Genomic DNA, 57,671 nt, shown 5'->3' on the forward strand with positions numbered 1-57,671 from the left:
AACATCCAGTAAAGCCCATTTGCCGTACGGCCAAGAAGCATAGATCATTCCCTTTTCACGCTCTGATCGTCGCAATAGCTTCTGCTGCGCTGGGTCACGGAAGCCAGATGGTCGTGTTTTACGATCCGACATTCGCTTCTCCTGCGGCGGTCGGTCGGTAAGTTTCAGCTTTTTCGGGCCTTCAATCGTCGAGTACCCAAGTATCCTTGGTGCCGCCACCCTGGCTCGAATTCACAACAAGCGAACCTTCTTTCAGCGCCACCCGTGTCAGCCCACCGGGCGTGATCCGGATACGATCTGACACCAGAACGAAAGGACGCAAATCGACGTGACGTGGTGCAAGACCGCTTTCGGTAAAGATTGGCGTTGTCGAGAGTGCCAATGTTGGCTGTGCGATATAGTTGCGTGGACGTGCTTTCAGTTTTTGAGCAAACGCATCGCGCTCGGCTTTGGTTGCAGCAGGCCCAACCAGCATTCCGTAGCCGCCGGATCCATGCACTTCCTTGACCACCAGATCGGCCAGATTATCGAGCACATAGGCAAGACTATCGGGTTCCGAACAGCGCCATGTCGGCACATTCTCGAGGATTGCCTTGCGGCCGGTGTAGAACTCGACGATTTCCGGCATGTAGGAATAGATGGCCTTGTCATCGGCAATTCCTGTGCCCGGCGCATTGGCAATCGTTATATTGCCAGCACGGTAGACATCCATGATGCCCGCGACGCCGAGCGTTGAGTCTGGACGGAATATCAACGGATCAAGAAAATCATCATCAACGCGTCTGTAAAGCACATCGATGGTGCGATAGCCCTTTGTCGTTCGCATCGCGACACGGCCGTCCAAAATGCGAAGGTCACTTGCTTCAACAAGTGGTACCCCCATCTGTTCGGCGAGAAACGCATGTTCGAAATAGGCTGAATTGTAGATGCCCGGCGTGAGAACTGCGACAGTCGGCACCCCTTGCGTTCCGGGTGGTGCAACACTTGCTAAGGATTGACGCAGCAATTGCGGATAGTTCTCGACCGGGCGAACCTTCACATTCTGGAACAGCTCCGGAAAAAGCTGCATCATGGTTTCGCGGTTTTCCAACATGTAGGAAACGCCGGAAGGCGTGCGCGCATTGTCTTCCAGCACGTAAAACTGGTTTTCAGCCGTCCGCACGATATCAACACCGATAATATGCGTGTAGACATTGCCCGGCGGACGCAACCCTATCATTTCGGGCAGGAATGCTTCATTGTTGCGGATGAGCTGGTCCGGTAAAATTCCAGCCCGGACTATTTCCTGACGATGATAAATATCCTCAAGGAAAGCATTGAGCGCCATCACGCGCTGTTCGATCCCTTGCGATAGCCTTCGCCATTCCTGGCCGGAAATGATACGCGGAATAATATCGAACGGAATAAGCCGTTCTGCAGCGTCCTGATCACCATAGACCGCAAAGGTGATGCCGGTTTTTCGAAAAACGCTTTCCGCATCCTGTGTTTTTTGCAGAAGTTTGTGCTGATCCTGCTGGTCTAGCCACTGCTTGAGAAATTCATAAGGTTGGCGAACACGCTCACCATGGCTGAGCATCTCATCAAATGGCTGCAACGGTGTTACTTTCAGATCATGCAATTGACATAAGGGCTTACGCCCAGATCATGTGGCGAGCGACCCGCAGGTCCATAGCGCATCGAGGTTCTTCTCGCTGGTCGAACGTGTTTGCTGACATTCGCCTGCAGCCCCTTATACTCCTCTGTCCACACCTCGAACCTGTTCAGTCGATGCGGGCCAAATGTCGAGAAAAGCGGAATGTCGCTGGCATCGCGACCACGCGCGACAAGAATTCGTCCAATCCTTGGCTGATTGTGTCGCGCATCGACCGTGAACCATTGACCGTCAAGATAGACTTCGACCCAAGCATTATAATCCATCGGCGACGGATCGGCCGGCACGCCAATATCACCCATGAATCCATTCGCGTAGCGGGCCGGAATGTTCAGCGCCCGACACAATGTGATAACCAGATGCGCAAAATCGCGGCATACACCGACACGTTCGTTATAGGCTTCCAGCGCTGTCCTAGTGGAGCGGGCATAGCCGTAAGAGAAACTCAAATGCGCATGGACGAAATCGCAAATCGCCCGCACCCGGTCAGCGCCGCCTTGATAATGTCCGAAACGGCTCCAGGCAATTTGCGACATCCGGTCTGTTTCGCAGTAGCGACTGCCCAATAGATAGGGAAGGCATTCCGCCGGCAAATGGGCAGGATCGACTTGCGTTGCATTTTCGTCGAAAATATCCGGCAGTCCACTCACTTCCACAATGGCATCATGCGTGAGAACCGTCTCTCCCTCAGGCAAGGTCTGGCGCACAAACTCATTGCCATGGATGTCGATATGTCTGGTGCCGGCAGCCTCCTCCGGGCAGGACCAGACAACATCCTTTTTATGCTGGGGGTGCACATTGAGATATGTGTAGACAGCTGTCGGAGATGTGACTTCCACTGCGATCTCGTAACCAACCCGAATAAGCATCCCGATCTCCTTTGCAATCTGGAGTCCGAAACTGCCAAACCGCTCGGTTGTTCCGCAGGATTCCTAAAAAACAAATTTTTCTCCATCGCCCATTTTTCAATGGGTCTTTTTCAGGGTTCAGACGTTCAAGCAGAAACCAACCAGGAATGGCGAAATGCGTCTCTTTGAATGCGATATCAGTGGTCTGCCGATCTATTTTGAAAACACCGTCAGTATTGGTGCCGGCAATGCTCCGGTGGGATTTGTCCCCGACACCCTCACTTTGCACAGTCTGCAACGGATCGACGACGTGCTCTGGTCAATTCCTTCCCGCGAAGGAGAAAGCTGGCGGTTCTGTAAAAATAGGTCCATCGACGGGAGCAATTGGCTTATCCGATCCGACGATCCTCATGCCCTCGCCATTCCTGCGCGCTATAATCGTGCCATGCCCAGCACTCACCGGGCGGAAGACATCGAACGATTGCACAAGATGGGTTCAGCCCAAAGGCATCTTTTCTATTCAATCCTGCGTCTCGGATTGCCGTGTCCCGGCCGCGACGTCGATGCGCAGCAAGGACTGGTCTTCGATTTTCTTGAGGACAGGTCAGATCCGGATGGGAAGCTCATACCCGCCATGACCGGTCACGAAGACGGCGTGATCAGTTTGCGTGCGGCGGAGGCCGATGACGACGTGCGCGAGGCGGTCCGCGTCTCAATGGGAGAACCCTACCGGACGCTTCTGGGTCATTTCCGCCATGAGATCGGTCATTTTTACTTCCAACAGCTGGTCGCCAGGTCCGACATGCTTGACGAGGCCCGGGCACTGTTTGGCGACGAACGGGATGATTACGCCGCCGCTCTAAAGAGAAATTACGAAAAAGGGCCGCCATCAGACTGGCCGGAGCACTTCATTTCAACCTATGCCAGCTGCCATCCTTCCGAGGACTTCGCTGAATGCTGGGCCCATTATTTTCATATCGTTGACACGCTGGAATCTGCCCGCGCCTTTGGGCTTTCGATCGATCCAAAGACCCATCAGGATTTGGAAGCGCAAGTGCGTTTTGATTCATACAGGGCATCCTCTGCTCAACAACTCGTTGACGCGTGGGTGCCGATCAGCCTCGCATTGAATACTTTCCAGCGTTCAATGGGGCAAGCCGACATCTATCCTTTCGTTTTGCCGGTCCCGGTCATTGAAAAGCTTGATTTCATCAATCGCCTGATCGCAAAATCGCGGCGCCACGATGCTTGGTGGTGAATAGGTCGACATGGGTTCTTTGCCAGCAGGCGCGCTTCATGTCGATCACGCCCGGATGTGAGCCGGGCAATAGCGGAGGCTGAGGGCTTTCGCGGCGAAGAACTGGAGCAGTGGCTGGCAGCCTTTGCTGGGAGGATCTTTCAAAGCGTCGAATCCGAGGAGAAGATCGAGGCAGTTGTTGTGAGATACGCTAAGCCACGAATTGATAGAATGAAGATCGTCCTGAGCGGCGCAAACACCACCGATGACATTGAAGCGGCCTTTGCTGCAATGCAATAATCGCAGATCGGAACTTGAAAAAAATAAGCCCCGCTCAGAGGGGGGCTCGGTAGCGGGGCTACTCACTTTGCATTCGAGCGGGGGCTGTGATGCTGTGAATAGCAATTTTTTAGAGCGGCAAATTGCTGTGTCAAGGCGTTAGGAAGCCAATTATTCTTGCTGAAACCTGATCGATCATGTCGCGATTGAGAAGTCGGGCGTTTCCTGCTTTTGGAGATGTCGTTGTTTTTTGCAACTGGGTTAGCTTGACTGGATCCGGAACAAAGGTGAATTTTGCTTCGAGATACGGGAGTGTTCCCCTAAGCCCGCAACTGACGGGCCGGCTTTAGTCGCTTATCCTCGCAATACTTGGCCTCGAACGCACAGACTGCGCTCGATTACGATAGCGTCGCGGCGGTCTTTGCATGAACGGTGTCAAATGTCGATACATGCATCGGTTTAGGACAACGAAATCAACTGGGTAACGAATGTTCGGCGGGCGTGCAAAATGGCGTGAGAAACTCATCACTGATGTTCTGGTTCAAGCTCTCGCCTGTGTGCCCTGTCGTAAGCACGGATTGTCCAGGAGGAAAAAGAGAAACTCTTGAGAACGCGAACTACGGTGGTCTCGGTCAGGTTGCTGACCTGCATGTTCTAGCAAATGCGATCATCGCACAAGTTCAGAAACATCACGATCCTGAATATCTGCAAACAACAGTCTGGGCTTCTCTCAAAGGAGGCCGTGCGAGGTTCGCTGAGGGTTTCGCTCGAAAACCATACATCTAGAGCAAGTCCAGGAGCCTCTAATTTTGGCTAACAACAAAAAACCCCAGCTCGTGGGTATTGTTGACGAGCTGAGGCTTTGCATACGACCTGTCTGCGGAAACGTCCATATGCATTAGCATTCTCTCATAAATGTGCAGGAACGCAATGAACGTTAGCGTACAAAGAGGAAGCTATGTTGCGTGATTTTTACTTTCGAACTCCAAGTTGCAACCCTAGAGCTTTCATTACACCGAGAAGGGTGGAGAGCTGCGGATCGCCCTTTTCACTGAGAAATAGGTAAAGTGCCTCGCGGGTAATGCCCGCTTCCCTTGCAATTTTGGTCATGCCTTTGGCTCTCGCAATATTGCCGAGCGCAACAGCAATGACTTTGGTATCGCCACCACATAACAGGACAACTACCGTGTTGCCGCGCTTACCGAAATAAGGCCTATAGCCGGGGCCGTAATCGATGCGCACCTCGCCTATTCCGTCGAAATATTTCACATCGCCAAACAGGCCAAGCGGTCGATGTGAGCGCAGGCCACCTTCTCGATCATTTTTCAGATTCTATCGTATCGCCTGCAAACTCATTCGGCTTTAGGGCTGGCGGCATTGGCCTCGCCTTATTCCGAACATTTCGGCTGGCCTGTTCAGGCGGCACGTGCTCTCTGAAATCATGATATAACAATTAATCAAAACAATGAAAAAAGCGGACTTTTCATCCGCCGTTCAAAGTTGATGGTTGAGAAAACAATATCAAGCCCTGTCGTTGATAGTTAGGGCGCGGCCTTGCGCCCCTGCCGAGTCTTTCTTGATTAATAGCGTCGGCGTATGAAGAGCGCGGCGAGCAGTGATATTGTGATTGTCACGGCGAGCAGAATGAAGGCGAGCGCAGCGCCCAACGGCCAGTTTGCTTTGTTTAGTATTTCGGTCACGATCATTGGAGCCATCATGCGGAACGATGGGCCGCCAAGAAGCACGGGCGTGGCATAGGCGTTCATTGTCAGAATGAAAGACAAGACAGAAGCCGCCAGAAGGCCGGGCATGATTTGCGGCATTCGAACGAGCATAAAGCTCTGCAAGGGGGCTGCGCCAAGGCTTGCTGCGGCGTAATCAATATTTTCGTCGAGCCCTTCAAAAACACTTTGCAGTGTAAGGACAACATAAGGAAGATTGACCGCTGTTATGCCGATGAAGACAGCCGTCGGCGTCTGCATGATTGCCAATGGCGAGGAAATTATGCCAATTTTCATGAGCAGAAAATTGAGCACGCCCGTTTGCCCGAAAGCCACCATCCAACCTGCAGCCCGAACAGCGTTCGAGATGAACAGGGGCAGGATGATTGCCATAAGAACAATGGTTTTGAGCGCGCCACTCTGCTTCGAAATCCAGTGCGCCAGAGGCAGGCTGAGTATGACGCAAACTGCGGTAACGGAGCCTGCCATCAGCAAGGTCGTGCTCATACCTTTCAGATAATATGTGTCCGTAAAAAATGTCGCAAAGTTTGCGATAGTAAAGCCTTGTACCATGAACTCGCCTGGCACGAAGTCATTAAAGCTATAGCGCAACAGATAAAGCAATGGCAGGGCCATGAAGATAAGGACCAGCCCTGTCGCAGGCATGAGGAGTGCGGCGGCGGAGATAGATGTTTTTTGCATGGCTGTACCGGGAAAGCTGGAGCGGAACCTGTCTGACTTCAGCCAGACAGGTCGTGGCAATCATCAGGCTTTGAACTCTTTGTTCCACCAGTTTTGCAGATCTGCATCTGCTTTCGCGACGTATTCAAGATCAGGCAGCACGAATTTTTCACGTTGCTCCGCTGTATAGTCGACGGCTGATGCAAGTTCGGCAGGTAGGACTACATCGGCATTGGTTGGCGCATAGCCCATCTGCTCAGCAAAAGCAGTTTGTGGCGCCTGTTCGAGCATCGCATTCAGATACTGATAGGCAGCCTGTTTATTCGGTGCATTTTTCGGTACACACATATCCGACAGGTAAAGGCCAATTCCTTCTTTTGGAATTGCAATTTCGATGTCGATGCCAGCATTTTTCCACATGTAGCCACGCGCATTCCACATGATGCACATGACGATTTCACCGGATTTCAGTGCCTGTGCGAGCGCTTCATTGGTAGGGTAGATTTTCACGCCCTGGTTTTTCAGTTCGAGCAGTTTGGCTTTGCCCGGCTCGTAATCCGATGCGCTGCCACCTGCAATCATTGCAGCCGATTCAATTGTCGTCTGATACTGAAGATCAATTACCCCGACGCGACCTGCATATTTCGGATCCCACAAGTCAGCATAGGACGTTGGCGCCGGGCTTACCTGCTTTGGATTGTAGAGAATAACACGACCCGTATAGATATGCGGGATGGAGTAGTTCGTACGAATGAACGGTAGAACCTTTTTCAGGTTGGGGACCTTCGTTTCATCCAGTTCTTCAATAATTCCGTTCTGAATCATCTCAAAGCTCCCCTGACGGGTGAGACATGCAATGTCCATTGACCCGCGTGGCAAACGGCGCTCTGCCAGAAGCTTTGCCTTGCGCACCGTATCGGTTGCAGGGTCATATATAACCTGCATCCCGCTGCCCTTGAGGTTGCCATCCGCAATATTGATTTGCTGCAGGTTCTGATAATCGCCACCCCAGGTGCCAACGACAGCCCGACCAGAGGCTCTTGCGAATGAGGGCACGATCGCCGAAGCGACAAGGCTGCCGGAAAGAATGCCAAAACTACGTCTGCTGATTTTTGTCATGCTAATTCCCCTTTTAATCGTTGATGAATTTATCCCAGAGGTCTTACGCCTCGTTCAGGAGTGAAAGATTAAAGCAGCACGACGTCCTCTGGCGCGATGCTCATAGTGATTGAACTTTCAGGAGTGAGGTGGATGCCAGCTTCATTGAGTTCGCGTGGTGAAGCAACCGCGGTCAGGTGCTGTCCATCGGTGAGCATGAGATCAATCTCGACGATGCCACCTAAGAACACATGTTTTCTGATAAGGACGGTCTGATTGTTTTGCGAAGAAGGGAGAGGTGCTTTGCTCAGTTTTAGGGCTTCTGGCCGGATGAGTGCTTCAGATGCTGTCCTGGAGTTTTGCGCCGCCTGAAACTGCACGCCGCCTTCAGTCGTAAATCTTCCATCATTTGTTGCCTTGCCTGTCAGGAAATTTGCACGACCGATAAAGTCGGCAACGAAGCGGTTTGCGGGTTGCTTATAGAGTTGTTCCGCATTGCCAATCTGCTCAATGAGCCCAGAACGCATCAGAACCAGTCGGTCACCGACCGACATTGCTTCTTCCTGATCATGTGTGACCATAATTGTCGTGATGCCGAGCGATTTTTGCAGACTGCGAAGCTCGTCACGTACCTGCAGGCGCAGTCGCGCATCCAGATTGGACAGAGGCTCATCAAGAAGCAGCATGTCGGGCCGGATTGCGATTGCGCGCGCAATCGCGACACGTTGTTGTTGTCCGCCTGATAATTGCTTTGGCAAACGGTCCATCAGATGTGCAAGGTCGACCAGTTCAAGAGCATGTTGAACACGGCTTTTCAGCTCGGGTTCAGCCACTTTTCTTCGGCGCAGACCGAATGCAACATTCTCGAGGATGCTCAGATGCGGAAAAAGTGCATAGTTCTGGAATACCAGACCGATATTGCGTCTATGCGGCGGTTCAAAGGTGATTTCCCTTTTTCCCAATCGCATCGTTCCTGCATCTGGCTCAATGAAGCCTGCGAGCATGCGCAACGTCGTGGTCTTGCCGCAGCCTGATGGTCCCAGAAAGATAAGGAACTCTCCTTCATGAACATCAAGCGTCATGTCGGATACGGCTTTGAAAGCCCCGTAGGTTTTGGTCAGTCCCTGAATTTGAACGTCAGCCATCAGACCATCCTCGAAATGTTTACAAAGCGATTGGAAATAACCAGCATCAGCGCCACAAAAAGCACCTGCAGAACAGAAACCGCAGCGATTGTCGGATCAATCTTCCATTCCAGATACTGCATCATCGCAACCGGTAGCGTGACTTGTCCGGGACTTGAGAGAAAGATGGAAACCTCGAGATTGCCGAAGCTGACGACGAAGGAAAACACAGCGGCTGCGAAGATTCCCGGCTTAATAAGTGGTAGTGTCACCAGCCAGACGACGGTTGGTGGCCTGGCGCCAAGTGAAGCTGCTGCTTCTTCAACCGACATGTTGACACCCTCGAGCGAAGCTAGCAGCAAACGAATGCACCAGGGGATTGTCAGCAGGACGTGGCCTGCCACAAATACACCGGTTGAGCCGACAATCGGTGCGCCCGATGCGATCTCGATTTCAACAACCGTCACGTACAGCGCTGCGCCGATCACGATTGCCGGCACCGTGAGAGGCGACATCAAAAGCTGAATCAAAGCACTGCGGCCACGAAAATTACGCCGTACAATCACCATTGCTGCAGGGACCGATACCAGCAGGCCAGCCAGCATCGCAAAGCTCGCAACCGCTATTGAAAGCAGAAAACCACTTAGAAACTGAGGTTGACGAAACGCTTCCGAAAACCAGTGGAGTGAATAGCCTTCAACCGGCAATGACAAAATCTCATTCGAGATCACGGAGAGCCAGAACACCAGCACAAGGGGCAGAAGCATCAGCGCAAGGCTGAATGCAATCATTGTCGCTGCTCCCAATCGTCCCAGGCGCTCTGTAAGAGAATTGCCCCGGACCATCCGACTTACTCCGCCAGAGTGTTCTTATGGAACACGCCGCCCTTCATGATGGCCGTCAGGCACTCATCATGTCGCTCCAGTGTGGTGATATCCTCAAGTGGGTTGCCATCCACGATCAGAAGATCCGCATAGGCACCGGGCTTGATAACGCCGATTTCGTCTTCCATGCCGCAAAGCTTCGCCGAAATCCGTGTTGCTGAATGCAGCACTTCGCGGTTGGTCAAGACACTCGCACGCAGCGAAAACTCCATCGACTGGTATTTGTGAAGCTGCCCGAGCAAATCTGAGCCAAATGCCATTGGCAGGCCGGCATCACGCATAATTGCCAGCGATTCCAATCCACCACGGCGGACTGTATCGATCTTGGACTGGGAGTCTGCACTTAAACCGAAGCTTGCCCCTTCCAGCGCCAGCCCTTCATAAGCAACGAGCGTCGGGCAAGCGATTGCACCGGCCTTAGCAGCCAGACGTGCTGTCTCAGGGGTTATGAGGTTGCAGTGCTCAAGCGATTTGACGCCACATTCGACCGCACGGCGAATGGAGGCATCTGAATAGGTGTGAGCGGCAACATAAAGTCCATAGTTTTCAGCTTCTTCTACAATCGCGCAGATTTCTTCGCGTGAATATTGCAGTACGTGAATGGGATCATTGGGTGAGGCGACGCCGCCATTGGCCATGATTTTGATGAATTGCGCACCATTCTTGATTTCTTCGCGTGCAGCGCGGCGCACTTCATCCACGCCATCGGCGATCCGTCCGAGACTGCCAAGTCTGGCTTCGTGCAGGGGACGATTATCGTAACGTTTACGATAATCACCATGACCAACCGTCTGGCTCAGTGCTTTGCCGCAGATAACAAGGCGAGGGGCTTCGACGGTGCCCTCATCGACTGCTAGCTTCAGGCCAAGGTCAGCGCCCGCCAGATCGCGGAGTGTCGTGAAGCCGCGCATCAGCATATCGCGCATGATTTTCGCGCTACGCAATGCAATGAGGGATGTCGGCAGTGCGGCATTTTCGGCAAGATCAACCAGTGTCGCTGCGACATGGACATGCGCATCTACAAGTCCTGGCATCAGTGTCCGGCCAGCCAGGTCGATTCTTTGGGCAGCAGGTGCGGTAACAGGCTGATCACTGATCGCTACGATGCGGTCGTCTTCAACCAGAACCTCAAATCCGGACTTGAGAATGCCGTCGTCGACATCAAGGATAGGGCCGCCGAAAAACACAAAACTCGTCATTGTTCATTCCCCATTATGCGTCAGCTCGGACGCTTGTATACAACAAGTATATTGACCCTATCCTTGCATGGAGACTTCGTCTTGTCTACATAAAAACAGTACAGCTTGTTTTTATGTTGAAAAGCTTGTTATGACGCTGTTTTAACTCAATTTTACCGACTGATTTTTCACTGATGGTGTTGAATTATGATGCAATTCGCTTAATATCGAGGCGATAGATTGCGCTTTGTCATTCGTAGAGATCTTGCCATATGAAACGCTCTGTAAAACCGATCCGCGTTCAAAATTCGGCGCAGTCGCGTCGAAAAACGCAGGCCGAGCGTTCATCATCAACGCGGTCAAGAGTTTGCCAGGCGACCCTTGAAGCTCTTGCCGAAGTTGGGCATGGACTTATTTCGACATCACTGATTGCGCAAAAAGCAAAAGTCTCGCGCGGTGCGCTGACGCACCAGTTTCCTTCGCGCAATGACCTTCTCGTTGCCGCACTTCGACAGTTGCATGAGGACTGGGAAGTCGCCGATCCATTTGGCGCCGACCCCAACAAAACCCAGTATACGCTACCGGAACTGACTGAAGCATTGTGGCTGACGATCTTCTCCGATACGCGCTACATCGCTGCTATTGAGCTGATGCTCGCTGCGCGTTTGGACAATGAGTTAGGTCAGAGGTTGCGCGATGAAATGAGCCGCTGGGTCAATATCCGCGATTTAAGTATATCAAGGCTCGTGGGTTTTGAGCCCAACAATGAAACCGATACGTTGAAACTTCACCTTATTCTGTCTGTACTGCGTGGTATAGCGGTGCACCAGAGCTTCGATCCGGAAATGGAAACAGGGCGGAAATTAGTCGATTTGTGGAAGAAAATGTTAAACCAGGTCATGGAGACCCGCAACTAAAGATGGTTATTTCAAGATTTTATGGCGATGAGTATAGTTAGAATAATGCGTGCTTCATGATTTTTTGTGAGTGGTAAAATTGATGGATATTTATAATTCAAAAAATTGATGTTGCGTAGCGCTGTTGAAGCAGGCTGACACCTATGACAAATGAGGATTTTCCATATGTGTCATAGTTTTAGATATTTAATGACCGTTCATTGGATTCATACTGACCAGGGCCGCAGCGACTGATACTTGCAGCCATCACCTTGCCCATTGACGAGGCTTTAGAAGGCCAAGCAGCAGTGGCTCGTCGCATTCTCAGACACTGTTAAAGCTCACGAGCGCCCTGGGGGGATCCTGAAGACGACTTGCCCATGAATACAGGCAGGCCACGTTTCAACTAAGCTTTGCCAAAGGAAAGTGGTTTATCCGAGCCAACTGCCATTCCAGTTGCCTCGCGACCAGCCGTGTCGAGCAGGGCCTCAACGTCTGTTGGGAATGCGCGCGCAACAAACTGGCGTATTTTCGGTTCTGGTGCCATTGCCGACTGGCCATTGCTGGATGCGATGATGCTCTGTTCCTCGATGGCGGACCTTGTCGTTATCCATTCAGGCGGAGGCGGTTACGCCGGCTATATGACAAGTGAAGGTATCACCGTGATTGCCGACGGAACAGCAGAGGGCGCTGAACGTCTTGATCATGCGCTCACCAATGATACGGCGCTCGGGGTCATTCGCTATGCCGATGCGCGTTATGAGGAGTCGCGTGAAGAAATATCAGCAAAGAACATCCCCCATATCGCCACCGCATGATCATCGCTTGATGCGAGGCTCGACGGTGCGGCGCGTCTGCTCAGCCAGTTGCGCCGCAAGGCACTATCGGCTGTGCCGGAAGCGGGGAAAAATTTCCATGCTCAGATAATCCTCGTCAAAGCTCGCAATATGCACCAGTGCCGGCCGGTTGACGAACTCAACTATATTATTGCGGAAAATCAGCAGTTGCTCACTACGCAACTGCCGTAACATGCGATTGACGTGAATGGGCGTCAATCCAAGCGCATCGCCTAGCTCGGATTGCGTCAGTGGGCAGAAAAACTGGCCCTCATCCCCCGTGCCATCCATTCGGGCACGATGACCAAGTTCCAAGAGCAGATGCGCGAGCCGCACTAAAGCGCTGCGCCGTCCAATGGAAATGACATGTTCGACCAGGATGGCGCGCTGCCGCGCCATCAATTCGATGAAGGTCATGGCCAGTCTCGGCGCCGCCGCAAGGCGTTCGGTGAGGTGATCGAGGGAGAGTTCGAAAACGGAAAGCTCCGTCACCGCGATCAGCGTGTAGTAGTTAAAGCCAATCCCGGTCCGAAAACCCAGGAAATCGCCCCGCATCGGAAAGTCAAGAATCTGACGGTCACCATCAGCAAGGTCCCGATAGGTGCATCCCCAGCCGCTTCTGATAATATGCAGCGAGTTGGCCCAATCCCCCTGACTGCTGACCACACTATGCGGTGCAAAGTTCTTGACGGTTACTGGCAGCGCGTGAAGTGTCTCATTCTCTCCGTCATCCAAGACCGCGCCGATCGGCGGACTCGCCAGAAAATGGCGAAGCGTCTTTGCGTCGTCAGCATTCACCGCCATGGACATCTCACCTGACATTTCACCCGATCAAGGTGATGGGATCTGATTCTCGTGCCTTGCGCCCGTTACTTGATTTTTTATGCTCGCGCGGCCTCCTTTGAGTGTCGGGGAGCCCCTTTATTTTGGCAAGGTAGTAATCTCTACCACTAATTGCGTAGATATCTGAGCTTTTACTAAACCATATTTCCCTCAACTGCTTAATCTAGGTTAATGACACTGTGACAAAATTCGGGCAATCTTCTGATTAATAAAAGCAATAGTAAGCATTGATTACGGGGTTAATAATAAAAATCACTGAAAACAGCGAAAAGGCGGCCGTAGCGCTCTAGTCATTGTGAATGTTTCGCAATGCGATAACTGCGCATGACACGGTTAGAGGGCGAAAAAATGAACATTTCTCCGCAGTTCAACAGCAGAAGCAGTGAAGCAAAGAATAACAATCATCTTTCTTCGAAAGATACTTCGTTCAAGTCAGACGAATCCAATAATGCAGTTTTGCCACTACTTGTCATAATTGACAACCGGGCGTTGGATCGTGAATGTCTGGCGCATGGCCTGACCAATCACAGTCTCGATATGTCAATCGCCACGTTCAGCTCATTTGAGCAATGGCAGCATCAGCGCCGTGGGCGCAGCGTCAGTGCCGTGCTCTTCAACATTGGCGGTCAGAAAGTGTCGGATCCAGCGGTCGGTAATTACCTCAACCGCATCGTTAATGACTGCGCTCCGTCGCCTGTCATCATCCTGGCGGATAAGGAAGAAATCTCACAAGTCCTCAAAGCGCTTGACTATGGCGTCAAAGGCTACATCCCGACATCGGTCAACGTCAATGTTTGCGTGGAAGCGCTACGGCTAGCCATGGCAGGGGGCACCTTCGTGCCCGCAAGCAGCGTCCTGGCGCTGCGCCATGCCAGTGATCCCAACTCGCATCGCTTGCAGCCTCTGGGCGGAATGTTCACTCAACGTCAGGCCGAAGTCGTCAACGCGCTGCGCCGTGGCAAGGCCAACAAAATCATAGCCTATGAACTCAAGCTGCGTGAAAGCACCGTCAAGGTTCACATTCGCAACATCATGAAGAAGCTCAAAGCCTCCAACCGCACGGAGGTTGCCTGTATCATCAATGAGCTCTTCCCGTCGGAAACATCGTTCTCCGACATTCACTAGCCCGGACATCGGGTCATGAATTAGCGCCTGGTCGCGCTTTGTCTTTTCGCATGAGGGAGACTTTCTGTGATTATCTCCGACGTTTCATCAGGAAACGCGCGGCAGCCGCTGGCTGACCTGCTCGAAACAATCAAACGCAGAAGAACCTTGATCATTGCGCCACTTCTTGCCGGAGTTGCGATCGGGGTTATCGGCTATCTGATGGCGCCTTTAAGCTATGTGTCGGAATCGGTTCTGGTCCTCGATATGCGCCGCGTGCAGGCGCTGCCAAACGAAAGCGCTATCACACCCCTGCCTCAGGACAGCCCCGTGCTGCGATCCGAACTCGATATCATCAGCTCGCGCATGATGGCGCGCAAGGTGATCGATATTCTGCAAGCCGACAATGTCAATGTCCCCACCGCCTTTCGGTCCGGTACAGTATTGTCGGCACCGCCTGAAAATGCGAAACAAGTGCGGGAGGCGCGCGACGTGGATGCGGCGGCGCGCGAAAGACAACGCATTGATCTGTTGCTGTCGCGCTTGCGGGTCAATAATGATGGCCGTTCCTACACGATCTTCATTTCCTACCGGGCACCCGATCCCGTCTATGCAGCGAGGGTGGCCAATGCCTTTGTCACCGCCTATCTTGATCACCAGATCGATGTGCAGCAATCTGCAGCGCGTCGGGTGAGCGAATGGCTGGGCGAGAAACTGGTCAGCCTGCGCAGTGATCTGGAGGGCGCGGAACGCGCGGCCGAAGACTTCAGGCAAAAATCGCGGCTTGCCGGAGATCCCGGCCAGATCAGTTTCCAGGCGCAAAGGGTTGCGGCCCTCAATACAGAAATCGTTGCCGCAACCGGCGCAGTATCGCTTGCAGAGGCGCGGCTGCGCACCGCCGAGTCGCTGAAGACCAATAATGAAGCGCCGGCACTGACCGAAGTTCTGGCCTCCCCCGCTATCCAGTCCCTTCGCAATGAACAGGCACGTGTCGAACGCCAACTCGATGAACTGCGATCCAATGGAGCGTTGAAAAGTGCTGAAATCCCGGTCCTGACCGCCGAGCGCGATGCCCTCAAGCAGCAAGTCACAGCGCAGGTCGATGAAATCATCAAAAGCCTGAGCAATGAAATCAAGATCGCGCGGCAGCGACGCTCCGGGCTCGAAGATGCCCTGACGGCAGCCGAGGCCGACCTCGCGCAGGCCAACCAGGCACAGGTCCAGGCGGTTCAGCTTGACCGCGAGGCCAATGCAAGCCGCACTGTCTATGAGAGCTATCTGACCCGCTACAAACAACTGATCGAGCAGGACGGGATCGCCGTACCTGAAGCGCAGATGATATCCGCGGCGGAACCCGCCACAGCCAAAGCAAGCCCCAATCTCGCAAACTGGTTGTTGCTGGGTCTGGGGCTCGGGGGCCTCGTGTCGTTGCTGGCAACGGTTTCAAGAGAAGCCTTTGACAAGATAAGGCCCGCGCAGACTGCCTCGTTCATTCTGCCCGGCATTCCGGCGGCCACCTTGCTGCCGCTCACACCTCAACTCACTGTCCCCATGCTGGTCAATCGTGGCCTCGATCCGGCAAGTGCATTTGGGCGGGCGATCAAATCCGTCCATGACAGGTTGCGCTTCTTGTCCCGCGGCCGGGATTCGCTTTCCCTTGCCATCATTTCGCTCGGCGACAGTGAGACAAAGGCACTGCTGATCACCGCGCTCGCTCAGCAATTTGCAGCATCAGGCGTCGCAGTCGCTGTCATCGATGCCACCAATCAACATTCGCGACTGTCGCAAGCCCTCGGCTTGCCCGAGACGGGACAGGGCACGGCATCGACCGGGCGCAAACTATCGGGCGCCACCCTCAATCACGATCATGGGTCGGGGATCGATATTATCACACCGGGCCAACAGGTCGAAGGGGAATGGCTTTCGGAACTGATCGCACAGCTTCGCACCGACCATAAAATCATCCTGGTAGACCTGCCCTCCGTGGCCGATGATAAGCGGTCGGTGCTGCTTTCGCGTGCCGCCGATACCGCGCTTCTGGTCGCGCAGCCCGATCGCAACGACCAGCCGGCGAACCATGCCCTCATTCAAACCATGGCTGCCCTGGGGCGAAAACCGGCACTCGCCGTGGTCAGCCAGTCTACAACCTCCTATCGCAGCTGGCTGGAGAGCATAATCGCTTTTTTGCGTCCCAATGCACGGCAAGCAAGCCAGTTGTTCCGCGCTGCACTCAAGCGCCGTCATCAGACTGCCTCGCAGTCTGGGCATAATCAGCATGAGGCTTAACATGGTCCTTCAAACACCAACTGCACGCATCCGGCATCCACTGGCGGTCTTGCTGTTGTCAAGCTCTGTGGCCTTCGGCCCGACAGTCGGCTCGGCACAATCACGGCTTCAAGCTGAAACCCCGGCCCAGGCTCAACCGGCAGCCTCGCCACAAACGCAGAGCGAACCCTATCAGGTCGGCCCCAATGATATCCTGCAGATAACGGTCTATGGCCAGCCCTCGCTGACCGGGGTCTTTCCGATCGATGTGGATGGCAATATCGGCTATCCGGTGATTGGAACGATCAGTATGAAGGGGCTGACGACAGCGCAGATCAGCGAGAAAATCGGCAATACGCTATCTCAGCACATACCCGGGCTCACCGTCACAGCGTCGATCAGCCAATATGCACCGGTCTTCGTGATGGGCGACGTCAAGGCGCCAGGCAAATATGATTTCCGCCCCGGAATGGTTGCTTTGGAACTGATGGCGCTGGGGGGCGGGGCCGGCAAGGGCGAGGCACCCGCTGTTACGGCCGGAATGCAGATGATCAGCGCACAACAGGAATATGCCGATCTGCAAATGCAGATCACTACAACAAATATCCGCAGGATCCGCCTGAAGGCGGAACTTGACGGCACAGCCTTCGATTATCAATTGCCACAGGCAAACCCGGCCAATGCCCAGGCAGCATCCCTTAGCCAGCACATGCTGGATGGTGAGAAGACATTGTTCAATGTCCGCCGCAGCAATCTGGCTGCAGAGCGCGATGCGCTGAATGCTCAGTCGGCCAGTTACGGGGATGAAATTCAGACCTTGCAGCAAAGCATCAAACTGCACGATGCAGAAATCCAGCTGCTGCAGGAAAATGTGGAGTCAAGCAAGTCGCTGGTTGATCGCGGCCTGGCGGCCAAATCCAATCTCCGCGACATGGAACGCGATCTGTCTGCCACGCGGCGTGACGCGCTTGAACTGGGGTCGTTCCTGGCACGGGCGCGGCAAAACCAGCTCGCCGTGCAGCAGCGGATTGCCAATCTCGAAGAGGCGCGCAGGAGTGAAGCCGCAACCAGCCTACAGGAACTTGATCTCAATATCGCCCGCATGGAACTGCGCAGCAATGCACAGCTGCAAACCATGGCCGAAATCGCCAAGTCCTCCGGCAATATTTCCTCGTCTGACATGCGCCAGAAACTCCTGTTCACCATCAGCAGGAACATCAATGGCGCCTTCGAGGAAATCAAGGCCGATGAACGCACAAGGATCAGGCCCGGCGACATCCTGCGCATTGAACTTGATCTGAGCAAACTGACCGGCTCTCCTGCGTAAAGCGCGAGGGAGAAGCCTCACAAAAAGGGTGCCTGCTTCACGCGGGCACCCTTTTATTGGTATCAACGCTCAGTGATTGCAGCCCTGAGAGCATCGGTCTTGCGGTGAGTTCGCGGCTAGTCACCGACCCGGTAACCCGCGCCGGAAGCGCTCAGCTGCCGGTTCAGGCTGCCGCATAACGGGCCTGTTCCAGCAACCAGTTCCGGTAGACCTCCCTGATCCCATCGCTAAGATCAATGCGCGGCCTCCATCCCAGAGCACGCATATGTGTGGTGTCGAGGAGCTTGCGTGGGGTCCCATCCGGCTTGCTGAGATCATGTTCCAGTCGGCCTTCAAACCCAACCACCTTGGCAATGATCCGCGCCAGTTCTCCGATCGAGACTTCGTCTCCGGTGCCAATATTGACCGGTTCAAGTCTGTCGCTAAATCGCAGCAGATGGATCAGCGCATCGGCCAGATCATCCACATGGAGAAATTCACGCAACGGCGTGCCACTGCCCCACAATGTGACCTGATCCTTGCCGGCAAGCTTTGCTTCGTGAATGCGTCGCATCAGTGCAGGCAGAACATGCGACGTCAGCGGATCGAAATTGTCGTTTGGCCCGTAGAGATTGGTTGGCATTGCCGTCATGAAGTGATGGCCAAATTGTCGTGCGCAGGCCTCAGCATATTTGAGAGCCGCAATCTTGGCAATCGCATAGGCTTCATTGGTCGGCTCCAAAGGCCCCGTCAACAAAGCCTTCTCTGTCATGGGCTGCGGTGCTTCGCGCGGATAAATGCAGCTTGAACCCAACCACAACAACCGCTCTACTCCACAAAGATGGGCTGCGCGAATGATGTTGATGCCTATCGCGAGATTGTCATAAAGAAACTCGGCGGGATATTGCGAATTTGCAAGAATGCCACCGACCCTGGCTGCAGCCACGATGATGATATCGGGCCTATGCTGCTCGATGAACGCTTCGGTCGGCGCCTGGCGTGTAAGATCCAACGCCGCATGGCCAATCGTTAAAACCGTACAATCCTCTGACTTCAGACGTCTGAGAATGGCAGATCCCACCATTCCCGTATGCCCGGCAACAAATATCTTCTTGTTAGCGATCGAGTAAAGCGGGGCGGGAAGGGGTTCAGCCATAAAAGTCATTGCGCCCGACCTCCCGCATGATATTGCGCATATCCCAATCCACCATTTCCGTGACAAGATTCTCAAAGCCTGTCGTGTGTTGCCAGCCGAGCCGATCCCTTGCCTTGGAGGCATCGCCGAGCAGGAAATCGACCTCGTTTGGCCGGAAATAGCGCGGATCGATCTCAATGAGACATTGACCCGACTTGCGGTCCAATCCAATCTCATCAATCCCGTCGCCTTGCCATTCGATTTGCTTGTCGACGGCTCTGAATGCCTGTTCGACAAATTCGCGCACCGTGTGTGTTTCACCGGTGGCCAGCACATAATCATCCGGGATATCTTGTTGTAGAATGCGCCACATGCCCTCGACATAATCGCGTGCATGTCCCCAGTCACGACGCGCATTCAGATTGCCCAGACGCAATTTGTCCTGAAGTCCTCTTTCGATCGCAGCGACCGCACGGGTGATCTTGCGTGTCACGAATGTCTCTCCGCGCAGCGGGCTCTCATGATTGAATAAAATGCCATTGGAGGCATGAAATCCATAGGCCTGACGGTAATTGACCGTCGTCCAGTAAGCGTAAAGTTTCGCGGTCGCATAGGGACTGCGTGGTGCAAAGGCCGTTTGTTCGCTCTGCGCCTGCGGGGAGCTGTTCCCGAACAGTTCCGAAGTGGATGCCTGATAAAAGCGGCAGCCTTGGCCAAGGCCGAGAATGCGCATGGATTCCAGAAGTCTCAGTGTCCCCAGTGCATCGGCATTCGCGGTATATTCGGGGGTCTCAAAACTCACCTGAACATGGCTCTGTGCGCCCAGATTATAGATTTCATCGGGCCGAACCTCCTGGATGACACGACAGAGATTGGTCGCATCCGTCAGGTCGCCGAAATGCAGTTTGAACCGGATATCCTCTTCATGCGGGTCCTGATAAAGATGATCGATGCGCGCGGTATTGAACGATGAGGATCGTCGCTTGAGACCGTGCACCCGGTAGCCCTTGGCGAGCAGAAGCTCACTGAGATAGGCACCGTCCTGCCCTGTCACGCCGATGATCAGTGCTGTCTTTTCCTGCAAGGTCTTCCCTCCGACCAGAGTTTGATCAGGGCATGATAGCGATTTGACGGGGCACAGATACGGCTTCAAAACGGTGAAAACCAGTCCGGCCATGTCTGTTTGGATGAGGCCGTGTGGCTGCGCGTTAGCCCTTGTTTCAACCAAAGTGGTAGCCATCCCATCCGCAGTTCGCCCCCCCTATGCCAATGGGCTTCTTGCAATCAGCGACAGCCTGCAGCCATCCTTGGCAAAACCGGCTCAAGCCATAGAAAGCCAAAGACATGCGCGTGGTGCTTGCAAACCGATACTTCTATCCCGATCAGTCAGCGACAAGCCGGATGGTGACAAGCCTTGCCCATCAATTGGTGGCGGAGGGAATTGAGACCATTGTGCTTGCAAGCCGCAGCTATCATGAGAAGGGCAAATCAAGACTGCCCGCGCGCGAAACAATATCAGGGATCAATGTGCACCGTCTCTCGACTTCCGGCTTTGGCCGCAACACGCTTTTGGGGCGGGCGATCGACTACGCCACCTTTCATCTGGCCGCAGCCACCTGGTTCGCCACCCATGCCAGGAAAGATGATATTTGTGTCGTGTGTACCGATCCGCCGCTTCTCTCTGTTTCGACCATTCTGCCGATCCGCCTGCGGCGTGCCCATCTTGTGAACTGGGTCATGGATCTGTTTCCGGAAACAGCGATCGAGCTGGGATTGATCAAGGACAAGACCCTGCCGGGACAATTGAGCCTCTTCTTGCGAAACTGGTCGATGCGACAATCGGCCTTGACGATCTGCCCGATTGACAGAATGGCCCGCTTCTTGTCAGCACAAGGAATATCTGCCGACAATCTGGCTGTGGTCCATCACTGGGCCGACAAAAACGAGATCCTGCCCGTCGATCCGCAAGACAATCCCCTGCGGCACGCCTGGGGGCTCGGGGACAAGTTCGTTATTGGCTATTCCGGAAACTTTGGCCGCGCGCATGATTTCCAAACCGTGCTCGATGCGGCGGAACAGCTTAAAGCCAGTCCCGAAATTGTGTTCCTGATGATCGGCGAAGGGCAGCAGCGTCGCTATGTCGAGGAGGAGGCCAGGCGGCGTGGATTAAGCAATATTGTCATGAAGCCGTTTCAACCCGTCGACCAATTGTCCGAAAGTCTCGGCGCGGCCGATGTCCATCTGGTTTCGCTCAAACCTGAACTCGAACATTGCATCGTTCCCAGTAAATTCTACGGCGTGCTCGCTGCAGCGCGCCCAACCATTTTCATCGGTGATCCAGATGGCGAGATTGCCACTGTCATACGCGATTTCCATTGCGGTGTTTCGCTGTGCCCAGGCGAAGTTGAGATGTTGGTCAGTGCGATCCTGCTGCTTCGAAATTCGCAGTTCAATCGCAAGTTGATGGGCAACAATGCGCGCTATCTCATGGAAACCGCCTATTCGCGTGAGTTTGGAGCCGCAGTCTGGCAGTCGGCCGTGGGCCGATTGCTGCGAAAAGAACCATTGCCCGCCATGCCGATCCTGGATCGCCAATTGCAAGCGGAGAAACTGCAATGAGTGGCTCTTTCATCGTCAGCCAGCTCGGTGCGCGCATGCACTACGCTGTCCCGCAAATATTCGCGCAACATCAAAAACTGGCGCATTTCTATACCGATATCTGCGCTGAACAAGGATGGCCTCGGCTGCTTGACCAACTCCCTGCGGCCGTTCTGCCCGGTGCAGTGCGGCGTCTTGTGGGACGCAGGCCGCATGGTATACCGAAGGAAAAAATGACCACGTTTCCCAGCTTTGGCTTCCACTCCGCCTTGCGCAGACTGGCTCATCAAACAGGGCCGCAATCCACAGCCAATGCGATCTGGGCGGGAGAAAAGTTCGGTAGACTTGTGGCCTCGCGTGGCTTTCACGGGGCAAGCGGCGTTTATGCGTTCAGTGGCGAAGCCCTTGAACTGCTCACTGCGGCAAAGAACCAGGGCCTGTGGACTGCGGTTGAACAGATGATCGCGCCGCGCACGGTCGTCGACCAGCTTGTCTGTGAAGAGGACATTCTCCACCCGGATTGGCAATCGGTCATGCTGGATGATGAAAATGCGGCGGCATTTGCGGCGCGCGAACAAGCGGAATGGGCACTTGCCGATGCGGTGATCTGTCCATCGCAATTTGTGGCCCAACATGTCATCGCAGCAGGCTGCAGCCTTGAGAAAGTGGTTGTCGTTCCCTATGGCGTCGATGATCGATTTCACATTGATACACGCGCCGCCCATGTCGGTCCGTTGCGGGTTCTGACAGTCGGCGCAGTCGGGCTGAGAAAAGGATCGCCCTATGTGGGCGCGGTTGCACGCGCACTAGCCAAGCAGGTCGAGTTCCGCATGGTTGGTCCGATCGATGTGGAAATGCCCGCGCGCCAACAGCTTGCGAAGGCCGTCGATCTCATCGGAGCAGTTCCGCGCAGTGAAATGCGCGCGCATTTTGAATGGGCGGATCTCTTCTTCCTTCCCTCACTATGCGAGGGGTCCGCAACAGCCTGTTATGAGGCGCTGGCGGCTGGATTGCCGGTGATTTGCACCCCCAATACCGGCAGTGTCGTGCGGCATGGAATTGATGGCTATATCGTGCCGATCCGTGACGTGGCCGAAACCGCAGATCTGTTGGAACAACTTTCCAGCAATCCGACGCTGCTCGCCCGGATGCGCGAAAATGCTCGCGCCCGCGCCCGCGAATTCACCGTCGCTCGCTATGGCGAACGACTGGTGGAGGCACTCACGAAGCATCAGACCGGACGAAGGCTATGAAAATCATCCATATCATCGGTTCGTTCGATCCGGCAAAAGGCGGGCCGCAGGCCGTGGTGGTGCGTCTCGCCGCAGCCCAGGCAGCATTGGGCCATGACGTCACCATCCTAAGCTACAGTGATGACGCAATCAGCGCGCGCGCTTTGAAAGCAACCGCTGCGATCCCCGGCTTTGAGTGCGTGAAAACCTTCATGCTGCCGATGCCTGACCGATACGAAGTGCTTACCGGCAGTCGCGCTGCAAAAGCCTTGTCCCCGATGATTGCTTCTGCCGATTTCGTGCATATGCATGGGGTCTGGGAAACAATTCTTCTGAGAGCTTCCCGCCTATGTCGGAAATATCATGTGTCCTACTGCATCTGCTGCTGTGGCATGCTTGATGTTTGGAGCATGCAACAGAAGCGATGGAAAAAGAGGATCGCTTTCCATCTGGCCTTTCGACGAATGCTGAACGGCGCTGCCTTTATACAGGCACTGAACCAGGACGAAGTCGATCTGATGCGACCCTTGCGCCTGTCACCACCCGTGGTGATCATCGCCAATGGCATATTTCTTGAGGAAGTCAAGACGTCGCAAGGCAAGCCCGCGGCTCTTCCGGACCGGTCCTATATTCTGTTTTTGTCACGGTTACATTACAAAAAGGGTCTCGATATCCTGGCCGATGCCTTCTGTCAGATTGCAGACCGCTATCCGCATATCGACCTGGTGGTGGCCGGTCCGGACGGCGGCGCGCAGACCGCATTCCTCACTGCGATCGGCAAAGCCGGATTGCAGGCGCGCGTCCACCTCACCGGCGCTCTGTACGGGCCGGCAAAGATAGCGGCCCTGAGAAATGCCCTCTGCTTCTGCCTGCCCAGTCGCCAGGAAGGATTCAGCGTCGCCATTACCGAAGCATTGGCCTGCAGTGTTCCAGTCGTCATAACCGATGCGTGTCACTTTCCTGAGGTCGCTGTGGCTGGTGCGGGTATTGTCTGCGCGCTGAGCGCGCAGGCGGTAGCGATCGGCCTGACAACTGTGCTGGACGATTCCGAGCGAGCCGCCCATATGGGGCAGGCTGGCCTTGAACTTGTGCGTGACAATTACACCTGGCCACGGATCGCCACCCAGACAATCAATGCCTATCAACGCTTTGAGACGGGAAAAAACGGTTATCCGCGTTCTCAGCACAGCCAGGGAACCTATATCGCTGCCAAGCAGCCGACGCCGTGATCGGAAATCTCTGCTTCCTCGACAGGTCATGACCAAGAGCCCGTCATGCCGCCAAGCTTGCCCGCATTCTGAACACCTGCTCCGACGTCGAGGCAAGGAGAAGCATTCACCATACAAAAACCCCGACCAGTGGCCGGGGTTTCAGACGATTGACACCATCAAGATCATCGGTTCCTCATCTCCAGTGAAGTGATGTAGAACACCGCCCCGACAACCAGAAGTGTTGCACATAGCATAGTTGCGTTCATCCAATCCATTTCGATCCACCTTTCTGCCACAGCAAGTAACAAAGTTAACAATTGGTAAATCAACGCATGACTACAGCTTTGGTTCACAATAAAATGCTTTTGTTGCTCTCCCGCATGCCTCCGCATTGATCTGCCAGCTTCGCTCAAGCAGGCGCGTCTGATCATTGTTTGATCAAAATCTATTTTCGGTCACGCTCTGTCCATGCCGTGACGGCGATGACGATCAACCAGGATGCGGAAATAGCAGTAATGAACCAGCTCATGTTTTGTCCTCTGACCGCTAAACACGCAGAGGGGCGAAAAGTTCAAGCTTGATGAAAAGAAAAGCCCGGCTGTCTGCCGGGCGCGGGCAATGCCCAGAGTAGAACCGTTACTGCTGCACGCTTCGTCTGTCCGTGCAGCTGATCAGGCAAATGGTGACGCTCTTTCTTGGAGTGGATTTGCGCGCGCAGCAACTAACTCACTGCACCGTATTTCTGTTGGCTGCAATAGCTCCATCGCTACTCGACTGCAGGCCGGTCTTCTTCTCGATCATACGGCAGGCCAGTTCGGCTAATTGATTGCGATCACGCAATCCGCTCTTGTGCAGCCTGATGATGGTCTCGGCCAACCTCGTTTCATCGTAGTCCCGGCCTTTTTCGGCAAGCATGATGGCTGCATGCGAGAAGCAGTGCCGGAGTTCTTCGACTTCTTCTGGAGAGTAGACCTGACTGGTTATACTGAACAATGGCATCTTATACTCCCGACGTCTTACGGAAAGAGTTTTCATAATGGCATTGAGCTGCGAAGTCGTATCTTGCGACAGGCTTCGACGAAGATCAAGTCTAAACAGACCAGCCCCGCCTGCAGGGAGCGACCCAGCACCTCTACTGACCGGTTTTGCGCGATTTCAGGCTCATATCGCCCATCACATGCGGTGGATTGGCGGAGGAAATCGCCCTGGCCCGGGTGTAAACCGGGCATGCGGGACGTGTTGGTTCTGGACCCGGTGCATCAGTCCGTGGTAAAACCCCTATCAGTGCCTGATCCGGATCATTCAGATGAAATAATCTCGATCCTTCTGCAGTGAAATGAAACAAGCAGCAGTTTTGCAATTTGAATGCGCTGTCTGCCTAATTCAGGGAAGTGCCGGCCGACCCGTTCTCGCTCCTAAGAGCGTATGGACAGGCGCTGTTTCCTGACCTGTCGGATACAAAGCGCCAAGACTGCTGATACCACCGTCATGCGGATACCATCGTCGGACCTCCAATTGTTAAACCGGTTGCTTGCGGCGATGCGATCAAAAAAATGCCCAAATAGCAGTCGGTCAGACTGCAGATCAGGCGATATGACGGGCCTTGAAGACGGCCGCGACACGCCGGGTAGGACGCTTTAAGCCAGCGGAGGACTTTTCCTCTGTGCGTTTCCGGCAATCAAGTGAAGGTTTGTTACTGTTCTCAAGGAGAAGGCAGTATGATCCGATTGGGTAAAAGCTATCAGCACTTCAGCCGCGCGGGCGGATGCGCCTGCGCAAACCCTATGCTGCAGAAAATCTCCACCCGGCTGGATCGGTTGTCGCGAAGACACTTCCTTGCAGGCGCTGCCGCCACTGCCGCTGCTATTCTCACCAAAGATCAAGCTCTGGCACAACCAGAAAGAATTCTCCTCACGCATGTCCGTCTTTTCGACGGGAAGTCTGATAGCCTGCGACCGGGCATCCAGATTCTCATCGAAGGAAACCGGATCGCCTCGGTTGATGCGGCCAATAATCCGCCACCCGAGGGCGCACGGGTTATCGACTGCGGCGATCGTGTGCTCATGCCCGGTCTGATCGACGCTCATTGGCATGCGGTCTATGCCGCCGTGCCGCTGCCGGTTTTGATGGAGGGCGATCCAGGCATGATCTTTGCCGCCTCCACCGCGGAGGCCGAACGCACGCTTCTGCGCGGCTTTACCACGATCCGTGACCTTGGCGGGCCGACATTCTCCTTCAAACGCGCAATTGACAATGGCCTGATCCCTGGCCCCCGGATATTTCCCTCCGGCGCGATGATCACCACAACCGGTGGTCATGGTGATTTGCGCCTGCCCACGGAAATTCCACGCGATGGCGGCCGATTGAGCACCTCGGAATTAATGGGCGCGGCGGCGATCGTCGACGATACCGGAGATCTTAAATTGCGGGTGCGCGAGCAGTTGCTGCAGGGCGCCTCACAAATCAAGATTGTCGCCGGCGGTGGCGTCTCATCGCCGCGCAGTCCCCTTGACATGTCCACCTTCAGTGAAGACGAAATACGTGCGGCCGTCGAGGTCGCAAAAGACTGGAACACCTATGTCACCGTGCACGCCTATGCTTCCAATACGGTGGAAAGATCTTTGCGAGCAGGCGTTTCCTGCGTGGAACACGGCCACCTCATAGATGAGCGGACCGCACGTATGATCGCTGAAAAGGATGTCTGGCTCAGTACCCAGCCTTTCCTCACCACTGCGGATGCTGCACCACAAACCGGGCCCAGTGCAGCGCGGATAGAACAGCTTTTCGCTGGCACCCCGACGCTCTATCAGCTCGCCCGTAAATATGCGATCAAGACAGCGTGGGGATCCGACGTCCTGTTTTCACCCGAGATGACGCCACGCCAAAACTTCATGCTCACCCATCTAAGCCAGTGGTATTCAAATGCGCAGGTGCTTCAGGCGGCGACATCGGTCAATGCCGATCTGCTCGCACTCTCCAATCTGCGCAATCCCTATCCCGGCCGATTAGGGGTCGTCGAACAAGGTGCGTTTGCTGATCTGCTGTTGCTCGGCGAGAATCCGCTCGATGATATCCATGTGCTCGAAAGACCGGCGCAAACCCTGCTGCTGGTTATCAAGGACGGGCAAATCTTCAAGAATACGCTGCCAAGCTAACGTGATTCAAACGATCGCAGCATGGAGGTCAAATGGCCAAGCTGAGCAATGCAGCGCTCAATCTGATCGCGGCCAGCATGCTGATAGCACTGCTCTATTATGGACGAACGGTATTGGCGCCGGTGGCCTTTGCGTTGTTTATCATCATGCTTGTCTGGCCGGTTCAGCGCGCTCTTGCTTCAGCCCTTAACCCTGCACTGACCCTGCTGATCAGTTTCGTCCTGGTGCTTGGCGTTCTGCTGGGCTTTGGATGGCTGATGGCATGGACGGTCGGCCAGGTTGGACGCCGTATCGCCAGTGATGCAACCACCTATCAATTCCTCTACCAGCAGTTCCAAGCCTGGCTCGAGGCGCATGGTATTGCTGCCTCGCTTTTGTGGTCGGACAATTTCAACATCACCACGACATTGCGAATGCTGCAAACAGTCTCACTGCAACTGCGCAATATATTCAGCTTCTGGCTGATCGCTTTGGTCTATGTGCTCTTGGGTCTCGCTGAAATTGACGCGTTTGGCAGCCGGATTAATAGGTTGAACAATCAACAGGCCGTGGTTTCCTTCCTGCGCGCCAGTAAAGCTGCAGCCGCCAAAATTCGCGTCTATATGCTGCTGAGAACGGCAATGAGCGTTGCAACCGGGGTTTTCGTCTGGCTCTTCACCCGTCTGCTTGGCTTGCCTTTTGCCGAGACCTGGGGGTTTGTTGCCTTCATCCTCAACTTTATTCCGTTTCTCGGTCCTTTGATCGCCACACTCCTCATCACAGCCTTCGCCTTTACTCAATGGGGCGACTGGCGATGGGGCGGTTTCATCTTCGTTGGCTTGAACGCCATCCAGTCCATCATCGGCAGTGTGATCGAACCACGTCTGACCGGTCGAACGCTTGCCCTGTCGCCGCTGGCTACTCTGTTCTCGGTATTCGCCTGGGCCGCAATCTGGGGCGTGTTCGGTGCCTTCATCGGGGTTCCCTTGACCATTGTCATTCTCACCTTCTGCGCTCACCATGCTAGTACAGGCCCAATTGCCGAAATCTTTGGCTTCCCGCGCGCAACTGGTGATGAGGAAAAAAGGAACTGACACTGCACAGTTTTGTTTCGCCCCCCGGTGATTGGCATCGGGGACGAAGCTCGACGATCTCTTTCTTCCGCTTGCACGTGCCGGCTCGCTTTCGCGCGGCCTGTGCTTGATTAACCGACTGCCAATGTGAAGGCACAAACTCCGCTGATGCGATCAGCAATCCGTCTGCGCAGTTTCGCTCGCTTTGCGGCGTGGTCGAACCGGCTTCGCCGGGTTGCCCGCATAAACCATCCAGGGCTCGAGATCACGGAAGCTCACCCCCCGGGCACCAAGCACTGCGCCTTCTGCGACATTCACCCCCGGACCGACAAACGCTTCCGCTGCAATCCACGCGCATGGCCCAAGACGGATGGGTGCGGCGGTCAGGGGAAAATCGTGATGGTCAATATTGTGACCGGCCGTACAAAGATGAGCGCCTTGGGAAACGATCGCATAGGGGGAAAATATGATCGGAGCGACGTTGTAACAGATCGCAGCTGGACCGAGCGAAGAATGCGCATCCATGATCAGGTTGCCAGGCCACCATATACGGGCGCTTCCACGCACAATGGCCGTCTTATGAATGCTGGCACCGAAACAACGCAGGATCAGGCCGCGCCAACGCCACAGAAAGGAGGGTGTCCAGGCGGCGAGAAGCAACCATGTCATTTGCCAGATGAGGCGAAAGACCCGGTGTTGCAGGGTAAAGGTTGCCTCCCCCTGCAAAGGGCTGGATGAAACCATTCTTCCGGCTATGACAGCCGAGGGCGAGCGCGTTGCAGGAGACATTCAGTTCAACCCTTCCAGGATTTGCGTTTGAGGCTGATGGCGATGCAACGGTGTCGGCAGGCGGACCGAATTGTTGCGGATCCGGCAAAGTGACAGGACTGGGATCAGAAAGATTGCCATATGGATCCAAACCGGAATGACCCAGTCCGTCTGATGCGAGATTGCATGCATCGCCGGCACGATCGACAGCATATAGACAAGTTGCCCCAGCATCTCGCCGGCCATCGCCGTTTCCCATAGACGACGCATGACCCAGGCGAGAAGCAAGAACTTCAAGGCACCAAAATACCAAAATGATCCGAAGGCGTCGACCAGACCTGTTTCGGTCGTGCCGGTGAGAGGGTTGTAATCACGGCTTGGCTTGGGGGTGTCGAACTGCAGGGCATCTTTCAGCTTCGATCCCACCAATTGCGCGGGCACGAAAGTGAAGACGACACGGTTCCAGTGAAACTTGCCGTAATCAAACTCCAATCGACGATCAATCTCGTCGATGCGCTGAACGGCATTCCGCATTTCAAGACCGCCACGTTCGAGTGTTTCATTGAAGTTTTCGGCGTAATCGATCTCCATAATATCGTTGAGAACAAAACCCGAAGCAGCGCGAGTGATCTGGCGATAGTCGCCCATGCTTGTCATCAGAAAAGTGCCTGCGAGGATGCCCAGCGCCATCAAGACGCGTGGAACAACGAAGCGGCGGTAGAACCACAAGGAGAGCAGGATCATCAGAAGAAGCTGGATCGCCTCCGCCCGTTTGCCAGTCACCAGAATGCGATCAAGATAAAACACCAGATCAAAGCCAATAATCGCGAGCGCGATCCACGAAGGCCGACGGGCAAAGCACAACAGCGCTATCGCCAGTCCATAAGGCATCAGCTGAGCAAAGAACAGGTAGACAACAGGCATGCCCGTCATCTGCATTCCAATGGAAACCTCGCCCGGCAAGCGGCTCAAGAGATAATAGAATGCTGCGCCGAATGCCGACAAGGCCGCTGCAGCCCACACCAGCCGCCTTTCACTGAAGCTCATGCTCAGAAAGGCAATCGGACGCTTGGTCAGACGCCACCCCAAGGCCAGCATGGCAAGGGACAAAATCCCCATGATCATCGTCTTGGCATAGGCGCCCGATGGCAGGAACTGGTCATGGACGAGGGCGGGAACCTGCGGAAGCAGAAAGCCAAACGTCATGACACCAGCAAGGAAAGGAAACTGATACATCCTTTGCGCGGAAAGCAGCAGGCCCCCGGCCATCAAGCTCATCACCAATCCGACAAAGATCCATGTCAAAGCAAGCGTCATCCCTTGCTCCCTTGCAATGCGCAGACGCTCGCTATCTCTGCTGCCCGATCCTTTGTGACAAGATTGGAGGGCAGGATACGACCTGATGCCAGATACCATCCGAGCTTGGCATATTCTTTTGCAATCAGTTCCAGATCGGCCGATGTCGGCGGGAAGCCCATCGGAGTGCTCTCAACCCCTATGGGTGATGAACTGAAATGCATTTGCGGGCAGACGGAACGGAAGCTGGCAATGGCGCGGCGCGAATGATACCAGTTGGTGACAATGACCGCATTTCGCGCCCGTATCCGCCGCATCACAGCTGCCGAATAATAAGCATTCTGCCATGTGCTGCCGGATTGACACTCGACCAGTATAGCCGATGGATTGACACCATCACGTATCATGATCTGCTTGTTAAACAAGCAGTCACCATCCCCGGTAATCAGAATAAGCGGGGAGCGTCCTTGCTTCCAAAGTCGCGCTGCCTGCGCAGCGCGTGGCGGGCCGTCGCCGCCTGGAACGACGATCACGTCCGCCCTGCTTCCGTCATCCGGCAAAGTGAGCACGGTATCGCTGTAAAACAGCGCCGCAAGGCTGATCAGCAAAGCGCAAGGAAGCAGAAGCAAAGCCATCATACCATACGCCGCTCGGCTTGTTGGTTGCTCATGCCGGGACGAACGGCGTCTCCTGAAACCTGCAGTCTGCTTTGCCGCCGTTCCTCCATCTTGACGATGATCATGAACTCATAGGCGGCAAGCAACCGGCAATAAAGATAGCCTGGCTTCCCATCCAGGAAGCCACCACGCAAAAGATACATGTAAACAAAACGCAAGCTAGGTCTGAATGGCATATGATAGGAAAGCGATTTCAGTGCCCGCCTTCTCGGCTCCGGCTTCAGCGAGAAAAAGCCACGCCAATCGATTGTACGTTCCAATTGGTGATTTGAGGAGAGATCCGCTTCCACTGTCGAATAGCGGTTGTGTTTGTCGTACCAGGCTTCAAGACCCTTATTGAAGCTGTAATGGATGAAATGCGCCTTCAATTCACCTTCAGCGCCGCCGCTCGCCCGCGAGTGAACAGAGCGCTCAAACCGAACCCGGTCAGGACGAACAAGACGGGTGATCCAGGTCGGATAAAGACTGGCATGCTTGATCCAGCGACCCATGAACATGTTCTTGTAGCGCGCCTTGAAAAATACTTCCGGCCGCGTCGGATCCGACGTGATCGCCAGCATCTCTGTTTTCAGATCATCAGGCGTGATTTCATCTGCATCCGGCGTATAGACCCACGCATGCTTGAACTCTATCTCGGTGAGACCATACATGCGCTGGCGGTCTTCGCTATCATAAGTGCGCTGATAAACCCGCGCGCCCCGCGCACGGGCGATTTCAACAGTGCGATCGTCGCTGAATGAATCCAGCACCACAATATCATCGCACCAGTCAAGGCTGTCCAGGCAAGCGCCCAGATTGACTTCTTCATTGCGTGTCATGATCAGAACGGAAAGCGTCATGAAGTTGCCCCTGGCATGGTAATGTTGGTTTTGGCTGCCGGAACTGCGTCCGCGGCCATTCCACTTGCTGGCAGCATCGGATGCAGACCCTTTCGCGTGCGGAAGACAAGAACACTGTGCGCGCTGAGCGGCAGCACCATCGCCAGCAGCATCGCCCATGCCGACGCCTCCAGCGCGACCGCCGCTGCGGCGATGGCACCCGAAACGAGGCTCAGGCCCCCGATCGCCAAAGCTGTTTGTCCGGGCGATAGACCCAGGTCGAGCAGCAGATGGTGCAAATGTTGCCGGTCAGGCGAGAACGGGCTTTTGCGTGCCCAGAGGCGGCGAATGATCAGACTCAACGTATCGATGACGGGCACGATTACCACCCAGAGAAGGATCGGGAAGGCCGATGCGCCGTGTCGGTTTGCAAGCAGAAGAATAGTGCCCGCAAGGGCTGCGCCAAGCACAGTGCTGCCGCCGTCTCCGAGAAACAGACTGGCTTTGCGCCGCCAGGGGTGGCGCATGTTGAAAATCAAAAAGCCGACACAGGCCGATGACAGGATCAGTGACTGAATGCCCAGACGGTCCTCGGCAAGTCCGAAGCTGATCACCGCGAGCCAGAAAAATGCTGCAGCACTGGCAAATCCCGCCAGTCCATCAATACCATCACTCATGTTGACGGCGTTAACCAGACCGATGATGAAGGTGAGAGCGATGAAGACGAACATTGGACCAGTGAGGACGTCACCAAGCACTTCGCCAGGCGCAGTCACCAGGCTTTCGCTCGCGCTCTGACCAAGACCCAGATGAATCTGTTTTATGCCTGTGAGACCAATGATCAGAAAGGCCGCCAGCAATTGCAGTGCAAGCCGTGGCGCGACCGGCAGATCAAAGCGATCGTCGACCACGCCGGTCATCAGGATCAGAAACAGGCCAGGCAGCAGCGCGATTGCATTGGCGGGGCCTGTCATCATTGGAGCGAGCGGGGCTGCGATCAGGAAGGCAAGGAAAATAGCAATCCCACCACACAGCGGAACGTTGCCGTCATGCCTCTTGCGCGCATTGGGAATGTCAACGAGATACCATTCCCGTGCCAATCCGCGAAAGCCGAGGCAAAAGACGACCGTCATGCCAAATGCCAAGAGCGTGGTCCAGAAAAGACTTGTCATTTCTTCTCCCATGCGCGTTTAAGCGAAATCTTCCTTTGTTCTAGCTGGTCGAGCCCGCCTCTACGACTTGGCTTAAGAGCGTGTGCCTTACGCCTTTCAGATAAGGGCTTAACCCAAGGTCCAGATTTTCCCGCAATCGCAAGTCTTTATCCTGCTGCGCCAGGATGGGAGCGCATCGAACGCGCCCCGAATGTCCGGGGGGAAAGAAAATCGTGCGCAATCCAACACCAACACTGTCCGGCACCCATGCAGGAGCAAGATCATGAGCGGCGCACGCAGAGGTTTCCTCATGGCGGTGCTTGAGCAATATGCCGGTCTGATTTTCAACTTTGTGACCGTCATCGCAGTCTCGCGCTTTCTCGGGCCGGCAGAGACCGGCGCCGGTGTGGTCGGCTTGAGCATTGCTGCGATCGTGTTTTCCCTGCGTGAATTTGCCAGCCCGGAATTTCTGATCCGTCTCGAGACAATAGAAGACCGCGATATTCGGACCTCGATGACGTTCCTGATGCTGGTGACCCTCCTTTTATCGAGCGGGTTGTACCTGGCGCGCGATTATTTCGCGCTTACCTATCACGATGCTTCCTTGCTGCTCTTTCTCGACATCACCATCTTAGCGGCAATTGTCGAAAGCCTGTCTTTGCCGGTCGTCGCCTTGTTGAGGCGTGAAATGGCTTTCGGAATGCTGGCACGTATCCGTACCGCCGGGTCCGGCTTTGGCGCCCTAATCACCATCGCCATGGCCTGGCTCGGATTTGGGCACATGTGCTTTGCCTTCGGATTGCTGGCCAGCGCGCTGACGACCACAGGTCTGGCATTGACAATCTATCCGCTCCGACGCCTGCTCAAACCATCACTGCACAGCATAAATACCGCCATGCGCTTTGGGATCTATCTCGGCGGAAATGCCGGATTGAACAAGATTTGCGAGACGTTTCCTCAACTGATGCTCGGCCGCTTCATGCCGATCGCATCGGTCGGGATTTACAATCGCGCCAATACAGTGAGCGGTCTGCCGGATCGTATTTTCCTGTCGGCGGTCTTCACCGTCGCCTTCCCGATGCTCTCCGCACATGCACGCGCCGGTGGCGATATCAGCCGCGCCTATATTCGCGCGCTTTCCTATATTTCCGTGGTCTACTGGCCGGCGCAGATTCTCCTCGCTCTCTTGGCCTATCCTGCGGTTGAGATCATTCTCGGACCAGGCTGGTCAGAGGCTGCTCTGATCGTGGCTATCACAAGTCTGGCAAGCCTCTTCTGGTTTCCAGTCATTCTCACCTATCCGCTTCTGATGGCGCTGGGTGCCAATCGGGAAGCCTTCATCTCCAACCTCATCGCTCGGTCCGTTGCCACCGCCATTCTTTGCCTGGCTGCATTCCATGGCTTGCTGGCCGTCGCACTCAGTCAGTTCATCAGTCTGCCATTCCAGATGATTATAGCCATTGTCTATGTGCGAAAGCATGTTGCCTTCTCCTACCGGGTGCTGGTAATCGCGCTCCTGCGCAGCGCATCTGTCACCCTGTTTGCCCTTGCAGGCCCCTTCGCAATGGTTGCGGCAAATGGGTTCGGTGTTGAGATGGCTTTCACAAAGGCGCTGCTCATCGGACTTCTCGCAGTCGCGGGATGGCTCGTGGCATTGCTGGTTACCCGCCATCCATTCAGCGATGAACTGCGGGCGGTGTTTCGCCCGGTTGTCATACATCTCAAAGCGCGATTTGGACGCGTGGCACCCGCATGGTCCAAGCTCTCAGAACCCGCAGAATGAGGCCGGACATGGCGAGAACATCAGATCACCTGCCAACCGTCGACATTGTGATACCCAACTATAATTATGGACACTATCTGCTTGAATGCGCCAATAGCGTCCTGTCACAAACGGGCGTGGTGGTCAGACTGTTGATCATCGACAATGCCTCCACCGACAACAGCGCAGCCCTGGCCCGCACATTGGCTGCCAATGACCTGCGGGTTGAACTGCTGCTGAGATCCGAAAATCTCGGGCCACATGCCTCGTTCAACCAGGCGATCGATTGGGCCCGTTCGGAGTTTTTTCTCATTTTATGCGCTGATGACCTTTTGTCGTCGGGCGCCTTGGCGCGCAGTGCCCAATTGCTTCGACACTGTCCGGATGTCCATCTTGCATTCGGTGTCGCACAATCCATTGCAGCGCATGAGAGGCGACCGCAAATGCCTGCCTTTGTCCATCGAGGTGATTGGGACATCGTTGAAGGAAGACGATTCATCGAATGCGCATGCCGATACGCTTTCAATCCGGTGGCCGGGCCCACCGCTCTGGTGCGCACCGACATACAAAAGCGGGTCGGCTATTATCGAGCAGAGCTTACCCATACCGATGACCTCGAAATGTGGCTGCGGTTCGCTTTATGGGGCAACGTTGCCTCAACGCGCAATGTGCAGGCCTATGCACGTGTCCATAACGCCAATCAATCGGCAAAAGTCGCGGGTATCATGAACTGGAACAGCGAATTCGAAGCCGCATTTCGCTCGTTCTTTGAACAGGAAGGGCGCGAGATGGCCGGGGCATCGCGTCACTTCGAGGCTGCCCGCACCTGCCTCACAAAACGCGCCTATTGGTCCGCCTTCGCCAGTTTCATGCGTGGAGAAAAAGATGCAGCAAGATTGATGGCCTTTGCTCTGAAGCGACGCCCGTTGCTGGCACTGCTGCCGCCGGTTGACTATCTGCTGGAGCGGCGCCACCGATACCACTCAGACCGTGGCTAAGGTTTCATAGCATCAAGCTCCGTAAAACCTCTTCCTGTTCGCGCAGGCGACCACGATAGATGTTCACCCCACGCTCCACGATCGTCGCCAGTTCCGCCCGACGCGCAAATATCTGATCAATCTGCCCAAGCAGATGTTCGGGATTGAAGGTCTCAATGTGATGACAATAGGCACCCAATCCCGTGTCGTTGAGCAAAGCATCGTTTTTTCTCGCATAACCGATCGATATTGCGGGCCTTGTCATCGCCAGAGCACAGACGATGTTATGATAACGGCTCGCGACCACAATATCCGTCAGAGCTATCTGCTGCATGAGTTCCTGGAGCGATGCGGGCGGTTCGAAGGTCACATTGCCTTTATCGCGATGGCGAAGGCGGGATTGCAGATCTTTCACCGCCGCCAGATCGCCCTGATCACCGATCAGGAGACGCACTTGCCTTCCCTGATCAAGCAAACCATCCACCAGGATACCCATTTTGTTCAGATAGGTCTGATAGATCGCCGCACCGTCCTGCGCGTTCTTGCGCCAGCCCCGGTAATTCATCACGCCGAGCCCGATCCGTTGATCAGCGCTGTTTGTAAGCACATCATCGGCGACGGGCAGCGCGAATGCGATATCTGCACTCACGCCATCGCGGCGCCCGCTGACACCCAGCGAGCGCATGAAATCATAGGACACCTGGTCCCGATAGGAACGATGGGCGGCAAGCAGAGCGGCCTTGCGGATGAACACGCGACTGAGCGGATGCGTGACCGGACCTGCCCCAATGGAAACAAACGCAAAGCGCGCGCCTGCAAGCCGGGCGGCAATCGACCAACGCAAAATCGCAAATGGCCAGCCAAAGGGGTTCTCGTTGAAGTCGTCGAGGATGCCCGTCCCCGGAACGATAATCAGATCGAGCCCCTGGGCCAGCGTCAAGGCACCAATGAAGCCAGTCAGCCTGCGGGGGACGTTGAAAAGCAACCTGTTGAGCAAGCGCAGATAGATATGCGCGGAAGCGGCTTGTCCCACAGGGACCGCCCGGATCTGAAATTTCGGGGTGATGATCTCGGGGTCGGAGCAAATGCAGACCAGTTGCGCATTGGGTGAAATCCGGTTCAAAACATGCAGCATCGCTTCCAGCGAGCCATCATTGCCGGTATTGCCAGAACCGAACTGACCAAAAAGACCTATTTTCATAGACGTGTCTCCAACACCGTCTGAGAAACTAAGCTGCGAATGGAAATTGTGAAAACTGGCAGAAGGGTGAAGACCCACCTCTTATGTAGGAGGGGCTATACCCCTGATAGCCAGAATGCGTGCTGGCGCAATTTCGCTACACTGCATTGCGGTATATCAAACGCCCCCCGATATACTGGAGTAAGGCTTCGAGGGATCCGTCCCTCGAAGTCCTGGTTCCATCTCAACCACCGGGGCATCGGGTTGCGCTCATGAAATGTGCTTACTTTGTCCGTCCGCATATTGGCGGAACCTACTCAGTATTTACGCGATTGTGTTCGTCTCTCAAGGACAATGGGGTTGAACTGCGCTGGCTGGCTGCGGGTGCTGCGGGGGAAACGATCTCCTTGCCGCCCCAAGGGCAGGGCCTTCATGACACGCTGCGCAAAGGCGATGCCATCGATCAGATGGGTGTGTTGGACGAACAAACCCGTGCCCGGCGAATGATCGGATTCCTGCGCGAGAATGATTTCAAGGCAGTGTTCGTCAATGTGCTTTCAAGCCGGTTTGAAACCAATCTCGTCCGCTATCTGCCTGAGGATATCCTGCGCATCATGATTGTTCATAACATCACGCCGGGGACCTATGCTGCGGCACGCGAGATCCGCGATCATGTCCATGCAACTGTCGGTGTTTCCCAGCGCTGTCGCGATGATCTGGTCAAGAGTTACGGCTTTGATCCTCAGAGAATGCTGGTTATCCCCCATGGTTTGAACTGTGCCGCAAATCCCCGGCCTGCCGTGCGGCAGGTGGCGGAGCAGGCTCCTCTGCGTCTGCTTTATCTGGGCCGGATCGAAGATAATTCCAAAGGTGTGTTCTGGCTGCCGCAGATCCTGCGCGAGCTTCGCTCTCCCTGCCAACTGACGGTGGCTGGAGACGGGCCGGACCTTGCCGAATTGCGCAGCCGCCTCTCGGAATTCGGCGACAGGGTCACCTTTACCAGTTGGATCGCTCCCGCGGATATTCCCTGGCTCGTCAGTCAGCACGACCTGATGATCATGCCCTCCAGGTTTGAAGGGTTCGGCCTCACATTGATTGAGGCAATGAGCCAGGGTTGTCCGGCGGTTGTTTCGAAGATTGCAGGCGTCACCGACCAGATTGTCACCCATGGCGAGGACGGGTTGCTGTTTGCAGTGGGTGACGTCAAGCAGGCGGCGCGCCATATCGACCTGGTTGCTCAGGATCCCTGTTTGCGGACCAAAATGTCTGAAGCTGCCATTGTCAAGGTGGCAATTGCCTTCGACAATCAACGCGTCGGCAAGTCCTATGCGGCATTGTTGGAAAACCTTGTCGCAAGCCCGCCCGACATCGCTCCCGCCTTGCCGATGGCGCAATGGACAATGCCAAGGGCGCTTCATTCCAGTCTGCGCAGCCGTTTGCCAAAACCGGTCAAGAACTGGTTGCGCGAGATGAAAGAACGCTTGAACGCGGCCTTTACACCGGTCTGATGGCATAACCAGCGAAGGACAAGGACATGAACCTTTTCACCTCCCGGTTTCACAATTCTCAATTGCTGAGAAGCAAAGCGCATGCGCTCATTCCCGGTGGTTGTCACACCTATGCGAAAGGAGACGATCAATATCCCGTGCTTTCGCCCGGGTTTATACAACGCGGCTCGGGTTCGCATGTCTTTGATGTCGATGGCAACCAATATATCGAATATGGCATGGGCAATCGTGCGGTGGGTCTTGGCCACGCTTATCCTCCCGTGCTGCAGGCTGTTCGCGATGCGTTGCAGGATGGCTGCAACTTCACCCGCCCAAGCGCGATCGAGATCGAATGCGCCGAGAGTTTCCTGGAATTGATCGATGGCGCCGAAATGGTCAAATTCTGCAAGGATGGATCGGACGCGACCTCTGCAGCCGTTCGGTTGGCACGCGCCTATACAGGACGTGACATGATCGCCTGTTGCTCCGACCATCCATTCTTCTCGACCGATGACTGGTTCATTGGCACAACCAGGATGAATGCTGGGATCCCTGCTGCAGTCTCCGCCTTAACCACGGCATTCCGCTATAATGACCTTGCCTCGGTGGAAGCCCTTTTTGAAAATTATCCGGGAAGAATTGCCGCCCTCATTCTCGAACCAGCGCGGATGGATGAGCCGCAGGCAGATTTTCTGCATCAGGCAAGACGGATCGCTCATGAAAACGGTGCCCTGTTTATTCTTGACGAGATGATCACCGGGTTTCGCTTTCACATGCGCGGCGCACAGCGGCTTTATGATATCGAGCCAGATCTTTCCTGCTTTGGCAAGGCATTGGGCAATGGCTTTGCAATTTCCGCCCTGGCTGGCAAGGCAGACTATATGCAATTGGGTGGGCTTACACAGACCGACTATGCCCGCGTCTTCCTGCTTTCCACCACCCATGGGGCGGAAACCCATGCAATGGCAGCGGCGATCGCAACCATGAAGGTCTACCGCGATGAGCCGGTTATTGAACGCCTCTACCAGCAGGGCCAACAGCTCGCTCAAGGTGTCGAGAGCACGATTGCCAATCATGGTCTGGGACAGCATGTGCGTTTGATGGGCCGTCCATGCTGCCTTGCCTATGCAACATTGGATGGTGACGGAGAAGCATCACAGGCGTTCCGCAGCCTTTTCTTGCAGGAAACGATCCGACGCGGTATTCTTATGCCTTCTCTGGTCGTCAGCTATACCCATAGCGATACCGATATCGCCCGGACCGTTGAAGCCATCGACGGTGCGCTTGGCATCTATGCAAGAGCCCTCAATGACGGTGTCGAGACCTATCTCACCGGCCGCCCCTCGCAACTGGTCTATCGTCGGTTCAACAGCGCGCCGGCCAATCCGCTCACCCGATGAGGATCGCGCGTTGCGGCCTGATGATTATTTCATTGCTGGTTCTGACTGCAGCAAAGCTGCCGTCCATCTTTCCCGTTGCTGTAAGCGGTGATCAACGGCTGTTGGAAAATGCTGATGGCCGGCCGTTTCTGCTCTTGGGGGACGCCGCATGGTCACTGATTGCGGAACTGGGTCGCCAAGACACAAAAACCTATCTCGATGACCGCGCCAAGCGTGGCTTCAATGCCATCCTGGTCAATCTTGTCGAACACCAGTTTTCAAGCCACCCCCCGGCCAATGCCTTTGGCGACCAGCCTTTTCCGCAGCGGCCGTTTGCAGCACTGGGAAAGAACTATTTTGATCATGCGGCATGGGTCATTGATCAGGCATCAAGACGAGGCATGCTCGTGTTTCTCGTCCCCGCCTATCTTGGCGTGAATGGCGGTGAACAAGGCTGGTATAGCGAGGCTGCGGCGGCAGGTCCCGCACAAATGAGAGCCTATGGCGAAGCGGTCGCACGGCGGTTCGCACGATACCCCAATATTGTCTGGGTGCTCGGCGGTGATTTTGATGCGCCTGACAAGCCGCTTGTTTCGCAACTGGCCGAAGGGATTGCGGCCGCTTCACCCCGCGCGCTTCAGACCGTCCATGCGAGCCGCGATACGCCCGCTTTCGATCTGTGGGGCGGGGAGCGCTGGTTCTCGATGGATACGGTCTATACCTATGGCGACGTTCACAAGACGATATTACAGCAAAGCAGCCGCAGCAGGCTGCCGGTAATATTGCTGGAGGGCGCCTATGAATATGAGCGGGACACAACGGCACGGATGACCCGGCGCAATGCCTATGGCGCCATGTTGGGCGGCGCAGCCGGTCAGTTTTTTGGTAACAATCCCGTCTGGCATTTTTCCGGGCCGGGCGTGTTCGCGTCCGATCAGGACTGGCAAGAGGCACTCGACAGTCCTGGTGCACAATCCATGGCGGTGTTGAAGACCATCTTCGAGAGAATTGACTGGTTTCGATTGCAGCCCGATCGTGACGGGTCGATCACCGATGTCGAGGGGAGCTACGCCGCCGCCTGGCCCGATCACCGGCTCATCGCGATTTACGGTGATGCGGGTCAGTTTCAGGTCAAGGCGGACGTTGTCAACGGATCAGCCTCCGCCTTATGGGTGGATCCAGCCTCCGGTCAAGCGATCACTGCGAACACCCCGCAATTGCGGCAAGGCTTGCAAATCTATCAGACCCCACCCGATCGCAACAATGTCCCCAACAGCGACTGGCTGCTGCTGATTGGTAGCGCGCCAGAGATCGGGCTCCTCCAAAAGCGGTAGAGCTTACGACCTTTCGTGTCTTTTTTAACCGCTTGTCCGAAGCCAGCAATCCTTCGGTCAACTCGTTCTCGCTGCGCATGCGCGCTAGCGTGCTGTCATCATCAAGTTGAGGAGTTTGCCATGAAGGTACTTGTTACGGGGCATCAAGGCTACATCGGGTCCGTCATGGTCCCGATGCTGATCAGCGCAGGCCATGAGGTTTCTGGATATGATTCCGGGCTGTATCGACACTGCCTGTTTGAAGAAGGAGGCTCGGTGATCGATGTGCCGACAATCCGCAAGGATGTGCGCGATGTCACCGCTCATGATCTTCAAGGCTTTGATGCTGTCATTCATCTTGCCGCTTTGTCGAATGATCCGCTGGGCAATCTCAATGAGGATCTCACCTATGCAATCAATCATCACGCAAGCGTTGCCATGGCGAAGGCGGCCAAATCTGCTGGCGTCAGACGATTTCTCTTTGCTTCCTCCTGCAGCAATTACGGCATCAGTGATGCGGCGTTAATCGACGAGACGGGAGAGCTTAATCCGGTCACCGCTTATGGCCGTTCCAAGGTCAGGGCCGAGCGCGATATCAGTGCGCTCGCAGACGAAAGCTTCTGTCCTGTTTACATGAGACCGGCAACCGCCTATGGCGTGTCGCCCTTTTTGCGCTTCGATATCGTGTTAAACAATCTGGTCGCCTGGGCGGTCACGAAAGGATTGATCTATCTTAAGTCCGATGGCACGCCATGGCGGCCGATCGTCCATATTCGAGACATTGCACGGGCCTTCATAGCGGCTATGGAAGCCGAGCGGGACACCGTGTTTAACCAGGCATTCAATCTCGGTTCGACCGACCATAATTATCGTATTCGTGACATTGCAGCCATCGTCGCAGACACTGTTCCGGACTGCCGCATCGATTATGCCGAGGATGCCGGCCCCGATACGCGTTCGTATCGCGTCAGTTTCGAAAAACTTGCCCGCCTGCTGCCACAGGCACGACCGCAATGGGATGCAGCGGCGGGCGCACAGGAACTGCTTGCCGCCTATTGTCGTTCATCGCTGACGCTTGAAGAATTTGAAGGCCCGCGTTTCCAGCGTATTGCCCATATCAAAAAGCTGCTTGCGCACGGCGAGCTCGATGGCAATTTGCGCCGCACGGTTGAAGATGTCGCTCTGTTCAGGGCAAGCGCGTGATGGACAGTGGATATGGTCGAAGGGTTGGGTCCGACCGGCCGCAAGACAGCGCAATCGGTCATGAGATTCATGCGCTCGCCGCACGGCTCTTTCCGATCTGCCGCAGTCTGAGCGGAGAGGGCGTGCGGCAGACACTGGCGATAATCGGCGAGCAATTGCCGCTCGATATTCACAGAATGAAGAGTGGAGACCAGCTTTTTGATTGGCAGGTACCCAGGGAATGGTTGATCCGTGACGCGTTCATCGCCGATGATACGGGCCGGCGGATTGTCGATTTCAACCACAACAATCTCCATGTCGTTAACTTCAGTGTACCGATACGGACCCGAATGAGTCTGACGGAGTTGCGCGACCATATCCATACATTGCCGGAGCAACCCGACTGCATCCCTTACCGAACCTGCTATCACAATGCTGACTGGGGCTTCTGTATGGCCCATAACGCATTGCTTCAAATGCAGGATGACCACTATCAGGTGGTGATCGACGCCGAACATCGCGAGGGCTGGCTCGATTATGGAGAGTTCATCCACAAAGGCTCCAGCAAGGATGTGTTCGTGATTTCGACTCATCTCTGCCATCCGTCGCTCGCCAATGACAATTGCTCGGGCATGGCGTTGCTCAGCTTCTTGGGCGCGGCATTAAAGCGGCGTCAAACCCGCTTGACCTATCGTCTGTTGTTTGGTCCTGCAACCTTCGGAGCGCTTGCCTGGCTCAGACAGAACGAAGCGCAGCTGCCGCTGGTTAAACATGGGCTCGTGCTATCCTGTGTGGGGGATGGTGGCGGACCAAACTATAAGCGAAGTCGGCGTGGCAATGCCGAAATTGATCAGATCATGGCCTATCTGTTGCCGCGCGCGGATCTTCCCGACGCCAAGCTCCATGACTTCTGGCCCTACGGTTACGACGAACGGCAATTTTGCTCACCCGGCTTCAATCTGCCAGTCGGGTCATTCCAGCGCAGCCTCTACGGCAGTTTTCCCGAGTATCACACGTCCAGCGACAATCTCGATTTCATAAAAGCGGACTATCTGCAACAATCCTATCATCTCGTCATGCAGGCCATTGATCTGGCTGAACGCAACTGGACACCCGTCAATACCGCGCCCAAAGGTGAACCGCAACTCGGACGCAGAGGGCTATTTGATCATAGGGATGACATGCAAGCGCCAGTGAACTATGCGATGGCTCTTCTGTGGGTGCTAAACCTGTCAGACGGCACCCAAACAGTTCTCGATATGGCCGCGCGCTCTCAAATCGATTTTGATACACTCCATTATGCCGCACAAAGACTTTGCGCGGTCGGCCTCCTCGATCCCGCCTGACTCAAAGATGCGGCCAGCTCCTGTCCTTCTCTGACATGATGCTCGGCTTGTCCGGCCAGGGAATCCCCAAAGCAGGATCATCGTAGCGAATACCCGTTGCAAAATCGGGTGCATAGGGCCGGGATATCATATAGCGCAGCAACACATCATCGGTGAGCGTTTGAAAGCCGTGCGCACAGCCCTCGGGAATGTAGAGCTCCACACCGTTGCCCGCTGACAACTCAAGCCCCGTCCAATGGCGGTAGGTGGGTGATTCAGGTCTCAAATCAACCAGCACGTCCCAGATGATACCCTGCAGACAGGTGACAAGCTTGGTTTCTGAATGCGGTTCATTCTGATAGTGCAATCCACGCAATGTGCCTTTTTCTCGCGAGAACGAGAGACTATGCTGCGGGAAACTGGTTTGCATGCCGCGTTCCTTGAATTCCGCTTCGCAATAGACACGTGCAAACCAGCCGCGTTCATCCTCGATCCGTTCCGGTTCGATGGACCAGGCGCCCTGAATGTTCAGCGGTAGAAAACGCATCTTTTTTGCCTCACAAGCCTCACGCGGCCATTCTGACAGCTTTCCCACAGCGCGATAGGGTTGTTTTGGGCTCACAGGCCTGCACCATAGCCGATCATCCCCCTATCCAGAAGAGGTAGCGCAACCTGCGCCTTTTGATCGATGCGAAGGTTCAAGGGAGCGTCTCCCATAGCCCGACAGCGGATAGGACCGGCCGATGGGATAGAGGATGCGCTCCTCTTTGCAGTCTCGGAAATATTGGGCCCAATCAGTAGCTTTGCTTATCCGAACAAGATCGGCACTAGGACCCAGAATTCAACGGGACCGGGCAGGGCGAGGTATATTTATGACCATCCAGACGCCGGGCATATCGCGGAGTACAAGCATGGCCCAACAACAAGTCGGTTGCCGCTTGTGCGGAACGCTTCTCAGGCACAGTTTTGTTGACCTGGGAATGTCCCCCCCATGCGAGAGCTTCATCACGGCCGAACAATGTGATCAAATGGAGCCCTATTATCCGCTCTATGCACTGGTCTGTGACCATTGTTATCTGGTGCAGCTGAAGGAATATTTCAGCCCTGCCGATATTTTTACCGAATATGCCTATTTTTCATCCTTTGCCACAAGCTGGGTCACTCATGCCAGAACCTATTGTGAGGAAATCACCGAAAAGCTCGATCTCAATGGGGATAGTTTCGTCGTCGAGATTGCCAGCAATGATGGCTATCTTCTGCAACACTTCATCCCGAAGGCCATCCCGATCCTCGGCATTGAACCTGCGGCAAATGTCGCGGAAGCGGCACGGGCAAAAGGAGTTCCCACATTGGTCGAATTCTTTGGCACGCGCCTTGCCGCGCAGATGAGTGCCGATGGAAAAAAAGCTGACCTGATCATCGGCAACAATGTTCTCGCCCAGGTTCCCGACCTCAATGACTTTGTGCGCGGGATGCAATTGCTGCTCAAGCCGGAAGGGGTCATCACCCTTGAGTTTCCGCATCTCGCCAATCTGATTGAACACAATCAGTTCGATACGATCTATCACGAACACTTCTCCTATTTCTCCTTGCTGACCATCCGCTATATGGCACACCGACACCACCTCAAGGTGATCGATGTGGAGGAGCTGCCTACCCATGGTGGTTCCCTTCGGGTCTATCTCGCCCACAATTCCAGCAAGCGAAAGGCCGGCCCCCGCGTTGCGGCTTTGCTCAAAAAAGAACAGGCCTTTGGTCTCAACGACATTGCGACCTATGAACAATTTTCGGAGAAAACTCGTCGGACCAAACGCGACCTGCTGTCATTTCTGATCGCAGCAAAAAATGCGGGCAAGCGCATCTGCGGCTATGGAGCGCCGGGCAAGGGTAATACCCTGCTCAATTATTGCGGTATCGGGACCGACTTTCTCGATTTCACGGTCGATCGCAATCCTTACAAGCACGGACGCTTTACGCCCGGAATGCATATTCCGATCTTTGACCCCTCGGTCATCGACAGTTTCAAACCCGATTATATTCTGATCCTGCCTTGGAACTTCAAGGAGGAAATCATCCGGCAGATGCAGCATGTAGTGGAATGGGGTGGCAAGTTCATCATACCGATTCCGCACGTGACCTTGATTGATCCTGCCTTGCTCACAGAGGAGCGCTAAGTCATGAAAGTGGTTCTTTTCTGCGGTGGTCTTGGTACCAGAATACGCGAATATTCCGAAAATGTGCCCAAGCCGATGATCCCACTGGGACATCAACCCATCCTCCATCACGTCATGGAATATTATTCTGACTATGGACATAATGATTTCGTCCTCTGTCTGGGCTACAAGGCCAATGTTGTCAAAGATTTCTTTCTCAACATCCGCCCCCAGACCTTCGCCGATTGCGTCGTCTCCGACGGCGGTCGCAATGTGCGCTTGCTCGAAGATGTCGACCGCGACTGGAGCGTCACGCTGCTCGATACGGGGATATGGCGCAATATTGGTGAACGATTGTGGAGTGCACGTGCCCATGTCCAGGGCGAGGATATGTTTCTTGCCAATTATAGTGATGGCTTGAGCGATGTCGATCTCGACGACATGAAACAGCGGTTCGAAAAAAGTGGGAAGCTTGCTTGCTTCCTGGCGGTTCGCCCGCCGCTCACCTATCACCTTGCCGATATTGCTGAAGATGGCGCGGTCCATGCGTTCCGGACCTCCAATACCTCGGATATCTGGATCAATGGCGGCTATTTCCTGTTTCGCAAGGAAATATTCGACTATATGCGCGAGGGCGAGGAACTGGTACTCGAACCGTTCACACGCCTGATCGCCGACAATCAGCTGATGGCCTACAAGTATGAGGGCTTCTGGCGGTCGATGGACACATTGCGTGACTGGCAGACACTGGAGGACATGGTCGAAAAGGGCGATATGCCCTGGAAAAAGCATCGGACACAGATGCAGGCCGCAAATATCGCGATTGCGTTATGATCGATCTCTTGCGTCTTTCGGAGCGAAAAATACCGCTGAAGCTTCTCTGTTTGGGCGCACATTCAGACGATATTGAAATCGGCTGTGGCGGCACTGTCCTGAGCCTGATTGCAACCGGAGTGCCGCTGGATATTGAATGGTGTGTTTTGTCGGGTAATGAAGTTAGACAGGCAGAAGCACTGGCTGCTGCGCGTGGCTTTACCAGTGGAGCACATCGCTGTTTTATTCAGCAGGCTCATTTTGAGGACAGCTATTTCCCAGCTCACGCCCGGCAGATCAAAGCCTGGCTGATGGCCCTGCGCGACCGCTTCACACCGGACCTCATCTTCACGCATGGCGGCGGGGATGCCCATCAGGATCATCGGACCGTTCAGGAACTGACCTGGAACGTGTTTCGCGATCAGCTTGTGCTGGAATATGAAATTCCCAAGTGGGATGGAGACCTCGGACAACCCAACAGCTATGTCGCGCTGAGCGCAGATATCCTCGATAAGAAAATCAAACTGCTCATGCAGCATTTCAGCTCTCAGCGTTCCAAGGACTGGTTTGACCCTGAGACATTTCGCGCGATTGCCCGTCTTCGCGGCATGGAATGCCGCGCCCCCGATCGCTTCGCGGAGGGCTTTCATACGCGCAAACTGCGACTTCTCTAACGCATCATGGCTGCAATTCTCAGCTTCCGATATTCGCAGCGGTACAATCAGTGATGTATCGGGTCGGACTTTGTGCGCCTGAAGATCAGTTCACCAATCGGGATGGCGGAGGTGGCTGCGGGTGAGGGGGCATTGCAGACATGCAAGCTTCGCGGCGTTTGCAAAAGCTTGAAATCATGGATGAGGCTACCGGTGCTGGAAACAGCCTGCGCCCGGATGCCGGCTCGATAGGGAAGCAGATCATCCAGCTCGAGCGATGGACAGTATTTTCTGCATTTTTCAAGATAGCTTGATTTGAACAGACTGTCCCTGATTTCCTCTGCACCAGAAGCAAGATGCTGCCGCATCACCTTCCAGAAGCCCGAAAATCCAATATAGGTGGCAATATCCCGCATGCTGGTGGAAAATTTGCCATAGCCTTCACGGGAAAGTCCCAAGACCGCATTCGGTCCCACCGTCAAACTGCCATCAATCATCGGCGTCAGATGGATTCCGAGAAATGGCATTGCGGGATCAGGCACCGGATAGATCATGCGCTCGACAAGCCTGTTCAGTTGCGGACGCAACGCATAATATTCGCCGCGAAACGGTATGATCTGAAAATCCACACTCAAGCCCGACTGCCGTGCCAGCCGGTCGGCCTGCAGTCCGGCGCAGGCGATCGCATAGCGGCTTTCCAGAATGCCCTGATCGGTATGAATGCGAACACAATCAGCGCGCTCCTCAAGCGATGTGACACGCATGCCCAGCTTGATCGTGCCACCGCCTTGCTCGATCAAAGCGCCCATCGTTGTCGAGATCGCCTGATAATCGACAATACCACTTTGCTCAACAAACAGTGCCTTGAGGCCGCTGATCGAGGGTTCCATTTCCTTCAGCTGATCCCGCTCAACCATTCGACATTGAATGGCATTCGCTGCCGCGTTTTCCTGTAGCGCTTGCAGGCGTTGCAATTCAAGCGGACTGGTCGCCACCACCAGTTTGCCGGGCGTGCGGTAAACAATTCCGTACTGATCACAAAACGCCTTGGTGGCTCGCTCCCCGGCGCGGCAGAGTTCCGCCTTCAGGCTTCCAGGCTGGTAATAAATGCCCGCGTGAATGACGCCGCTATTATGACCGGTCTGATGTCCGGCAAGACGCTCTTCCTTCTCGAGCAGCAGAACACGGGCGTCCGGCTCACCGCGGGATATCGCCCAGGCTGTTACCAGCCCGACGATCCCGCCTCCCACAATGCAGTAGTCGAACATGATCGCGCTCAATGAGTTATTATTCTAGCTAATAGTAGTTGCATGGGCGATTTTCGGGGTCAATCAGCCTTTGGGAGACAGCGATGCGCCTTTGGTTGATAAGGATCGCCTGGCACAAAACAACAGTGCCACTCCGGTGATCGACGCTGTTTGAATTCGGTCACTTCGAAATGCTGTGCGAGATGGGTCTGTCGGTATCATGAACCGTTCCGCTGCAGAAATTAAGTTGCCGCTCAATACATTCAAATCCGAATGCCGAAGCTGATTTCACAAGGCTGAGGATGTCTTGATCGCCGGGAATGCAATGCGGTGCCGTCCGCCACACAAATTGCGGCTTGCTTTCGTCGTCGGGACCGGTGCAGGAAAGAGATGGCCATTGGCCACACCCGACCATCATCAATATCTGTATCGATCAGGAGGGGCGCGCCTTGGTCGCCAACAAGAACCAGCTTTCGGATCTCGCTGTCTTCCTGATGATCGTTCGCCACCGCAGCTTTCGCAAGGCGGCAGATCAGCTTGATGTCTCGGTCTCCGCGCTCAGTCACCGCATGAAGGCGCTGGAAAGCCATCTTGGAATACGTCTCCTCAACCGCACCAGCCGCAGTGTGGCACCCACCGCGGCTGGTGCGGTGCTGGCTGAAAAAGTCGCTGCAGGACTCGATATCATCAATAGCGGCCTCGAAGAGTTACAGGGGCAGTTCAGCGGCATCGCCGCAAGTGTGCGCATCAATGTGCTCAAGGATGCCGTGCCGCTGTTGCTGCAGTCGGTCCTTCCGGTATTCTGCGAGCGCTACCCTAATATTGAATTGGAAATCGCCGCAGAGGATAACTTTCTGGACGTCACGGCCGAGGGCTTTGATGCCGGGCTGAGATATGCCGGATCCATCCCGGAAGACATGATCGCAGTGCCTGTCAGCACGACGCTCAACTGGGTGGCTGTGGCATCGCCCGGCTATCTTGCCCGCGCCGGCCATCCCGAACACCCGGGTGATCTCATGAATCACGCCTGCATCCGCATCAGAACCGGGCGCGGGCAGATTTACCATTGGGAGTTTGATCGTGGCGACGCCCATCTCAAGATCGATGTACCTGGCTCACTGATATCCGGATCCACCGATATTTCCATCGCAGCAGCGCTGTCAGGTGCCGGCATTGCCTATTGCCTTGAAAAACTCGCCGAACCCTATGTGGCGGCAGGGCGCTTGAAGATCCTGATGCCGGAATGGGCCTCTCCCGGACCACCGCTGAGCTTCTATTATTCAAGTCGTCGCCAATTGCCCTATGGATTGCAGATGCTGATCAAGACCATACGGGAACTGCAACCGCTTCATCGTTGAGGAGAACTAAACGATCCATTGAATTTGCGGTGATTGATTCAACCATTCGAGGCGGGTATTGCTTGAAGGTGACAGGGCAGCCAGCCCGCAGGAATGAAACGGAGAGCACATGTATATCCCTGATGCGCAGCGCTATGAAGCTGTCGACTATCGCGCAACCGGACGCTGGGGTTTGAAACTGCCACCGATCTCGCTGGGTCTCTGGCAGAATTTCGGTGGCGCAGATGTGTTTGAAACCGGCCGCGCGATTATCCGGCGGGCATTTGATCGCGGCGTCACTCATTTCGATCTCGCCAATAATTACGGTCCCCCCTTTGGCTCGGCCGAAGAGAATTTCGGCACCGTGCTCAAGAAAGATTTTCGCGACCATCGTGATGAGCTGGTGATTTCGACAAAGGCCGGCTGGGATATGTGGTCCGGTCCCTATGGTCGCGGCGGCTCGCGCAAGCACGTGCTGGCATCGCTTGATCAGAGCCTTGCGCGCATGGGGTTGGATTACGTCGATATTTTCTACTCGCACCGTCCGACCAATGATGTCCCGCTCGAGGAAACCGTGAGTGCTCTGGTGCAGATGGTTCGCCAGGGCAAGGCACTTTATATCGGTGTTTCCTCCTATAATCCTCAGCGCACACGCGAAATCGAAGCATTGTTACGCGCAGAAGGCGTGCCGCTGCTGATCCATCAGCCGTCCTACTCGATGCTCAACCGCTGGGTGGAAGGTGAACTCCTCGCAACACTCGATGATCTGGGAACCGGTTGCATTGCGTTCTCGCCCTTGGCACAGGGTCTCCTGACATCAAAATATCTTGGCGGTGTCCCCACCGATGCACGCGTATCAAAGGGCGGGTCGTTTAACGAACGACTGCTGAGCGAAGACAATCTTGCGCGGGTGCGAGAACTCAACAAGATCGCGCAAAGCAGAGGCCAATCTCTGGCACAGATGGCGATTGCCTGGGTGCTACGGGACCCGCGTGTAACCTCCGCTCTCATCGGAGCGCGCACGGTCGCGCAGCTTGATGACTCGCTCGATGCGCTCAACCACCTGGCATTCTCTGACGAAGAACTCAAGGAGATCGACCGTCATGCCGGTGAAGGAAGCATCGACCTGTGGCGTGATGTGATGCAGCAGAACTAAGAAAAAAGCCCTCTTGTTGTTGGCATTCAAGAGGGCTTGTTTCACTCAGGATCCGGAGCGCAGTTTCTCGCCGCTGCGAAAATCGTGGTAGATATCCTCGCGTGTTTGCGGGACGGCTGAGATGCCGCGTTTCCGCTTGGAAGCCACAGTCTGATTAATCTGAACGGTACCCCGTTCAAAAGCCAGGGCGCAACCCGCCAGATACAACACCCATAGGCGCGCCTTCGCATAGCCGACTTCAGCGACCGCCTGTTCGAAATTGGCGCTGAGCCGCTCACACCATAGTCGACAGGTGCGGCCATAATGTTCACGCAGATTTTCAGCATCGTGAACTTCGAAGCCGTGCCCTTCCAAATTCTCGATCGTCATGCCCAGATGATCCAGTTCCCCACCGGGGAAAATATATTTCACCAATGCGAGATGCTCGGCACTCTTGCGATTGAAGGCTTTCTTATTCCGCTTCATGCGACGGGTGATGGCGTGGTGCATATAAAGACCACCCGGCCGCAATAACCTGTTCACGGCCGTAAAATAGGTGTCGTAGTTTTCAATGCCAACATGCTCGAACATGCCCACCGACGAAATCTTGTCGAACTGATCATTAAGTTCAGCATAGGACTTGACGTGGATGGTGATCCTGTCTTCAAGACCTGCGGCCCGAATGCGCTCGCGCGCCAATGCCGTCTGCGCTTCCGACAGAGAGACACCCGTTCCCACAACGCCATAGTTTTGCGCAGCATAGATAAGCAAAGCGCCCCAGCCGCAACCAATATCGAGCAGACGATCGCCGGGCTGAAGTCGCAGCTTGCGGCAGATGAGCTCGAGCTTGTCCTGTTGTGCCTGGTCAATGTCATTGGCCCAGTCGGTGAAGTAGCCACATGTGTAGACCATGCGCTCGTCAAGGAACAATTGGTAGAAGGCATTAGAGACGTCATAGTGATGGGTGATCGCCTCCTTGTTGGAGCCGCTGACAAAAGGTGCTTTACCAACCACTGCCGACCGCGCGGCTGATTTTCCAGCAAAAACAAGCGCCGGCAGGTCCTTCAACAACTGCCATTTTGGCAATTCCTTGATGCGCTGCTTGAGTTTTCCGTCAATCTTCGCATTGGCCAGATCAAAAATAGTGCCACTCCTGACATCGACACGGCCCGAAACCCAGATGTCGATCAGGGAATCGTAATTTGGCTTGAGGAGAAGTTGTCGAACGATCGTCGGATCATTGATAACCAAGGCAGCCCCATCGAAATTGCCGATGCGCGTCCCGTCCCACAATTCAATATTGAACTGTGGACGGATGGTCTCGATCACGGTTTTGATGATCCGCACCGACCTGGATTGAGCAACCATTCATCGCCTCTTTCATCTTTTAAGCCAAAGGCTGTAAAATTAAATCGATGCACAATGCTTAGAAGATTTTTTCACAACTTCAACGCGTTGATGGATTCTAACGATAAATAAGCGCCGCCGCGCCGTCATTCCCGGCTCAATTTTTCGCGAGGCTGCACGCCCGTAGCGTTCTCACACGGCTGATCTGCAATCATGCTGCTGTAAAATCGATCGTGCTTAAAGAAGTGCGCGCCCGGCTTCCGCGACAATCGTTTTGGTCAACAGCGACAGTCGGTCTGCCGCGAGCCGGTTGATCTGCCAGTACAAAGGCGTATCCAGCGTTTGAGCGGGAAGAAGCTCCACGAGCCGTCCCGTCGCCAGATGATCCTTGACCAGATGAACAGGATTCATGCCCCAGCCCATTCCCATCAGGCATGCATCGACAAATCCGTGGCTGGAGGGGAGCCAGTGGAGAGGCCCCTGCACGTCTTCGCCCAAGGTTTGTTTGATCCAGCTCGATTGCAGACGGTCCTTCTGATTGAATGTCAACGAAGGGGCTGCGGCGAGCGCTTTGGCCGTCACGCCCGCAGGAAAATTACGCGCCACAAATTCTGGGCTGGCTGTTGCATGGTATCGCAGTTTACCAAGGGAAAGGCGCTTGCAGCCGGCTATCGGCTTTTCTGCGCTTGTAACGGCGCCAATAACCTGGCCGCGTGCGAGCCAATCTGCGGTAAACTCCTGATCATCTGTTGAAATCTTTAAAAGATAATCCGATGTCTTTGTGAATGCGGCAGCGGCTGTGAGAAACCAGGTCGCCAGACTATCGGCATTGGCGGCGATGTGGAGCGTGACCTGCTGGCAGGCGTCGGTTTCACGGGCAAGGGAAGGCAGGTTTTTGAAAAGCTCGGTTTCAAGAATGCCGACATTTTCCATGTGTCTGCAAAGCCATTCGCCCTTTTCTGTTGCAACACAGGGGGTCGCCCGGATCACAAGCGTCGTTCCGACACGTTCTTCAAGCTGCCTGATGCGCTGGGAGACCGCCGACGGTGTGACATTCAACAGCTGAGCGGCGCGTTCGAAGCTGCCGCAGTGAACGATGGTTTGCAAAACCCGCAGCGCGGCATAGTCGATCATGGGTTAGTTGCCCTTAACTTGCATTAGGATATTTAATTAGGCTAAAGCAATTCCGGCGTCTATGGCATTCTCGATTTGTTTTCGAAAGAGATGCACCGATGGATCCAGCAATCTACATCACGGGCCTGTCCGTTGGGCTCAGTCTGATTATCGCCATTGGAGCACAAAATGCCTTTGTGCTGCGCCAAGGCATTCGCCGGCAACATGTCTTCGCTGTCAGTCTTACCTGCGCGCTTTCCGATGCCGTGCTGATTGTCATCGGTGTCACCAGCTTCCAGAAAATCGTCACGCTTCTGCCCTTTGTGGATCCCGTCATGCGCTATGGCGGTGCGGCCTTTCTGATCTGGTATGGGCTCAAGAGTTTTTACGCGGCACTTCGTTCATCAGGCGCATTGGACGTTGAACAGGCGACGGCAACCAGTTTCACCAGAACCATTGCCATGTGTCTGGCGCTGACCTGGCTCAATCCGCATGTCTATCTGGATACTGTTGTCTTGCTCGGAACAATTTCGACACGGTTCCCGGGGCAGCAGTTCGAATTTGCGGCCGGTGCTGTCACCGGCTCATTTCTGTTCTTTTTCACGCTCGGCTATGGAGCCGTCTGGCTGCGACCGATCTTTGCCCGCCCGCATGCCTGGCGCATTCTTGAAGCAATCATCGGCTTCGTGATGTGGTTCATCGCCTTCAAACTGCTGCGCGGTCTTTGATAAGACAATGACAAATTCGCCATACTGCTTGGCGATAAGGCCGATGGGTTGCTGGTTTGCCCCTCATATCGGCGGGGTCGGTGGTTGGCACATCTGCAAATCGCGCAGGCATGAAACGGCTGTGCTGATGTCTTACCCGAAGACGCATGCGGCCGCACACTGCACCGGTCTTGTTACGACCGGTTGCAGATCGGCCTTTCCATGTCTAGGTCAACAGCGTTTTCGTTCCAAATAGCAGCATGGATGCGGGCTCACGCATGCTGTAAGCCACCTTCAAGGCCAGGATGAGAGAGGATCATAGGCCGTTTTTTGGCTTTTTAAGAGCAGCAGAGAGCTTTGCAGAGAGCGCGACGTCATTGATGGGTTTGCGCACCACATCAATCTGTCTGAGGCTTTCGGGAATAGAGGAATGATCACTATAACCGGTCATGAAAATGAAGGGTATCCCCAATGCCGTGAGCTGTTCTGCAACTGTCTCCGAGGTGATCGAACCAAGGTTGAAATCAAGAATTGCCACTTGCGGCCGGAATGTCAGCAACATTTGCAGTGCTTCCTCTGGATCACCGGCAAGCCGGACATCCTCAGCACCCATCGACCGCAACGTGTCCTCCACATCCATCGCAATCAGACTTTGGTCTTCGACAACCAGAATGGATGCATGATCAAGCGGCAAGAGCGCGGGTGCCTGCATCGCTTTAACATCGGGCTGCTCAATATCTGCAGCTGCGACTGAGCTCGCCGGAATCACAAAAGTGGCAAACAACCCTGTCGATCGGTGCTCAATGTGTACCTTGCCGCGCAGATCGTATTCGAAAGAACTTCTGATGAGCTTTGTGCCAAATCCGGTGCGTGTCGGTTGCACGACAACCGGCCCACCGGTTTCAAGCCAGCTGATTTCGCATTCTCCCGTGGGCAAGAGTTTCCAGTGAATGCGCAATTGACCCAGCGGCGTGGAAAGCGCGCCATATTTGGCAGCATTGGTCATCATCTCGTGTATCACAAGCGAAAGGACACCATAGGCCCGTTGATCGAGACCAAGAGGCGGGCCTTCTATGATCACTTTGTCCGGAGCTGCATTATCGCGATAAAGATCAGCTTCGGTTTCAACCAAAGTGCCAATCAGGCCGCTCTTTGAGCCATCGAGTGATTGATCATGCGCCGAGGCGAGCGCGCGAAGCCGCCCTTCCAGAGTTTGCCCGTAGTCTTCAACACTCTGAGCACCCATCCCGGTCTGTCGGGCGATGGATTTGACAAGCGACAGGATATTTTTAACCCGGTGATTGAGTTCTGCATTTAAGATACGGCGGCGCTGATCGGTGCGAATGCGTTCCTTTTCCGAAATCTCGCTCTGCCGAAGGATGACATCGCGCAAATAGGTGGCAATGGCGCGGGCTACCGACAGATCGACCTCAGTCCACGGCGTGGATTGCCCGCGCACATCTTCGCGCCAGGTCTCAAAACTGCCGCGCGGTGTCAGCCGCTCCCCAAACGGTGTTAACACAACGGTCTTGGCCGGCTCACCAGCCCACTCGACCTGATGTGCCTCCTCGTTGCGGAACAGAACAAGATATTCCCCAAAGGTGACGGACAGCGGAATGGCGATCATTCCGGCAACATTTGCGATAGGGTGGTCAAGATGGCTTCCCAGATGCGCAGTCGACCAGACATCACCGGGGGCTTGCTTCTTGGCAATCTCTAACAGCGCGCGGGTGGTCTGCTCATCCAGTGCATCCCCCGTCTGAAACCAGTGATCATTCATCCACAGCGCTGCGCCATGGCTGGAGACAAGCTTGGCAAATTCCGGCAATTGCGCGATCAGATCGTCACGCATCGAGTTGTTTGTGCTCAACCGAGACACAAGTTCATCAAGTTTGGTCCGCACCTCGGCTGCGGCCCGGAGTGTCGCTCTGCGCTCGCAGGCGGCTATGTGCAAGGAGAAATACTGCCCAAACAGTTCAGCGCCAATGCGCAAAGGCAATGGGGTCACTTTGGGCGTGTCATGATGACAGGCAATCAGGCCCCAGAGCGCCCCATCAACAATAATCGATATCGAAAGTGAAGCCGCTACACCCATATTGTTGAGATACTGGCAATGAATTGGCGAAACGCTGCGCAATTGCGCAAAAGACATGTCGACCGGATCCGCACCCACTTCGAGCGCTGGTATGAGCTCCACAGGACGCGAGGCCGTATCCGAGATCATTCTTATCGTATTGCTGATATAGAGTTTCCGCGCTTGCACCGGTATGTCGCTTGCAGGAAAATGTTGTCCGAGAAAGCTGCCAAGTGCGGATGATTTCGCTTCGGCTATGACGCGACCCGCGCCATTGTGCAAAAAGCGATAAACCATCACCCGGTCATATCCGAGCATGGCCCGGACAAGTTTTGCCGCAACCGAAGCAGCCCGTTCGACGCTGTCTTCCCGGCCAAGGCGATGGATGACGGATCGGGTCAGATCGAGCGCCTGCCTTGCGGTCTGGCCACGATCCGGGCAGCGTTCAAACTCGACAAATGTCTTGCCCTGATGCGTGTGAACCATTGCATCAAAAAGACCCGCAACGCCCGGCAACCGGAATCCGATGATGATCGAAGACAGGCCTGGCTCGCGCGCCTTGGCGGCCGCATTGCGAAAATCATGGGCATTTTTTTCGCCAACAATCAAAGAAATGTCCATGCCAGGGATCAAATCACCCTGATAACCCGTTAGGGAAGGGACGTTGGATGAGGCATACATCAAACGCTGACGGAACGGATCAATCACCAGCATTGCACCATGTGACTGAATTGAGCCCGGAATGTGGATAGGTTCTCGATCGCAATTGGTTAGATTGACAGGCTCGGATATGGACATTTCAGACGGCACACTTTCTCACAAAGACAATGAGGAACAATGTTTATTGGCGGGGAAGAAGGTGGGAGTGACGGGTTTCAATCGCGGCAACTGTGTCGTCCAGTCTGCTTCTACTCGTCTTGAAATATTCCAGGGATCAGCAATTTCAGATTTTCCAATCAGTTATCGATGTTATGTCTAAAAGTAACATAGGCGGAGGTTATCGTCTGTCCACTAATGGACGCTCTGCATGAAATAGGGATGGATTTCAATGAATGTTCAGGCGCTGCAAGATTTCTCCGACAATCTTCTTTTGATGATGTTGAGCGAGAGTGACCGTCAAAAGCTAGCCCCTCACACCATGATATTCGAGCTTGATGCCTTAACCATCCTGCATAAAGCAGGTGATGATGTCGTCCATACCTGGTTTCCCTGCGGTCCGGCGATGGCCAGTTTTCAGCGCTGGGTCGATGATGACAATCCAGCCGTAGAAATCGCGCTGATTGGCCGGGAAGGTGCGATCGGTGGCATCGTTTCCAATGGCAGTCTGCCAGCCTATGCCACCGCTTTGGTGCGCAATCCGGGTCGCTTCTATCGTATCAAAACCGCAGCGCTTGAACAGGTGAAGACGGAATCCATTGCTTTGCGGCACTGGTTTGCCCGCTA

General features: G+C 54.8%; 48 protein-coding genes (1 of these 48 running past the window's edge). 25 read left to right on the plus strand and 23 right to left on the minus strand.

Translation table 11 applies throughout. The features are described 5' to 3' along the window. Positions 1-181: 181 nt before the first annotated feature. Both CEV34_RS15170 and CEV34_RS15175 read right to left on the minus strand, forming a co-directional pair. Positions 182-1,594: a circularly permuted type 2 ATP-grasp protein gene (locus CEV34_RS15170; protein ID WP_064322799.1), complete on the minus strand. Its 1,413-nt coding sequence runs from the start codon at positions 1,592-1,594 to the stop codon at positions 182-184. Positions 1,595-1,605: 11 nt separating this feature from the next. Further along, the gene (locus CEV34_RS15175) at positions 1,606-2,520 is read right to left on the minus strand and encodes a transglutaminase-like domain-containing protein (RefSeq protein WP_007880631.1); all 915 of its coding nucleotides are present in this window, start codon (positions 2,518-2,520) and stop codon (positions 1,606-1,608) included. 154 nt (positions 2,521-2,674) lie between these two features. Between CEV34_RS15175 and CEV34_RS15180 the strand changes: the two genes are divergently transcribed. After that, positions 2,675-3,757, plus strand: coding sequence for a zinc-binding metallopeptidase family protein (locus CEV34_RS15180; protein WP_094543901.1), 1,083 nt, complete (start codon positions 2,675-2,677; stop codon positions 3,755-3,757). Positions 3,758-4,987: 1,230 nt separating this feature from the next. Here the strand turns inward: CEV34_RS15180 and CEV34_RS27345 are convergent. The 6 genes from CEV34_RS27345 to CEV34_RS15220 form a co-directional block, all read right to left on the minus strand. Continuing rightward, complete coding sequence (locus tag CEV34_RS27345) at positions 4,988-5,284, minus strand: addiction module antidote protein (protein WP_235819079.1); 297 nt, start codon at positions 5,282-5,284, stop codon at positions 4,988-4,990. Between the two features lie 311 nt (positions 5,285-5,595). Then, a complete protein-coding gene (locus CEV34_RS15200) occupies positions 5,596-6,438 on the minus strand; it encodes an ABC transporter permease (protein WP_235819080.1) in 843 nt (280 codons plus the stop codon). Between the two features lie 63 nt (positions 6,439-6,501). After that, positions 6,502-7,536, minus strand: coding sequence for an ABC transporter substrate-binding protein (locus CEV34_RS15205; RefSeq protein WP_007880619.1), 1,035 nt, complete (start codon positions 7,534-7,536; stop codon positions 6,502-6,504). A 68-nt stretch (positions 7,537-7,604) separates the two neighbouring features. Further along, complete coding sequence (locus CEV34_RS15210) at positions 7,605-8,660, minus strand: ABC transporter ATP-binding protein (RefSeq protein ID WP_007880617.1); 1,056 nt, start codon at positions 8,658-8,660, stop codon at positions 7,605-7,607. Further along, entirely contained in the window at positions 8,660-9,430 is a 771-nt protein-coding gene (locus tag CEV34_RS15215) for an ABC transporter permease (RefSeq protein ID WP_007880616.1), read from the minus strand. The genes CEV34_RS15210 and CEV34_RS15215 overlap by 1 nt, the downstream gene beginning before the upstream one ends. 59 nt (positions 9,431-9,489) lie before the next feature. Next, on the minus strand, positions 9,490-10,722 hold the full coding sequence (locus tag CEV34_RS15220) for a metal-dependent hydrolase family protein (protein WP_064322795.1): 1,233 nt from the start codon (positions 10,720-10,722) through the stop codon (positions 9,490-9,492). Positions 10,723-10,973: 251 nt separating this feature from the next. Here CEV34_RS15220 and CEV34_RS15225 point away from each other — a divergent pair, with 251 nt between their 5' ends. After that, complete coding sequence (locus CEV34_RS15225; protein ID WP_007880611.1) at positions 10,974-11,618, plus strand: TetR/AcrR family transcriptional regulator; 645 nt, start codon at positions 10,974-10,976, stop codon at positions 11,616-11,618. A 392-nt stretch (positions 11,619-12,010) separates the two neighbouring features. Further along, positions 12,011-12,415: a hypothetical protein gene (locus CEV34_RS15230; protein ID WP_007880610.1), complete on the plus strand. Its 405-nt coding sequence runs from the start codon at positions 12,011-12,013 to the stop codon at positions 12,413-12,415. A gap of 63 nt (positions 12,416-12,478) precedes the next feature. On the opposite strand, the gene CEV34_RS15235 is transcribed toward CEV34_RS15230, so the two are convergent. Further along, positions 12,479-13,237: a Crp/Fnr family transcriptional regulator gene (locus tag CEV34_RS15235; protein WP_007880609.1), complete on the minus strand. Its 759-nt coding sequence runs from the start codon at positions 13,235-13,237 to the stop codon at positions 12,479-12,481. A gap of 387 nt (positions 13,238-13,624) precedes the next feature. Between CEV34_RS15235 and CEV34_RS15240 the strand changes: the two genes are divergently transcribed. The 3 genes from CEV34_RS15240 (at position 13,625) to CEV34_RS15250 (ending at position 17,972) form a co-directional block, all read left to right on the plus strand. After that, positions 13,625-14,401 carry a response regulator transcription factor gene (locus CEV34_RS15240; RefSeq protein ID WP_007880608.1) on the plus strand — a complete coding sequence of 259 codons (777 nt, stop codon included), beginning with the start codon at positions 13,625-13,627 and terminating at the stop codon, positions 14,399-14,401. A 66-nt stretch (positions 14,402-14,467) separates the two neighbouring features. Then, entirely contained in the window at positions 14,468-16,666 is a 2,199-nt protein-coding gene (locus tag CEV34_RS15245) for a GumC family protein (RefSeq protein ID WP_094543903.1), read from the plus strand. Between the two features lies 1 nt (position 16,667). After that, a complete protein-coding gene (locus tag CEV34_RS15250; RefSeq protein WP_007880600.1) occupies positions 16,668-17,972 on the plus strand; it encodes a polysaccharide biosynthesis/export family protein in 1,305 nt (434 codons plus the stop codon). 163 nt (positions 17,973-18,135) lie between these two features. Here CEV34_RS15250 and CEV34_RS15255 read toward each other — a convergent pair whose 3' ends face one another. Continuing rightward, complete coding sequence (locus CEV34_RS15255) at positions 18,136-19,116, minus strand: GDP-L-fucose synthase family protein (protein WP_039861073.1); 981 nt, start codon at positions 19,114-19,116, stop codon at positions 18,136-18,138. Next, complete coding sequence (gene gmd, locus CEV34_RS15260) at positions 19,100-20,170, minus strand: GDP-mannose 4,6-dehydratase (protein ID WP_007880598.1); 1,071 nt, start codon at positions 20,168-20,170, stop codon at positions 19,100-19,102. The genes CEV34_RS15255 and gmd overlap by 17 nt, the downstream gene beginning before the upstream one ends. A gap of 260 nt (positions 20,171-20,430) precedes the next feature. Between gmd and CEV34_RS15265 the strand changes: the two genes are divergently transcribed. From CEV34_RS15265 to CEV34_RS15275, 3 genes are read left to right on the plus strand one after another with little or no spacing between them, the layout of a single operon-like run. Then, on the plus strand, positions 20,431-21,705 hold the full coding sequence (locus tag CEV34_RS15265; protein WP_007880597.1) for a glycosyltransferase family 4 protein: 1,275 nt from the start codon (positions 20,431-20,433) through the stop codon (positions 21,703-21,705). Continuing rightward, entirely contained in the window at positions 21,702-22,937 is a 1,236-nt protein-coding gene (locus tag CEV34_RS15270; protein ID WP_007880596.1) for a glycosyltransferase family 4 protein, read from the plus strand. Before CEV34_RS15265 ends, CEV34_RS15270 begins: the two co-directional genes overlap by 4 nt. Continuing rightward, positions 22,934-24,145, plus strand: a complete 1,212-nt coding sequence (locus CEV34_RS15275; protein ID WP_094543904.1) for a glycosyltransferase — start codon at positions 22,934-22,936, stop codon at positions 24,143-24,145. Before CEV34_RS15270 ends, CEV34_RS15275 begins: the two co-directional genes overlap by 4 nt. Positions 24,146-24,853: 708 nt before the next feature. Here the strand turns inward: CEV34_RS15275 and CEV34_RS15285 are convergent. Then, complete coding sequence (locus CEV34_RS15285) at positions 24,854-25,126, minus strand: hypothetical protein (protein ID WP_007880584.1); 273 nt, start codon at positions 25,124-25,126, stop codon at positions 24,854-24,856. A 719-nt stretch (positions 25,127-25,845) separates the two neighbouring features. Between CEV34_RS15285 and CEV34_RS15290 the strand changes: the two genes are divergently transcribed. Together CEV34_RS15290 and CEV34_RS15295 are read left to right on the plus strand one after the other, a co-directional pair. Then, complete coding sequence (locus CEV34_RS15290; RefSeq protein WP_007880581.1) at positions 25,846-27,282, plus strand: metal-dependent hydrolase family protein; 1,437 nt, start codon at positions 25,846-25,848, stop codon at positions 27,280-27,282. Positions 27,283-27,314: 32 nt separating this feature from the next. Next, entirely contained in the window at positions 27,315-28,355 is a 1,041-nt protein-coding gene (locus CEV34_RS15295; protein ID WP_007880577.1) for an AI-2E family transporter, read from the plus strand. A 153-nt stretch (positions 28,356-28,508) separates the two neighbouring features. Here the strand turns inward: CEV34_RS15295 and CEV34_RS15300 are convergent, their stop codons facing one another. From CEV34_RS15300 to CEV34_RS15320, 5 genes are read right to left on the minus strand one after another with little or no spacing between them, the layout of a single operon-like run. Further along, on the minus strand, positions 28,509-29,123 hold the full coding sequence (locus tag CEV34_RS15300) for an LbetaH domain-containing protein (RefSeq protein ID WP_007880576.1): 615 nt from the start codon (positions 29,121-29,123) through the stop codon (positions 28,509-28,511). Next, positions 29,124-30,419, minus strand: a complete 1,296-nt coding sequence (locus CEV34_RS15305; protein WP_007880574.1) for a hypothetical protein — start codon at positions 30,417-30,419, stop codon at positions 29,124-29,126. Further along, positions 30,416-31,033 carry a YdcF family protein gene (locus CEV34_RS15310; protein WP_007880572.1) on the minus strand — a complete coding sequence of 206 codons (618 nt, stop codon included), beginning with the start codon at positions 31,031-31,033 and terminating at the stop codon, positions 30,416-30,418. The genes CEV34_RS15305 and CEV34_RS15310 overlap by 4 nt, the downstream gene beginning before the upstream one ends. Further along, a complete protein-coding gene (locus CEV34_RS15315) occupies positions 31,033-31,914 on the minus strand; it encodes a glycosyltransferase family 2 protein (RefSeq protein ID WP_007880570.1) in 882 nt (293 codons plus the stop codon). The genes CEV34_RS15310 and CEV34_RS15315 overlap by 1 nt, the downstream gene beginning before the upstream one ends. Next, positions 31,911-33,065 (minus strand): MraY family glycosyltransferase, encoded by a 1,155-nt coding sequence (locus CEV34_RS15320; RefSeq protein WP_039861067.1) that lies wholly within the window; start codon positions 33,063-33,065, stop codon positions 31,911-31,913. The genes CEV34_RS15315 and CEV34_RS15320 overlap by 4 nt, the downstream gene beginning before the upstream one ends. A gap of 262 nt (positions 33,066-33,327) precedes the next feature. On the opposite strand from CEV34_RS15320, the gene CEV34_RS15325 reads away from it, so the two are divergent. Both CEV34_RS15325 and CEV34_RS15330 read left to right on the plus strand, forming a co-directional pair. Next, positions 33,328-34,827: an oligosaccharide flippase family protein gene (locus CEV34_RS15325; RefSeq protein ID WP_007880568.1), complete on the plus strand. Its 1,500-nt coding sequence runs from the start codon at positions 33,328-33,330 to the stop codon at positions 34,825-34,827. A gap of 8 nt (positions 34,828-34,835) precedes the next feature. Then, positions 34,836-35,804: a glycosyltransferase gene (locus CEV34_RS15330; RefSeq protein WP_007880567.1), complete on the plus strand. Its 969-nt coding sequence runs from the start codon at positions 34,836-34,838 to the stop codon at positions 35,802-35,804. Between the two features lie 4 nt (positions 35,805-35,808). Here CEV34_RS15330 and CEV34_RS15335 read toward each other — a convergent pair whose 3' ends face one another. Beyond that, the gene (locus CEV34_RS15335) at positions 35,809-36,984 is read right to left on the minus strand and encodes a polysaccharide pyruvyl transferase family protein (protein ID WP_064322786.1); all 1,176 of its coding nucleotides are present in this window, start codon (positions 36,982-36,984) and stop codon (positions 35,809-35,811) included. A 251-nt stretch (positions 36,985-37,235) separates the two neighbouring features. On the opposite strand from CEV34_RS15335, the gene CEV34_RS15340 reads away from it, so the two are divergent. The 5 genes from CEV34_RS15340 (at position 37,236) to CEV34_RS15360 (ending at position 43,670) form a co-directional block, all read left to right on the plus strand. After that, positions 37,236-38,471 (plus strand): glycosyltransferase family 4 protein, encoded by a 1,236-nt coding sequence (locus CEV34_RS15340; RefSeq protein ID WP_039861066.1) that lies wholly within the window; start codon positions 37,236-37,238, stop codon positions 38,469-38,471. Between the two features lie 26 nt (positions 38,472-38,497). Next, on the plus strand, positions 38,498-39,850 hold the full coding sequence (locus CEV34_RS15345; RefSeq protein WP_007880562.1) for a glutamate-1-semialdehyde 2,1-aminomutase: 1,353 nt from the start codon (positions 38,498-38,500) through the stop codon (positions 39,848-39,850). Positions 39,851-39,870: 20 nt separating this feature from the next. After that, on the plus strand, positions 39,871-41,163 hold the full coding sequence (locus CEV34_RS15350) for an apiosidase-like domain-containing protein (protein ID WP_007880561.1): 1,293 nt from the start codon (positions 39,871-39,873) through the stop codon (positions 41,161-41,163). A 120-nt stretch (positions 41,164-41,283) separates the two neighbouring features. Further along, positions 41,284-42,345, plus strand: coding sequence for an NAD-dependent epimerase/dehydratase family protein (locus tag CEV34_RS15355; protein ID WP_007880560.1), 1,062 nt, complete (start codon positions 41,284-41,286; stop codon positions 42,343-42,345). After that, positions 42,345-43,670 (plus strand): DUF4910 domain-containing protein, encoded by a 1,326-nt coding sequence (locus CEV34_RS15360; protein WP_007880559.1) that lies wholly within the window; start codon positions 42,345-42,347, stop codon positions 43,668-43,670. Before CEV34_RS15355 ends, CEV34_RS15360 begins: the two co-directional genes overlap by 1 nt. Position 43,671: 1 nt before the next feature. Here CEV34_RS15360 and rfbC read toward each other — a convergent pair whose 3' ends face one another. Next, a complete protein-coding gene (gene rfbC / locus CEV34_RS15365) occupies positions 43,672-44,196 on the minus strand; it encodes a dTDP-4-dehydrorhamnose 3,5-epimerase (RefSeq protein ID WP_007880558.1) in 525 nt (174 codons plus the stop codon). 325 nt (positions 44,197-44,521) lie between these two features. Here rfbC and CEV34_RS15370 point away from each other — a divergent pair, with 325 nt between their 5' ends. From CEV34_RS15370 to CEV34_RS15380, 3 genes are read left to right on the plus strand one after another with little or no spacing between them, the layout of a single operon-like run. Continuing rightward, positions 44,522-45,823, plus strand: coding sequence for a class I SAM-dependent methyltransferase (locus tag CEV34_RS15370; protein ID WP_007880557.1), 1,302 nt, complete (start codon positions 44,522-44,524; stop codon positions 45,821-45,823). 3 nt (positions 45,824-45,826) lie between these two features. After that, the gene (locus CEV34_RS15375; protein WP_007880555.1) at positions 45,827-46,636 is read left to right on the plus strand and encodes a sugar phosphate nucleotidyltransferase; all 810 of its coding nucleotides are present in this window, start codon (positions 45,827-45,829) and stop codon (positions 46,634-46,636) included. Further along, positions 46,633-47,289 (plus strand): PIG-L deacetylase family protein, encoded by a 657-nt coding sequence (locus tag CEV34_RS15380; protein ID WP_094543905.1) that lies wholly within the window; start codon positions 46,633-46,635, stop codon positions 47,287-47,289. The genes CEV34_RS15375 and CEV34_RS15380 overlap by 4 nt, the downstream gene beginning before the upstream one ends. Positions 47,290-47,336: 47 nt before the next feature. On the opposite strand, the gene lhgO is transcribed toward CEV34_RS15380, so the two are convergent. Continuing rightward, positions 47,337-48,536 carry an L-2-hydroxyglutarate oxidase gene (gene lhgO, locus CEV34_RS15385; protein ID WP_210199574.1) on the minus strand — a complete coding sequence of 400 codons (1,200 nt, stop codon included), beginning with the start codon at positions 48,534-48,536 and terminating at the stop codon, positions 47,337-47,339. A 356-nt stretch (positions 48,537-48,892) separates the two neighbouring features. Here lhgO and CEV34_RS15390 point away from each other — a divergent pair, with 356 nt between their 5' ends. Together CEV34_RS15390 and mgrA are read left to right on the plus strand one after the other, a co-directional pair. Continuing rightward, a complete protein-coding gene (locus tag CEV34_RS15390) occupies positions 48,893-49,873 on the plus strand; it encodes a LysR family transcriptional regulator (protein WP_231194233.1) in 981 nt (326 codons plus the stop codon). 109 nt (positions 49,874-49,982) lie between these two features. Next, positions 49,983-51,008 (plus strand): L-glyceraldehyde 3-phosphate reductase, encoded by a 1,026-nt coding sequence (gene mgrA / locus CEV34_RS15395; RefSeq protein ID WP_064322784.1) that lies wholly within the window; start codon positions 49,983-49,985, stop codon positions 51,006-51,008. A 45-nt stretch (positions 51,009-51,053) separates the two neighbouring features. Here mgrA and CEV34_RS15400 read toward each other — a convergent pair whose 3' ends face one another. Both CEV34_RS15400 and CEV34_RS15405 read right to left on the minus strand, forming a co-directional pair. Next, on the minus strand, positions 51,054-52,355 hold the full coding sequence (locus CEV34_RS15400; protein ID WP_094543906.1) for an SAM-dependent methyltransferase: 1,302 nt from the start codon (positions 52,353-52,355) through the stop codon (positions 51,054-51,056). A 216-nt stretch (positions 52,356-52,571) separates the two neighbouring features. Beyond that, positions 52,572-53,468: a LysR family transcriptional regulator ArgP gene (locus CEV34_RS15405; RefSeq protein WP_094543907.1), complete on the minus strand. Its 897-nt coding sequence runs from the start codon at positions 53,466-53,468 to the stop codon at positions 52,572-52,574. A 98-nt stretch (positions 53,469-53,566) separates the two neighbouring features. Between CEV34_RS15405 and CEV34_RS15410 the strand changes: the two genes are divergently transcribed. Further along, a complete protein-coding gene (locus CEV34_RS15410; protein ID WP_094543908.1) occupies positions 53,567-54,175 on the plus strand; it encodes a LysE/ArgO family amino acid transporter in 609 nt (202 codons plus the stop codon). A gap of 295 nt (positions 54,176-54,470) precedes the next feature. Here the strand turns inward: CEV34_RS15410 and CEV34_RS15415 are convergent, their stop codons facing one another. Continuing rightward, positions 54,471-57,026: an HWE histidine kinase domain-containing protein gene (locus CEV34_RS15415; RefSeq protein ID WP_094543909.1), complete on the minus strand. Its 2,556-nt coding sequence runs from the start codon at positions 57,024-57,026 to the stop codon at positions 54,471-54,473. 250 nt (positions 57,027-57,276) lie between these two features. On the opposite strand from CEV34_RS15415, the gene CEV34_RS15420 reads away from it, so the two are divergent. Next, a protein-coding gene (locus CEV34_RS15420) for a Crp/Fnr family transcriptional regulator (RefSeq protein WP_007880540.1) crosses the window boundary here: on the plus strand, positions 57,277-57,671 show its 5' portion. 331 nt of this gene lie beyond the right edge of the window; only the first 395 of its 726 coding nucleotides appear in the window; its start codon is at positions 57,277-57,279; the stop codon falls past the right edge of the window.

Origin of the sequence: Brucella pseudogrignonensis, from assembly GCF_002252525.1 — a bacterium.
Taxonomy (GTDB): domain Bacteria; phylum Pseudomonadota; class Alphaproteobacteria; order Rhizobiales; family Rhizobiaceae; genus Brucella; species Brucella pseudogrignonensis.

Excerpts from the sequence above, each read along its gene's own strand:
- lhgO (WP_210199574.1), bottom strand. The coding sequence starts at position 48,536 with ATGTTCGACTACTGCATTGTGGGAGGCGGGATCGTCGGGCTGGTAACA.
- rfbC (WP_007880558.1), bottom strand. The coding sequence starts at position 44,196 with ATGCGTTTTCTACCGCTGAACATTCAGGGCGCCTGGTCCATCGAACCG.
- mgrA (WP_064322784.1), top strand. The coding sequence starts at position 49,983 with ATGTATATCCCTGATGCGCAGCGCTATGAAGCTGTCGACTATCGCGCA.
- CEV34_RS15215 (WP_007880616.1), bottom strand. The coding sequence starts at position 9,430 with ATGATTGCATTCAGCCTTGCGCTGATGCTTCTGCCCCTTGTGCTGGTG.
- CEV34_RS15310 (WP_007880572.1), bottom strand. The coding sequence starts at position 31,033 with ATGGCTTTGCTTCTGCTTCCTTGCGCTTTGCTGATCAGCCTTGCGGCG.
- CEV34_RS15240 (WP_007880608.1), top strand. The coding sequence starts at position 13,625 with ATGAACATTTCTCCGCAGTTCAACAGCAGAAGCAGTGAAGCAAAGAAT.
- CEV34_RS15220 (WP_064322795.1), bottom strand. The coding sequence starts at position 10,722 with ATGACGAGTTTTGTGTTTTTCGGCGGCCCTATCCTTGATGTCGACGAC.
- CEV34_RS15340 (WP_039861066.1), top strand. The coding sequence starts at position 37,236 with ATGAAATGTGCTTACTTTGTCCGTCCGCATATTGGCGGAACCTACTCA.
- CEV34_RS15345 (WP_007880562.1), top strand. The coding sequence starts at position 38,498 with ATGAACCTTTTCACCTCCCGGTTTCACAATTCTCAATTGCTGAGAAGC.
- CEV34_RS15295 (WP_007880577.1), top strand. The coding sequence starts at position 27,315 with ATGGCCAAGCTGAGCAATGCAGCGCTCAATCTGATCGCGGCCAGCATG.
- CEV34_RS15225 (WP_007880611.1), top strand. The coding sequence starts at position 10,974 with ATGAAACGCTCTGTAAAACCGATCCGCGTTCAAAATTCGGCGCAGTCG.
- CEV34_RS15410 (WP_094543908.1), top strand. The coding sequence starts at position 53,567 with ATGGATCCAGCAATCTACATCACGGGCCTGTCCGTTGGGCTCAGTCTG.
- CEV34_RS15180 (WP_094543901.1), top strand. The coding sequence starts at position 2,675 with ATGCGTCTCTTTGAATGCGATATCAGTGGTCTGCCGATCTATTTTGAA.
- CEV34_RS15415 (WP_094543909.1), bottom strand. The coding sequence starts at position 57,026 with ATGTCCATATCCGAGCCTGTCAATCTAACCAATTGCGATCGAGAACCT.
- CEV34_RS15400 (WP_094543906.1), bottom strand. The coding sequence starts at position 52,355 with ATGGTTGCTCAATCCAGGTCGGTGCGGATCATCAAAACCGTGATCGAG.
- CEV34_RS15210 (WP_007880617.1), bottom strand. The coding sequence starts at position 8,660 with ATGGCTGACGTTCAAATTCAGGGACTGACCAAAACCTACGGGGCTTTC.
- CEV34_RS15200 (WP_235819080.1), bottom strand. The coding sequence starts at position 6,438 with ATGCAAAAAACATCTATCTCCGCCGCCGCACTCCTCATGCCTGCGACA.
- CEV34_RS15375 (WP_007880555.1), top strand. The coding sequence starts at position 45,827 with ATGAAAGTGGTTCTTTTCTGCGGTGGTCTTGGTACCAGAATACGCGAA.
- CEV34_RS15360 (WP_007880559.1), top strand. The coding sequence starts at position 42,345 with ATGGACAGTGGATATGGTCGAAGGGTTGGGTCCGACCGGCCGCAAGAC.
- CEV34_RS15300 (WP_007880576.1), bottom strand. The coding sequence starts at position 29,123 with ATGTCTCCTGCAACGCGCTCGCCCTCGGCTGTCATAGCCGGAAGAATG.
- CEV34_RS15335 (WP_064322786.1), bottom strand. The coding sequence starts at position 36,984 with ATGAAAATAGGTCTTTTTGGTCAGTTCGGTTCTGGCAATACCGGCAAT.
- CEV34_RS15205 (WP_007880619.1), bottom strand. The coding sequence starts at position 7,536 with ATGACAAAAATCAGCAGACGTAGTTTTGGCATTCTTTCCGGCAGCCTT.
- CEV34_RS15325 (WP_007880568.1), top strand. The coding sequence starts at position 33,328 with ATGAGCGGCGCACGCAGAGGTTTCCTCATGGCGGTGCTTGAGCAATAT.
- CEV34_RS15250 (WP_007880600.1), top strand. The coding sequence starts at position 16,668 with ATGGTCCTTCAAACACCAACTGCACGCATCCGGCATCCACTGGCGGTC.
- CEV34_RS15235 (WP_007880609.1), bottom strand. The coding sequence starts at position 13,237 with ATGGCGGTGAATGCTGACGACGCAAAGACGCTTCGCCATTTTCTGGCG.
- CEV34_RS15380 (WP_094543905.1), top strand. The coding sequence starts at position 46,633 with ATGATCGATCTCTTGCGTCTTTCGGAGCGAAAAATACCGCTGAAGCTT.
- CEV34_RS15315 (WP_007880570.1), bottom strand. The coding sequence starts at position 31,914 with ATGACGCTTTCCGTTCTGATCATGACACGCAATGAAGAAGTCAATCTG.
- CEV34_RS15370 (WP_007880557.1), top strand. The coding sequence starts at position 44,522 with ATGACCATCCAGACGCCGGGCATATCGCGGAGTACAAGCATGGCCCAA.
- CEV34_RS15305 (WP_007880574.1), bottom strand. The coding sequence starts at position 30,419 with ATGACGCTTGCTTTGACATGGATCTTTGTCGGATTGGTGATGAGCTTG.
- CEV34_RS15320 (WP_039861067.1), bottom strand. The coding sequence starts at position 33,065 with ATGACAAGTCTTTTCTGGACCACGCTCTTGGCATTTGGCATGACGGTC.
- CEV34_RS15285 (WP_007880584.1), bottom strand. The coding sequence starts at position 25,126 with ATGCCATTGTTCAGTATAACCAGTCAGGTCTACTCTCCAGAAGAAGTC.
- CEV34_RS15290 (WP_007880581.1), top strand. The coding sequence starts at position 25,846 with ATGATCCGATTGGGTAAAAGCTATCAGCACTTCAGCCGCGCGGGCGGA.
- CEV34_RS15275 (WP_094543904.1), top strand. The coding sequence starts at position 22,934 with ATGAAAATCATCCATATCATCGGTTCGTTCGATCCGGCAAAAGGCGGG.
- CEV34_RS15330 (WP_007880567.1), top strand. The coding sequence starts at position 34,836 with ATGGCGAGAACATCAGATCACCTGCCAACCGTCGACATTGTGATACCC.
- CEV34_RS15175 (WP_007880631.1), bottom strand. The coding sequence starts at position 2,520 with ATGCTTATTCGGGTTGGTTACGAGATCGCAGTGGAAGTCACATCTCCG.
- CEV34_RS15255 (WP_039861073.1), bottom strand. The coding sequence starts at position 19,116 with ATGACTTTTATGGCTGAACCCCTTCCCGCCCCGCTTTACTCGATCGCT.
- CEV34_RS15350 (WP_007880561.1), top strand. The coding sequence starts at position 39,871 with ATGATTATTTCATTGCTGGTTCTGACTGCAGCAAAGCTGCCGTCCATC.
- CEV34_RS15405 (WP_094543907.1), bottom strand. The coding sequence starts at position 53,468 with ATGATCGACTATGCCGCGCTGCGGGTTTTGCAAACCATCGTTCACTGC.
- CEV34_RS15265 (WP_007880597.1), top strand. The coding sequence starts at position 20,431 with ATGCGCGTGGTGCTTGCAAACCGATACTTCTATCCCGATCAGTCAGCG.
- CEV34_RS15270 (WP_007880596.1), top strand. The coding sequence starts at position 21,702 with ATGAGTGGCTCTTTCATCGTCAGCCAGCTCGGTGCGCGCATGCACTAC.
- CEV34_RS15355 (WP_007880560.1), top strand. The coding sequence starts at position 41,284 with ATGAAGGTACTTGTTACGGGGCATCAAGGCTACATCGGGTCCGTCATG.